51 protein-coding genes and 1 pseudogene are annotated in these 49161 nt (G+C 60.2%); 22 read left to right on the top strand and 30 right to left on the bottom strand.

The window, feature by feature from the left end:
* From AC1DIS_RS20105 to AC1DIS_RS20090, 4 genes and pseudogenes are all read left to right on the top strand, one after another.
* Window positions 1-456, top strand: a pseudogene (locus AC1DIS_RS20105) (monovalent cation/H+ antiporter subunit D); the annotation flags it as partial.
* A complete protein-coding gene (locus tag AC1DIS_RS20100; protein WP_064617038.1) occupies window positions 453-941 on the top strand; it encodes a Na+/H+ antiporter subunit E in 489 nt (162 codons plus the stop codon). The pseudogene AC1DIS_RS20105 and the gene AC1DIS_RS20100, both read left to right, overlap by 4 nt.
* Window positions 938-1216 carry a K+/H+ antiporter subunit F gene (locus tag AC1DIS_RS20095; RefSeq protein ID WP_008151692.1) on the top strand — a complete coding sequence of 93 codons (279 nt, stop codon included), beginning with the start codon at window positions 938-940 and terminating at the stop codon, window positions 1214-1216. The genes AC1DIS_RS20100 and AC1DIS_RS20095 overlap by 4 nt, the downstream gene beginning before the upstream one ends.
* Window positions 1213-1575 (top strand): Na+/H+ antiporter subunit G, encoded by a 363-nt coding sequence (locus AC1DIS_RS20090; RefSeq protein ID WP_018928015.1) that lies wholly within the window; start codon window positions 1213-1215, stop codon window positions 1573-1575. The genes AC1DIS_RS20095 and AC1DIS_RS20090 overlap by 4 nt, the downstream gene beginning before the upstream one ends.
* Window positions 1576-1645: 70 nt before the next feature.
* On the opposite strand, the gene AC1DIS_RS20085 is transcribed toward AC1DIS_RS20090, so the two are convergent.
* From AC1DIS_RS20085 to AC1DIS_RS20070, 4 genes are all read right to left on the bottom strand, one after another.
* Window positions 1646-2083: a DUF3995 domain-containing protein gene (locus AC1DIS_RS20085; RefSeq protein WP_305412049.1), complete on the bottom strand. Its 438-nt coding sequence runs from the start codon at window positions 2081-2083 to the stop codon at window positions 1646-1648.
* A 163-nt stretch (window positions 2084-2246) separates the two neighbouring features.
* On the bottom strand, window positions 2247-3263 hold the full coding sequence (locus tag AC1DIS_RS20080; protein WP_064617035.1) for an ABC transporter substrate-binding protein: 1017 nt from the start codon (window positions 3261-3263) through the stop codon (window positions 2247-2249).
* A gap of 119 nt (window positions 3264-3382) precedes the next feature.
* Window positions 3383-3586, bottom strand: coding sequence for a hypothetical protein (locus tag AC1DIS_RS20075; RefSeq protein WP_007935975.1), 204 nt, complete (start codon window positions 3584-3586; stop codon window positions 3383-3385).
* Window positions 3586-4056 carry a hypothetical protein gene (locus AC1DIS_RS20070; RefSeq protein WP_026286571.1) on the bottom strand — a complete coding sequence of 157 codons (471 nt, stop codon included), beginning with the start codon at window positions 4054-4056 and terminating at the stop codon, window positions 3586-3588. Before AC1DIS_RS20070 ends, AC1DIS_RS20075 begins: the two co-directional genes overlap by 1 nt.
* Window positions 4057-4466: 410 nt before the next feature.
* Between AC1DIS_RS20070 and AC1DIS_RS20065 the strand changes: the two genes are divergently transcribed.
* The 3 genes from AC1DIS_RS20065 to AC1DIS_RS20055 all read left to right on the top strand — a co-directional run bounded on the left by AC1DIS_RS20065 (window position 4467) and on the right by AC1DIS_RS20055 (window position 5484).
* A complete protein-coding gene (locus AC1DIS_RS20065) occupies window positions 4467-4715 on the top strand; it encodes a hypothetical protein (RefSeq protein ID WP_477781041.1) in 249 nt (82 codons plus the stop codon).
* A 159-nt stretch (window positions 4716-4874) separates the two neighbouring features.
* Window positions 4875-5105 (top strand): hypothetical protein, encoded by a 231-nt coding sequence (locus AC1DIS_RS20060; protein WP_018928020.1) that lies wholly within the window; start codon window positions 4875-4877, stop codon window positions 5103-5105.
* A gap of 139 nt (window positions 5106-5244) precedes the next feature.
* Complete coding sequence (locus AC1DIS_RS20055; RefSeq protein ID WP_018928021.1) at window positions 5245-5484, top strand: DUF2789 domain-containing protein; 240 nt, start codon at window positions 5245-5247, stop codon at window positions 5482-5484.
* 7 nt (window positions 5485-5491) lie between these two features.
* On the opposite strand, the gene AC1DIS_RS20050 is transcribed toward AC1DIS_RS20055, so the two are convergent.
* The 15 genes from AC1DIS_RS20050 to AC1DIS_RS19980 all read right to left on the bottom strand — a co-directional run bounded on the left by AC1DIS_RS20050 (window position 5492) and on the right by AC1DIS_RS19980 (window position 23767).
* The gene (locus AC1DIS_RS20050; RefSeq protein WP_064617034.1) at window positions 5492-5695 is read right to left on the bottom strand and encodes a hypothetical protein; all 204 of its coding nucleotides are present in this window, start codon (window positions 5693-5695) and stop codon (window positions 5492-5494) included.
* A 121-nt stretch (window positions 5696-5816) separates the two neighbouring features.
* Entirely contained in the window at window positions 5817-7040 is a 1224-nt protein-coding gene (locus AC1DIS_RS20045) for a methyl-accepting chemotaxis protein (RefSeq protein WP_371924287.1), read from the bottom strand.
* Window positions 7041-7672: 632 nt separating this feature from the next.
* Window positions 7673-8077: a TraR/DksA family transcriptional regulator gene (locus AC1DIS_RS20040; protein ID WP_007935965.1), complete on the bottom strand. Its 405-nt coding sequence runs from the start codon at window positions 8075-8077 to the stop codon at window positions 7673-7675.
* Window positions 8078-8403: 326 nt separating this feature from the next.
* On the bottom strand, window positions 8404-9426 hold the full coding sequence (locus AC1DIS_RS20035; RefSeq protein WP_477781040.1) for an ABC transporter permease: 1023 nt from the start codon (window positions 9424-9426) through the stop codon (window positions 8404-8406).
* A 57-nt stretch (window positions 9427-9483) separates the two neighbouring features.
* Entirely contained in the window at window positions 9484-11049 is a 1566-nt protein-coding gene (locus AC1DIS_RS20030) for a sugar ABC transporter ATP-binding protein (protein WP_018928025.1), read from the bottom strand.
* A 69-nt stretch (window positions 11050-11118) separates the two neighbouring features.
* Window positions 11119-12045 carry a sugar ABC transporter substrate-binding protein gene (locus AC1DIS_RS20025; protein ID WP_111453825.1) on the bottom strand — a complete coding sequence of 309 codons (927 nt, stop codon included), beginning with the start codon at window positions 12043-12045 and terminating at the stop codon, window positions 11119-11121.
* A gap of 366 nt (window positions 12046-12411) precedes the next feature.
* A complete protein-coding gene (locus tag AC1DIS_RS20020) occupies window positions 12412-13464 on the bottom strand; it encodes a Gfo/Idh/MocA family protein (RefSeq protein WP_477744571.1) in 1053 nt (350 codons plus the stop codon).
* Window positions 13465-13522: 58 nt separating this feature from the next.
* Window positions 13523-14383: a sugar phosphate isomerase/epimerase family protein gene (locus AC1DIS_RS20015; RefSeq protein WP_477744570.1), complete on the bottom strand. Its 861-nt coding sequence runs from the start codon at window positions 14381-14383 to the stop codon at window positions 13523-13525.
* Window positions 14384-14526: 143 nt separating this feature from the next.
* On the bottom strand, window positions 14527-15552 hold the full coding sequence (gene iolG, locus AC1DIS_RS20010) for a bifunctional inositol 2-dehydrogenase/D-chiro-inositol 1-dehydrogenase (protein WP_064617029.1): 1026 nt from the start codon (window positions 15550-15552) through the stop codon (window positions 14527-14529).
* Window positions 15553-15583: 31 nt separating this feature from the next.
* Window positions 15584-17515: a 3D-(3,5/4)-trihydroxycyclohexane-1,2-dione acylhydrolase (decyclizing) gene (gene iolD / locus AC1DIS_RS20005; RefSeq protein ID WP_477744569.1), complete on the bottom strand. Its 1932-nt coding sequence runs from the start codon at window positions 17513-17515 to the stop codon at window positions 15584-15586.
* A 31-nt stretch (window positions 17516-17546) separates the two neighbouring features.
* A complete protein-coding gene (locus AC1DIS_RS20000; RefSeq protein ID WP_477781039.1) occupies window positions 17547-18368 on the bottom strand; it encodes a TIM barrel protein in 822 nt (273 codons plus the stop codon).
* 26 nt (window positions 18369-18394) lie between these two features.
* On the bottom strand, window positions 18395-19897 hold the full coding sequence (locus tag AC1DIS_RS19995) for a CoA-acylating methylmalonate-semialdehyde dehydrogenase (RefSeq protein WP_105341515.1): 1503 nt from the start codon (window positions 19895-19897) through the stop codon (window positions 18395-18397).
* A 30-nt stretch (window positions 19898-19927) separates the two neighbouring features.
* A complete protein-coding gene (gene iolB / locus AC1DIS_RS19990; RefSeq protein WP_258613692.1) occupies window positions 19928-20737 on the bottom strand; it encodes a 5-deoxy-glucuronate isomerase in 810 nt (269 codons plus the stop codon).
* Window positions 20734-21627 carry a myo-inosose-2 dehydratase gene (gene iolE / locus AC1DIS_RS19985; protein ID WP_477744567.1) on the bottom strand — a complete coding sequence of 298 codons (894 nt, stop codon included), beginning with the start codon at window positions 21625-21627 and terminating at the stop codon, window positions 20734-20736. The genes iolB and iolE overlap by 4 nt, the downstream gene beginning before the upstream one ends.
* A gap of 202 nt (window positions 21628-21829) precedes the next feature.
* On the bottom strand, window positions 21830-23767 hold the full coding sequence (locus tag AC1DIS_RS19980) for a bifunctional 5-dehydro-2-deoxygluconokinase/5-dehydro-2-deoxyphosphogluconate aldolase (protein ID WP_477744566.1): 1938 nt from the start codon (window positions 23765-23767) through the stop codon (window positions 21830-21832).
* Between the two features lie 311 nt (window positions 23768-24078).
* On the opposite strand from AC1DIS_RS19980, the gene AC1DIS_RS19975 reads away from it, so the two are divergent.
* On the top strand, window positions 24079-24999 hold the full coding sequence (locus AC1DIS_RS19975; protein WP_007939390.1) for a MurR/RpiR family transcriptional regulator: 921 nt from the start codon (window positions 24079-24081) through the stop codon (window positions 24997-24999).
* 109 nt (window positions 25000-25108) lie between these two features.
* The gene (locus tag AC1DIS_RS19970; RefSeq protein ID WP_019582695.1) at window positions 25109-25720 is read left to right on the top strand and encodes a glutathione S-transferase; all 612 of its coding nucleotides are present in this window, start codon (window positions 25109-25111) and stop codon (window positions 25718-25720) included.
* 121 nt (window positions 25721-25841) lie between these two features.
* Here the strand turns inward: AC1DIS_RS19970 and AC1DIS_RS19965 are convergent, their stop codons facing one another.
* Both AC1DIS_RS19965 and AC1DIS_RS19960 read right to left on the bottom strand, forming a co-directional pair.
* A complete protein-coding gene (locus AC1DIS_RS19965; RefSeq protein WP_477744565.1) occupies window positions 25842-27083 on the bottom strand; it encodes a M20/M25/M40 family metallo-hydrolase in 1242 nt (413 codons plus the stop codon).
* 134 nt (window positions 27084-27217) lie between these two features.
* Entirely contained in the window at window positions 27218-28291 is a 1074-nt protein-coding gene (locus AC1DIS_RS19960; protein ID WP_026286574.1) for a diguanylate cyclase, read from the bottom strand.
* Between the two features lie 260 nt (window positions 28292-28551).
* Between AC1DIS_RS19960 and AC1DIS_RS19955 the strand changes: the two genes are divergently transcribed.
* From AC1DIS_RS19955 to hglS, 5 genes are all read left to right on the top strand, one after another.
* Window positions 28552-29496: an alpha/beta fold hydrolase gene (locus tag AC1DIS_RS19955; RefSeq protein ID WP_258613683.1), complete on the top strand. Its 945-nt coding sequence runs from the start codon at window positions 28552-28554 to the stop codon at window positions 29494-29496.
* Window positions 29497-29559: 63 nt separating this feature from the next.
* Window positions 29560-31059, top strand: a complete 1500-nt coding sequence (gene glcD, locus AC1DIS_RS19950; protein WP_477744564.1) for a glycolate oxidase subunit GlcD — start codon at window positions 29560-29562, stop codon at window positions 31057-31059.
* On the top strand, window positions 31059-32108 hold the full coding sequence (glcE, locus tag AC1DIS_RS19945) for a glycolate oxidase subunit GlcE (protein ID WP_477744563.1): 1050 nt from the start codon (window positions 31059-31061) through the stop codon (window positions 32106-32108). The genes glcD and glcE overlap by 1 nt, the downstream gene beginning before the upstream one ends.
* Window positions 32109-33326, top strand: a complete 1218-nt coding sequence (glcF, locus tag AC1DIS_RS19940; RefSeq protein WP_477744562.1) for a glycolate oxidase subunit GlcF — start codon at window positions 32109-32111, stop codon at window positions 33324-33326.
* Window positions 33327-33455: 129 nt separating this feature from the next.
* Window positions 33456-34847, top strand: coding sequence for a 2-oxoadipate dioxygenase/decarboxylase HglS (gene hglS, locus AC1DIS_RS19935; RefSeq protein WP_477781038.1), 1392 nt, complete (start codon window positions 33456-33458; stop codon window positions 34845-34847).
* A 121-nt stretch (window positions 34848-34968) separates the two neighbouring features.
* Here the strand turns inward: hglS and AC1DIS_RS19930 are convergent, their stop codons facing one another.
* Window positions 34969-35742, bottom strand: coding sequence for a tellurite resistance TerB family protein (locus AC1DIS_RS19930; RefSeq protein WP_138867220.1), 774 nt, complete (start codon window positions 35740-35742; stop codon window positions 34969-34971).
* A gap of 107 nt (window positions 35743-35849) precedes the next feature.
* On the opposite strand from AC1DIS_RS19930, the gene AC1DIS_RS19925 reads away from it, so the two are divergent.
* From AC1DIS_RS19925 to AC1DIS_RS19915, 3 genes are all read left to right on the top strand, one after another.
* Window positions 35850-36215, top strand: a complete 366-nt coding sequence (locus AC1DIS_RS19925) for a VOC family protein (protein ID WP_018928044.1) — start codon at window positions 35850-35852, stop codon at window positions 36213-36215.
* A 197-nt stretch (window positions 36216-36412) separates the two neighbouring features.
* A complete protein-coding gene (gene pcsA / locus AC1DIS_RS19920; RefSeq protein ID WP_018928045.1) occupies window positions 36413-37135 on the top strand; it encodes a phosphatidylcholine synthase in 723 nt (240 codons plus the stop codon).
* Window positions 37136-37146: 11 nt separating this feature from the next.
* Window positions 37147-37533, top strand: a complete 387-nt coding sequence (locus AC1DIS_RS19915; RefSeq protein WP_477744560.1) for a DUF488 domain-containing protein — start codon at window positions 37147-37149, stop codon at window positions 37531-37533.
* Here AC1DIS_RS19915 and cuyB read toward each other — a convergent pair.
* A complete protein-coding gene (gene cuyB, locus AC1DIS_RS19910) occupies window positions 37530-39029 on the bottom strand; it encodes a cysteate racemase (protein ID WP_477744559.1) in 1500 nt (499 codons plus the stop codon). The genes AC1DIS_RS19915 and cuyB overlap by 4 nt on opposite strands.
* A gap of 11 nt (window positions 39030-39040) precedes the next feature.
* On the bottom strand, window positions 39041-40333 hold the full coding sequence (locus AC1DIS_RS19905; RefSeq protein ID WP_064617014.1) for a dicarboxylate/amino acid:cation symporter: 1293 nt from the start codon (window positions 40331-40333) through the stop codon (window positions 39041-39043).
* 234 nt (window positions 40334-40567) lie between these two features.
* Between AC1DIS_RS19905 and AC1DIS_RS19900 the strand changes: the two genes are divergently transcribed.
* Entirely contained in the window at window positions 40568-41491 is a 924-nt protein-coding gene (locus AC1DIS_RS19900; protein ID WP_018928049.1) for a LysR substrate-binding domain-containing protein, read from the top strand.
* Between the two features lie 92 nt (window positions 41492-41583).
* A complete protein-coding gene (locus AC1DIS_RS19895) occupies window positions 41584-42510 on the top strand; it encodes a universal stress protein (RefSeq protein WP_064617013.1) in 927 nt (308 codons plus the stop codon).
* Between the two features lie 143 nt (window positions 42511-42653).
* Here AC1DIS_RS19895 and AC1DIS_RS19890 read toward each other — a convergent pair whose 3' ends face one another.
* On the bottom strand, window positions 42654-43466 hold the full coding sequence (locus AC1DIS_RS19890; RefSeq protein WP_064617012.1) for a class I SAM-dependent methyltransferase: 813 nt from the start codon (window positions 43464-43466) through the stop codon (window positions 42654-42656).
* A 37-nt stretch (window positions 43467-43503) separates the two neighbouring features.
* Window positions 43504-43776: a DUF4242 domain-containing protein gene (locus AC1DIS_RS19885; RefSeq protein ID WP_018928052.1), complete on the bottom strand. Its 273-nt coding sequence runs from the start codon at window positions 43774-43776 to the stop codon at window positions 43504-43506.
* Window positions 43777-44008: 232 nt separating this feature from the next.
* Here AC1DIS_RS19885 and AC1DIS_RS19880 point away from each other — a divergent pair, with 232 nt between their 5' ends.
* Window positions 44009-44467, top strand: coding sequence for a GNAT family N-acetyltransferase (locus AC1DIS_RS19880; protein WP_018928053.1), 459 nt, complete (start codon window positions 44009-44011; stop codon window positions 44465-44467).
* Between the two features lie 17 nt (window positions 44468-44484).
* On the opposite strand, the gene AC1DIS_RS19875 is transcribed toward AC1DIS_RS19880, so the two are convergent.
* The 3 genes from AC1DIS_RS19875 to AC1DIS_RS19865 form a co-directional block, all read right to left on the bottom strand.
* Complete coding sequence (locus AC1DIS_RS19875) at window positions 44485-45693, bottom strand: cytochrome c biogenesis protein DipZ (RefSeq protein ID WP_018928054.1); 1209 nt, start codon at window positions 45691-45693, stop codon at window positions 44485-44487.
* Window positions 45694-45781: 88 nt separating this feature from the next.
* A complete protein-coding gene (locus tag AC1DIS_RS19870; RefSeq protein ID WP_477744558.1) occupies window positions 45782-46012 on the bottom strand; it encodes a hypothetical protein in 231 nt (76 codons plus the stop codon).
* A gap of 50 nt (window positions 46013-46062) precedes the next feature.
* The gene (locus AC1DIS_RS19865; protein WP_019649304.1) at window positions 46063-46326 is read right to left on the bottom strand and encodes a DUF2790 domain-containing protein; all 264 of its coding nucleotides are present in this window, start codon (window positions 46324-46326) and stop codon (window positions 46063-46065) included.
* A 317-nt stretch (window positions 46327-46643) separates the two neighbouring features.
* Between AC1DIS_RS19865 and AC1DIS_RS19860 the strand changes: the two genes are divergently transcribed.
* Window positions 46644-47384, top strand: coding sequence for a response regulator (locus AC1DIS_RS19860; RefSeq protein ID WP_477744557.1), 741 nt, complete (start codon window positions 46644-46646; stop codon window positions 47382-47384).
* The gene (locus tag AC1DIS_RS19855) at window positions 47381-48691 is read left to right on the top strand and encodes an ATP-binding protein (RefSeq protein ID WP_477781037.1); all 1311 of its coding nucleotides are present in this window, start codon (window positions 47381-47383) and stop codon (window positions 48689-48691) included. The genes AC1DIS_RS19860 and AC1DIS_RS19855 overlap by 4 nt, the downstream gene beginning before the upstream one ends.
* Window positions 48692-48893: 202 nt before the next feature.
* Here AC1DIS_RS19855 and AC1DIS_RS19850 read toward each other — a convergent pair.
* On the bottom strand, window positions 48894-49161 hold a 268-nt coding region (locus AC1DIS_RS19850; RefSeq protein ID WP_477781036.1), incomplete at its 5' end, for a hypothetical protein.

Below are 49161 nucleotides of genomic sequence, written 5' to 3'. Positions count from 1 at the left end.
GGCCTGAGCTTCATCGCCTGCGCTTTATTGATTATCGGCATGCCGCCGCTCTCCGGTTTTATCGGCAAACTCAGCCTGCTCAGCGCCCTGCTCAACCCGCTGGGCCTGGGTCATGGCAGCGACGAGCCGGTATCGAACGGCGCGTGGGGGTTGCTGGCGTTGTTGATCCTGTCCGGATTGGCCTCGTTGATCGCTTTCTCGCGTGTGGGTATCCAGCGTTTCTGGACCCCGCAAGAGCGGCCGTCGCCTTTGCTGCGCCGCCTGGAATGCGTGCCGATCATCGTGCTGCTGGGGCTGAGCATCGCGCTGACGTTCAAGGCTGAACCGCTGTTGCGCTACACCCAGGCCGCCGCTCAAGCATTGAATAACCCTCAGCAATACGTGATGGCGGTGCTCGGCACCCGTGCGGTGCCGAGCCCTGAAGCCAGGGCAGCACTGGTGGAGGTGCAACCATGAAGCGTCTGTTTCCTGCGCCGTGGTTGTCACTGTCCTTGTGGCTGCTGTGGCTGCTGTTGAACCTGTCGATGAGCCCCGGCAATGTGCTGTTGGGCGCGGTATTGGGCCTCTGTGCCCCACTGATGATGCGCAAGTTGCGGCCGTTGCCGATCCGCATTCGTCGCCCCGGGGTGATTTTGCGTTTGTTCTTGCTGGTCGGGCGCGATGTGCTGGTGTCCAACCTCGCCGTGGCCTGGGGCGTGCTCAATGCCGGGCGGCGTGCGCCTCGCTCGCGGTTCATCAAGGTGCCGCTGGACTTGCGCGATGCCAACGGTCTGGCGGCGCTGTCGATCATCTGCACGGTGATTCCCGGCACGGTCTGGTCGGAACTGGCGCTGGATCGCAGCATTCTGTTGCTGCACGTTTTCGATCTGGATGACGAAGGCCCATTCATCCAGCACTTCAAGGCGACCTACGAGCGCCCCTTGATGGAGATCTTCGAATGAGCGCATTGCTGTCGAACGCGATCCTGCTGAGCCTGTTCATCTTTTCGCTGGCGATGATTCTGACCCTGATCCGCCTGTTCAAGGGCCCGTCAGCCCAGGACCGGGTTCTGGCCCTGGATTACCTGTACATCATCGCCATGCTGATGATGCTCGCGCTGGGCATTCGTTATGCCAGTGACACTTACTTCGAGGCGGCACTGCTGATCGCCCTGTTCGGCTTCGTCGGCTCGTTTGCCCTGGCCAAATTCCTGTTGCGTGGCGAGGTGATCGAATGAACGCTGAACTGTCTTTGTGGGTGGAAATTCCGGTGGCGATTCTGCTGGTGCTCAGCAGTCTGTTTGCACTGATCGGCGCGGTCGGGCTGCTGCGGATGAAGGATTACTTCCAGCGCATGCACCCACCGGCGCTGGCCTCGACTTTGGGCGCGTGGTGTGTGGCTCTGGCTTCGATCATTTACTTTTCGGCGCTCAAGTCGGGGCCGGTGTTGCATGCCTGGCTGATTCCGATTCTGTTATCGATCACGATGCCGGTGACCACGCTGCTGCTGGCCCGGGCGGCGCTGTTCCGCAAGCGCATGGCGGGGGATGATGTGCCGGCGGAAGTGAGTAGTCGGCGCACGGAACCCGGGAGTTAGTTCAGGGATTTGTGTTGATTGGCGGGATCTCTTCGCGGGCTTGCTCGCGAAAGCGATTGACCGCCCCCCCTCAGATCCAGGCCACTGCCAGCAACCCGGCCCCCAACACCAAGCACAACGGCGAATACGCCCAAGTGTCGAGCCGGGCAAACTTCGAATCCTTGACCTGCTTGAAGAACCCCACCAGATTCGAATCGCCGATCGCCCGAGCGAACATCAGCAGCGCAATCGCGCTAATCACCCATTGCAACGACCAGTGATGCACCGTGGGCAGATACAGTCCGACCCGCAGGCACACCAGCATCGCAATCAGCAGCAAACCCACCGCCACCAGCAGCGTGCCAAAGCCCGATGGCTTGAACGCCGGCCTTGATGCTTCACCGCCCTCCCCTGGTACTCTCGGTACCACCGCCTCGCTACCCCACTTGCCACCCGCCGCCCAATACAGGTGGATCAGGCTGATGACCAGAAAGATTGCAGCAATCCATTGCGCGACCAAAAGGCTCATATTCAGACGTCCCGTGTGAAATGTTGCAGCAGAATGAACTTCCTTGCGCGATTTTAAAAGCGCCCGGCACAAGCTGGCGAAGCCTGCAATCTTTTGACTTTGCTTCCAACGGCAAAATCAAAAGATCGCAGGCTTCTACGAGTTTTATGTACACCCGAGCAGTTTATTTCAGCTGGGCAGCGACTTTATCCGCCACATCCTTGGGCACCCAGGCCTGCCACACCTGTGGGTTCGCCTTCATGAACGCCTCGGCCGCTTGACGTGGCGGAGTGTGTTTTTCACTCATCTCCGCCAGGGCCTTGTTCAACGCTTCGATCGGTAAATCGACCTTGCTGAAGAACTCGGTGAGCTGCGGGTACTGTTTCTGGAACGGCGCGGACACACCGATGGACAACTTCGAGGGCAGTGAGCGAGTCGGCTTCGGATTAGGGTTGTCGGCCTCGGTCAGGGTTTTCCAGGCTTCGGCGTCGAATGGCGGCTCTTGCAGTTGAATCAGCTTGAAACGGCCGAGCAATGGCGTCGGTGACCAGTAATAGAACAGGACTGGTTTGCCGCGACGAATCGACGAACTGATCTCTGCGTCCAGCGCCGCCCCCGAACCACTGCGAAAGTTCACGTAGCTGTCGTTCAGCCCATAGGCCTTGAGCTTCTGCTTGTTGACCACCTCCGACGTCCAGCCGATCGGGCTGTTCAGGAAGCGTCCCTTGCTCGGGGTTTCCGGGTCTTTGAACACATCCTTGTAGCGCGGCAGATCACTGACACTGCGCAGCCCCGGCGCCAGCGGCTTGATGCCCTTGGCCGGGTCGCCCTTGATCACGTATTCCGGCACCCACCAGCCCTCGGTGGCGCCCTTGACCGTATCGCCCAGGCTCGCGACTTTGCCCTCGGCCTCAGCCTTGACCCAGACCGGACTGCGGCCCGCCCACTCTTCGCCAATGACCTGAATGTCATTGTTGGCCAAGGCGGTTTCCAGGGTAATGGTCGTTCCGGGCAAGGTATCGGTCGGCAAGCCGTAGCCCTGCTCGACGATGATCCGCAGAATCTCGGTGATCAGGCTGCCACTTTCCCAATTCAGGTCGGCAAAGTGAATCGGTGCCTGGGCAGCGAATACCGGAACGGGTGAAACCAACAAGCCGAACGTGGCCAGGGTAGCGGCCAGTAACCGTCGTAATCCCTTCATGCTCTTGCACCTCGTGCTGTTCACAGCAATAGCAGGATGGCCTGACAAAGAAGACCACAAGCCTCTGAATACTCAGTCAACTGACTGTAGTAGAGGTTTCTGCTTTCGAGGGGCGAGGATTATTTTTCGGAAGGTTCCTGCAAGCGCGCAAGCTCTCTTCTGACCATGCTGGCGTACGCCGCCGGGCGCAACATATAAATTTGTGACGCTACCCAACTCAGCCAGGCTCCCTGCAGAACGGCCTTTTCAGCCAACAGGCGCTGGGCCTCGGCGTGTGCACTGGCCTGGTTCTGTTCATGGAAATCGGCGCGGGTCTGGGTCATTACTCGCTGGCCTTGAAGGTCACCAGTTCGCCTTTGCGCCACTTGGCGGCCTTGGCAGTCACGGCTTTCAGTGTCTTGGTCAGGCCTTCCTGCAATTGTTGGTGGGCCGCAAACACCATCACCACGCTATGACCTTCCTTGAACACAATGCCGTGGCCGTCTGCGGTGGTCACGAACGCGTAATCCCCCAGTCCGTACACCGTCAATTTGATTTCGCGGAACTTGATATCCAGTTTTCCGCCTTCGCGGCTGGGCAATACGGAAGCGCTGAAATGATCGCCGACCTTGAGTTTCAGCCCGGGCTTGTCGTCTACCACCAGCGCGGCTTCGGTGTCGATCTCGGCAATGTAAATGCCTTCAGCGTTCTGTTCGGTGATGTAGACGAAACGTGACTGAAACTGTTTAACCAGCTTTGCGCGCAAATCACCCAGTACGAACAAAGCATGCATATCGAGATTACTTACTGCCAAGGAAACATCCCCACATCTGAAAATGATGCCGCACGCAGGAAACGCGCACAGCAGAAAAAAGCGGCAATGCCGAGGTTTAGCCAAATGACCCGGGTCGTAATCCTGGAACGAGCAGAGGGCTCATTCATCGCGAGGTTTGGGAAGATTACTGGAACATCCCCCGCATCGTCTTGCCTGGCGGTCGTCAGAGGTTGAAGGAAAACGCCCTTCTGACGGCCAGAAAAACCGGATCACCAACTTTAGGGAAAAATCTCTTTAAAAAAAGCACTTTTCTGACATATCGCCAGTAAAAAATTGCTTTAGATGGGCAGCAATCGCCAACCAGTGAGAGCGATTCTAGAGCAGCCATGCTCACCGAGACTACCCAAAACAACGTACGCACGTCGGTAAAACCACGAAAAGGACTTCATATGTGCACACTGACTCACTTCGCCCAGYCTCACACACACCACACAAACGGCTCGTCACTTCTGCAATCGATAGTACTCCGCCAGCAGGATTTCCTCCCTGAAGCGCATCTGCTCCCGCGTTTTCAGGTGGTATTGGCCGGCAACGCCTTTTTCCACATCAGGGAAATATCCACCGGACGTGTCAGAGGTTTCCGCGCCGACCATAACGAAGCCTGCGCCCTTGCCCGCTCGCTCGAGTCTCGCAACTGACTCATCTTGCGGCATTCACATTTATAGACGTTTCGTCACGCCGGCGACTTAACTCAGCCGCCGGCAGGCAACTACTGCCATACTGCCCGCCCCATGAAACCCGTCTCCAGGGTGGACGGCGCTCAATACAACATAATATTTCAAAGGGAAGACTGCTACGTGACGGAATTTGATATCGGTGAATTTTTTATCCGGGGCGAAGCCAGAGAGGTCGACGGTGAATTCCAGGCAGTCATTATCATGCGCGCCAAACCACCGTTGACCACGGTGTCGTATCACCAGGTCGAAAAGGATCGCTGGTTCAAGACTGCGGAAGTCGCGACGATTGCCGCCCAGGAGTCCGCCAAAGCCCTGAAGCTTGCCGTCGATGAGGGTGCGTTGAAGGGCTGACCATCGGGTTTACAGTCTATGCTCATCCCTGCTTTGAACATCGTTATCGAACTCCCTGGCGCGCGGCCCCCTCAGATGCAATGAAGCCGCACCTCAGACCTCACGCCCGAGGCGATTGATTATCTGCAAGGAGATGAAGATGGATTCACCCACACATGACTTGAAAGGCTTGTTCGACCAGCTCGGCCTGGACTCCAGCGAAAAGGCCATCGACGATTTCATTGCCCTGCATTCACCGTTGCCCGATGACAAGAAACTCATCGATGCCGAGTTCTGGACTCCGCAACAAGCCGGCTTCCTCAAGGAACAACTGCGTGAAGACGCCGATTGGGCGCACGTGGTCGACGACCTGAACCTGCGCATGCACCAGATTCACTAGCTGAGGTTCAATGCAGGCTGTCGGGCATTTCGACGTTCAATTGTGCCAACCAGGCAGCCCTGCACTCCTCGGCTTCATTACGACTGGAGAACACCGTCCCCCGGCGCTCACCGTTGAGCAGCACCACCCAACAGACGCTCTGCCCCATCGCTCGCAAACTGGCGGGCACGCCGCTGCCAATCATGACCGCGACATCGACTTTGCTTTGCATGCTGACCTCTCGAATTTCATTAGCGACCTAACTATGCAGGCATGTTAATGAGTTCATCCTCGAGGAAACAGCAACGGCGTTGCATAGCTTCGTTGCATATGCGGTAACAATTGCCAGGCTATCAGCGAGGCTTTTCCGGTTTGTAGCCCAACCGCAATCCACCCCAGTGGCGCCCCTTGAGCATGATCGGCACCGAGAGGTCGTGCATCAGTTCACCGGTGTCGCGGGTGTAGGTCTGCAACAGTACGGCCTGCTGGTGGCTGCCACAGCGAATCCCGGTGCGGTCGGCGAACTTGCGCTTGGTGCGGTTTTGCAGGGTATCGACCTGCACGTCGCCGGTCAGTGGCTGGCTGAACACCGTGTTGTGGGTCGGGACATACCCCTGCTGCGTGCAGGCAATGGCGAATACCAGGCCTTCGTGACGCGGCAGCAACGGTTCCTGAATCGCCGGCAAGACCTGATCGGTGTAACGGTCGAAGCGGGTCTGGTATTTGGTCGGGCTGGTGTTGGGGATCGTCTGATAATTGCGATCAAACAGGTCGTCGAGGCTGATCCGGCCCTGGTCGATATCCGCCTCGAAACGCGCCGCAATCTGACTCGCCCCTTCGCGGGCCAGGTCGTAAATCCGCTGATGATAGTCATCCAGCCCGACTTCGGCGAGACGTTCACTGATGGTTTCGGCCTGCCCTTCCATTTGCACCGCCGCCTGGGCCAGGCGCTGGGTTTGCTGGTCACTGATCGCCAGGTCGCTGCGCATTTGTTCGATGGCGTGGAACAGGCTGTCGAGTTGTTCGCGATTAGTGTCTGCGCCCAGAGCGATTTCCCCGACCTGCCTTTCAACACCGGCCGCCAGGCGCGCGATGTTTTCCAGGTGCTGCCCCGTGTGCTCGACCTGCGCAACGCCAGTATTGAGGTCGCTGGCCAACTGACGAATCTGCTCCACCACTTGCGCGGTGCGTTGTTGAATATCGGCGACCATCTCCCCGACTTCGCCGGTCGCCGTCGCCGTGCGCGCGGCCAGGCCACGAACCTCATCGGCCACCACCGCAAACCCGCGACCGTGTTCCCCGGCCCGCGCCGCTTCGATGGCTGCGTTCAACGCCAACAGATTGGTCTGGCTGGCGATGGACTGGATCACCAGCGTGACCCGCTGGATATCGTCACTGCGCAGGCTCAGGGCTTCGATCAACTCGCGGCTGCTGCTGGCACGCTGACTGAGTTGATGCATGCGCGCAATGGACTCGATCAGCTCCGTACGCCCTGCCGCGCTGCTCTGATGGGCTTCGCTCGCCGCGCTCAAGGCTTCCCGGCTGAGTGTCGAGGTAGCCTGTTCGGTGGCGATCATCACTTCAGCGCTGCTGACAATCTGTGCTGCGGCGCCGAGTTGCGATTGCAGCTTGTCGGCCAGTTGCTTGACCGAAAAGGCCACGCCGGCGGCCGACAAGGCGTTATGACTGGTGGTATAGGAAAGATCGCGAGTCAAACCGGCGATGGCGCTGGCGTTGTCAGCCGGGGTTGCCTGCGGCAGCGTGCGCGAGCGCAGGCGCGGCAGCCAGATAATCAGCACAGCCAATGGCAGGCCAAGGTAAAGCGACCAGCCAGCCAATGCCATGYCACACAGCAAGAGCATCAGGGCGATGCTTTGCAGAGTCGGCGTGAGCCACTGGTTTTTCGGCAAAAGTACGGCTGCGGGCACTGCCCCAGCCAGAGACCCGTCTCGCGTCATCGTTTGTCACCCCAGGCATCTTCTAATTGTTGTATCCGCATTAAACGCCACCACAAGGCCATTATCTATGGTCCGTTAGTAGTGGGGGGTTGCAGCAGATCAATAGAAGTGCACGGGTGTTTTCGCAGACGTCGAAAAGCAAAGATCGCAGCCTTCGGCAGCTCCTGCACGGGTTCACATAAACCTGTAGGAGCTGCCAAAGGCTGCGATCTTTTCAAGGCAGCCAGTTATTAGCTGGCTGCCTCACAGAATCAGGCCTGACGCTGGTGCTTGTCGATCTGCTCGTGACGTTCTTGAGCTTCGATGCAGTACTTGGTGGTCGGGCTGATCAGCAGGCGCTTGAGGCCAATTGGCTCGCCGCTGTCATCGCACCAGCCGAAGCTGTCTTCCTTGATGCGTTCCAGGGCCTGTTCCAACTGAGGCAGCATGCGCTGGTCGCGATCGATCGCGTTCACCAGCCAGGTGCGCTCTTCTTCGACAGAAGCCGCGTCAGCCGGATCGGCCGGGGTGTCCAGGCTCTCGATGGCGATGCGATTCTGTTCGATGCGCTCATGGGTTTCGACTTTCATGTTCTGCAACAGCTCAGAGAAAAAAGCATGTTGCTCGGCATTCATGTAGTCATCCGCCGGCATGGCCAGCAACTTGTCCTTTGTCATTGATATCTCTATAAAAAAACGTGCATTAAGGCGAATTAGGGAGCGTTCCGTTGAGCCTTGTGCGGTCATTGGAACGGCGCCGTTTATTCCAAGCGCCACCCGGCACTCAATTTACGAGGGGCGGCAGTCTAAGGCCGACTTGAGGCCTCAGCAACTGAAAAGACAGCAAATCTGTCCGACAAAGCCCTGAAAGTGCTCTATGGCGAGCTTTGAGGCGCTTATCGGAGTGCGTTTATAGCAAGAAATTCAGTCCAGCGGCTGTATATAGAAGACAAACGGCTGCGCCACGCGGGTCAGGCGTGGCGCAGTTTCGTCTTTCGTGTGGCTTAACGCTTGAGTTTGCGCTTGTTGCGGTACTGGTCGATGACCACCGCCACCACAATAATCAGCCYCTTGATAATGTCTTGAATATAAGCGTCAACACCGACAAAGGTAAAGCCGCTGGCCATGACCCCGAGAATCAATGCCCCGATTACGGTGCCAGTGATGCGCCCAACGCCACCGGCCAGGCTGGTGCCGCCGATGACCGCCGCGGCAATCGCGTCCAGTTCATAAGACATGCCCATCCCGGCCTGCCCGGTCGCGGCCCTTGCCGACGCCACCACCCCGGCCAGGCCGGCAAGCAACCCGGCGATGCTGTAGACAATCACCAGATGCCGCTTGACGTTGATCCCGGAGGTGCGCGCCGCTTGCATATTGCCGCCGATGGCGTAGGTGTATTTACCGTACTTGGTGTAGCGCAGGGCAATGTGAAAGATCACCGCCACCACCAGAAAGATGATCACCGGCATCGCGCCATGCCCAATGGCCGTGTAGGAATCCGAGAGCATGCTCACCGGCTGACCTTCGGTGTAGTAGCGCGCCAGACCGCGCGCCGAGACCATCATGCCGAGGGTGGCAATGAACGGTGGAATCCCGGTGATCGCAATGATGCTGCCGTTGATCGCCCCCGCCAGCAATCCCACCCCCAACCCGGTGATCACTGGAATCCACACCGGCAAGTCAGTCAGGGACGGAAACACCGCCCGGGCAAAGTCCGAGGTCTGGGCCAGGCTGGCGGCAATCATCGCCGACAGCGCCAGCACCGAACCGGAGGAAAGGTCGATACCGGTGGTGATGATGACCTGGGTCACCCCGATCGCCAGCAGGCCGATGATCGACACTTGCAGGATCATCAGCACCAGGCGCTGAGAGTTCATCAGGAAGCTCTGGTCCCGCACGATCCAGCCGAACAGCTCGAAGACCAGACCGATGCCGATCAGTACCAGGAAGATACTCAGCTCAGTCGGGAAGCGCCGACGACTCTTGACCGGTGCCATTGCAGGCTTGTTTTCCAGTATCGCGTTCATAACCACTCACCCTTCTATTGCGTCGTCGACGGCGGCCACGGCCACCGCCGGCATCCATTAGTGAACCGCGGACATGCCCGAGGCCAGTTGCATCACTCGTTCCTGGGTCGCTTCGCTGCGGTCGAGGGTGCCCATCAGGTCGCCCTCGTGCATGACCATGACCCGGTCGCTCATGCCCAGCACTTCCGGCAGTTCCGAAGAAATCATGATCACCGCCATGCCTTCGCTGGCCAGGTACGAGATCAGCCGGTAGATCTCGGCCTTGGCGCCGACATCGATGCCCCGGGTCGGCTCGTCGAGAATCAGGATTCGCGGGTTGGTCATCAGCCAGCGCGCCAGCAACGCCTTCTGCTGATTGCCGCCGGACAAGGTATCGATGCACTGCTCCAGCGACGGCGTTTTCACCCGCAGCTTCTTGCACATGTCTTCACACAACGCGCGCAGGGCTTTCTGCTGGATGAAGCCGTTGCCGACGTAATGGGGCAATACCGCCATTTCCATGTTTTCCAGCACCGACAGGCACGGGAACAGGCCGCTGAGCTTGCGATCTTCGGTCAACAACGCGAAGCCCTTCTCGATGGCCATGTGCGGATCAGTGATGCGCACCACCTCGCCGTCGAGCCGGATCTCGCCACCGTCACTCGGAGTGATGCCGAAAATCGCCTCGGCGACATTGGTCCGCCCCGAGCCCATCAACCCGGCAATGCCCAGGATCTCCCCGGCATGCAGGTCGAAGGAGACATCCTTGAAAATGCCGTCCAGCTTGAGATCGCGTACCGACAGCAACAGATCGCCGATCGGCTTCTCGCGCACCGGGAACAACTGGCTCAGTTCGCGACCGACCATCATCGAAATCAGGCTGTCGCCGTCCATGCTGTCGGCCCGTTGCAGGCCGATGTAGGCGCCGTCGCGGAACACCGCCACTTCATCGGCGATGCTGAACACTTCGTTCATTTTGTGAGTGATGTAGATGATGCCTTTGCCCTGGCTCTTGAGGTCGGCAATGATCGAGAACAGGTGGGCGACTTCCTTATCGGTGATAGCCGAAGTCGGTTCGTCCATGATCAGGATGTCGGAGTCGTAGGACACCGCCTTGGCGATCTCGACCATCTGCCGTTCGGCGATGCTCAGGTTGCCCACCTGCTCTTCCGGGTCGAGATTGATCCGCAGCCGCTCCAGCAGTTTGGCGGTGCAGCGGTGCATTTCGCGGTGATCGATCATGTGCAGGCCGTTGAGCTGCTCCCGGCCGATCCAGATGTTCTCGGCGATGCTCATGTGTGGCATCAGGTTGAGTTCCTGGTGGATCATCGCAATCCCGGCCTGGAGCGCGGCCAGTGGCGTTTCGAAGACCACCGGCTTGCCCCGCAGGCGCAACTCGCCAGCGTCCGGCTGGTAGATGCCGGCAATGATTTTCATCAGGGTGGATTTGCCGGCACCGTTTTCGCCCATCAGCGCCAGCACGGAACCGGGACGCACCCGCAGCTGTACGTCGGACAAGGCCACCACACCGGGAAAACCCTTGCTGACGTTGATGATCTCCAGCAGGTACGGCTCATCGACAGGTGTTGCGGTTGGCTGGATACCCACCAACGGGGTGCTCGAAGCAGTCGCTGAAGCGAACATGATCAGGTACTCCATCAGCAAGGTCGCGTCGCAACCTTGCGTGCTTATTGTTGTTATCGAACGGACGGACTATTTGAACTGGTCAACGTTTTGCAAAGTGATCAAGCGATACGGCACCCACACGGCCTGCTCCACCGGTTCGTTCCTGGCCATTTTCACCGCCGTGTCGACCGAACCATCAGCCTGCCCCTTGGCGTCCTGGAACACCGAAACCAGCAGAGAGCCCTTCTTCACCGCGTTCAAACCGTCGGGCGTACCGTCAACACCGGCGATCAGCACACTGCCTTTGGCGACACCCGCCTGTTGCAGGGCCATGGCCGCGCCAATCGCCATCTCGTCGTTATTGGAGACGACCGCGTCGAACTTGCGGCCCTGGGTCAGCCAGTCGTTGACCAGGGTCATGCCCTTGTCCCGCGACCAGATGCCGCTCTGCTCTTGCTCGATCTTGATGTTCGGGTACTTGGCCAGCACCTCTTTTACGCCCTTGGTGCGGTTGGTGGTGGAGTTGTTGGCCAAATCACCGAGCAGAATCACGATGTCGCCCTTGCCGCCCATTTTTTCCGCCAGGTACTGCATCTGCATCTGACCGGCCTCCAGATCGTTGGAGGCGACAGTGACCACGCCTTTGGGCAGGTTCATGTCGTCGGGACGACGATTGACGTACACCAGCGGAATGCCGGCCTTGACCGCCGCTTCGGTAATTTTCTTGGTGGCGGCGGTATCCACCGGGTTGACCACAATGGCGTCGACCTTCTGGCTGATGAAGCTTTCTACCTGGCTCAACTGCCTGACCACGTCGCTGCGCGCATCTTCGAACTGCAGCTTGACGCCATCGGGATAGGACTTGGCTTTGGTGTCCATGGATTCGCGCAGGTAGGTCAGCCAGGTGTCATCGAACTGCGCCATGCTGACGCCGATCTTCATGTCCGCGAGTGCGGCACCGCTGGCGAGCATCAGGGACAAGGCGAGCGAGGCGAAACGGATCTTGGTCTTCATGAAAGGTCTTTCTCCACATTCTTGTTGGTTTTATGGATAAGGCGTGACGATTTCAGTAAGCGGGCAAGCGGACTATCGGCGCTCCCGGAATGCAGCAGACCAGGGCGCCCTTGCGTTCGACGCAAAGCAAGCGAGAGACGGAATGAAACGAGACGCGAGGCAGGTCGCGAGAGAGGTGCAGCGCGGAACGTAAAGCATGCAGAGCAGAGTTGAAGGTTTTCATCGACGGTACCTGGCTTTGTTYCTTGTTTTTGGTGCGTCCTTCACTCGTTCAAGGCCTGCTTGAGCGTGATCGGACGTTGATAGTCGGCAACCTGGAAACGACTTTATTGGAAAATAATTTCTATATCAACTCATTTTAGAATTTTATTCTGATTTTGTTCCATGGCTTTCAAATGCGCTCAACGCCACCACTTGATGGCGCTCGAAACTGAGCCGCGCAGCGTCTAGCACGCGGGTGGTCGCCAGTGCATCACGGGGCTCGACCGGCAGTGGGCCACCGCTCTGTAACGCGGTTTGTAGCTGCAAATAGAACTGGTTCCAGCAACCTCGCTCGGACGGCACCCGCTCGCGCACCTCGCCCTGTTCGAACCATCCCCAGCGACGATGCTCTTCGACGCCCCAGCGCTCGCCCTCGGATTTGGGCGTGAGCCCGGCCAGGGCCGACGCCTCTTGCCCGTCCAGACCGTCGACGCTGTAGCAGCCCTGGGTGCCGGTCACGCGAAAACGCGGGCCGGGGGTGTTTTGCAGGCAACTGCCACTCAGGTGCGAGATCACGCCACTGGCATGGGTCAGGGACATGAAGAAGCCGTTGTCGAAGGTCTGGCCTTTTTCTAGGTAATCCAGTTCGGCGTAAACCCGGGTGACGGGGCCAAACAACAGCAACGCCTGATCCACCAGATGGCTGCCCAGATCGCGCAGGAAACCACCGCCGCTGCCGTTGTTCACCGACTGTGGCGAGTAGCGTTCGATCCGCGACTCGAAACGGGTGACCTGGCCCAGGGCACCAGACCCGATGAGTTTGCGTACGGTGAGGAAATCCGAATCCCAGCGCCGGTTCTGGTAGACGCTCAAATGTACGCCCTGACGCTCGGCCATGGTGATCAGGGTTTGCGCCTGTTGCGTATCGGCGGCGAACGGCTTGTCGCTGACCACCGCCACCCCGTGTTCGATGGCGTCGAGCACCAACGCCGGACGACCTTTGAGCGGCGTGGACACCACCAGCACATCAACCCCGGCTTCGACCAGTTGGCCAATGCTGTCGAAGGCCGGCACACCGGGATGTTCCGTGGCCAGCAGTTGTCGGCGCTCGGCGGAACGGGTGACCACGCCCACAAACGTCGCCGCCGGCAAACTGCTGATCAGCGGCGCATGGAAAAACCGGCCGCCATGGCCGTAACCGACAAGTCCGATACGCATGAAAGTATTCTCCTTATAGAACGCGGCCCCTGTGGGAGCGGGCTTGTGTATGCCGCGGTTATTGGCAGAGTTCGCGGGTCACGCGTTCGAGCATCATTCGGTTGGACTCGTCCGGCCGGTCTTCCCAGGCGAATACCGAGACGGTGGCGATGCCATCGAACTTGATCTCGCGCAAGGTGCCGAAAAACGCTTCCCAGTCGACCTCGCCCTGGCCGATGTCCAGGTGCTGGTGCACTGTGGCGGTGACGCCCGGCGGGTTGACGATGTAGCGCAAGCCTGAGGAAGCCTTGTGGTTGTAGGTGTCGGCGATGATCAAGTGACTCAGCTTCGAGCCGGAGTACTTGAGCATCGAGGCGATGTCACCCACGCCATCGTCATAGAAAAACGTGTGCGGCGCGGCGTAGAGGTAGTTGATCCAGTCGCGGTCCAGACCGCGAATGATGTCCACCGATTCGTTGTTGCGCTCGCAGAAATCATAAGGATGGGCCTGGATATCGAGCTTGATGCCTTCGCGTTCGAACTCGGGGATCAGTTCGTCCATGGAACGCATGAACTGGTTCTCGCAGACCAACGGGTTGTCCGACTGGCCGGTGAACTCGGTGTTGACCAGCTCGCAGTCCATCTCCACGGCAATCTGGATCGCCCGCTTCCAGTTGCGCACGGCGGCCACGCGCAAACCTTCATCGGCGGCGGCCCAGTGGTACATGGGTAATAAGGAAGAGAGTTTGACCCCGGTATCGCTCAGGGCTTTGCGAAATTCCTTGATCCGCGCCTTGTCGACTCGCGGGGCTTTATAGAACGGCAGGAAATCTTCTCGGGGCGACAGCTCGATGTGTTCGTAACCGAGCTCGGCGACCTTGTCGACCATCTTGCCCAGGGACAGGTTGCGGTACATGTAGGGGTCTAGTGCGATGCGCATGTTTTTTTGTTCTCCTTAACCAGAAATCGACACCATCCCCTGTAGGAGCGAGGCTTGCCCGCGAAGACGGACCTTCAGCCGACATCAATGTTGAATGTGTCGACGTCTTCGCGGGCAAGCCTCGCTCCTACAGGGGTCAGTGGTTAACCGTAGAAGCGTGGGCGGTCTGGCAGGCCGACTTTGACAATCTGGCCRCTGTTCTGCGCCTCGATGCAGGCATCCGCAGCGACGGCGGCGGCGAAACCGTCCCACGCCGATGGCCCGCCGACCTGCCCGGCGCGCACGCCATCGATGAACGCCTGCAACTCGACGTCGTACGCGGCGATGAACCGGTCCTTCCAGTCCATCAGAATCGCATTGGACAGTTTCGCTCCGCTGCGCAGTTGAACCTGCGACGGCTCCGGCAGTTTGGCGATGCCCGTCTCCCCTACCACTTCGCACTGGATGTCGTAGCCGTACTGGCAGTTGACGAACACTTCCACGTCGATGCGCGTGCCCTTGGCGGTTTCCAGCAACACGATCTGCGGGTCTTTCAAATGGGCGTGGGCCTTGCTGGTCTTGCGCGGGAACACCACTTGCACCGACACATAGTCGTCGTCGAGCAACCAGCGCAACACGTCCAGCTCATGGATCAGCGTATCGGTGATCGCCATGTCGGTCTTGTAGTTTTCACCTACGGTCGGGTTACGGTGGGCGCAGTGCAGCATCAGCGGCTCGCCGATCTGGCCACTGTCGATCACCGATTTCAATGCCCGATAACCTTCATCGTACGGGCGCATGAAACCAACCTGCACCAATCGCTTGCCGTGGGCCACTTCGGCCTCGACGATCTTGCGGCAGCCTTCGGCGGTGACCGCCAGCGGTTTCTCGCAGAACACCGGTTTGCCCGCCGCAATGGCCGCCAGCACGAACTCTTCGTGGCTCGGGCCCCAGGAGGTGACGAGGATTGCGTCGACGTCCGGCGCCTTGATCAGCGCGTGGCCATCGGGATAGACCTCGGCGGTCAGCTTCAGATCGGAGACGACCTTGGCCGCTTGCTGCAAATTGATGTCGGTGACCGCGACAACCTGACTGTTGAGCAAGGTCTGGCTGCAACGACGGATATGGTCCTGGCCGATGGCCCCGGTGCCGATGACGCCGATACGCAACGAATTGGAAAGCGAAGACATATAAACACTCCTGTTGTTCGTTTCAGGGCAATCAGTATTGACGGGCCTTGGCCAATCGTTCGTTGAGGGTCTTGGCCACTGCGTCAGTGCGTGCGCTGGTGGAGACTTGCGCCACGCCGACCCGCCACCACGACAGGTATTTGTGAATCATGGTTTTGGGCAGGACCTTGATGTCGATCAGCGTCGACACCGTCTGCAACCGCGCATCCGCCAACGCGGCTCGCAGCTCTTCAACCGTGTTCACCTTGTAGGTCTTGCAGCCGTAAGCCGCCGCGCTCATGGCGAAATCCACCGGCACGAAACCGCCATCGAGCTTGCCGGTTTCAGGATTGCGGAAACGGAACTCGGTGCCGAAGCTGTCCATGCCGTGTTCCATTTGCAGGTTGTTGATGCAGCCGAAGGTCATGTTGTCCAGCAACACCACGTTGATCTTGCGGCGCTCCTGGATCGAGGTTGCCAGCTCCGAGTGCAGCATCATGTAGGAGCCGTCGCCCACCAGCGCATAGACCTCGCGCTCAGGCTCGGCGAGCTTCACCCCCAGTGCCGCGTTCACCTCGTAACCCATGCACGAATAACCGTACTCGACGTGGTAGGTGTTCACACCCTTGCTGCGCCAGCTGCGCTGCAAGTCGCCGGGCAGGCTGCCGGCGGCGGCGACGATCACCGCATCATCGGCCAGGGTTTCATTGAGCACACCGAGCACCCGGCTCTGGGTCAGGCAGGAACCGGTCAGCTCGATGAATTCGCGCAGCACCGCCGGGTCCAGGTGATCGTTGATTTCCGGGACGAAGTCTTGAGTCTGGTACTCGACCTGATAGAGGCGGTCGACTTCCTCGTCCAGCTGCGCCCGGGCCTGTCGGGGTTGATCGCCCCAGCCGGAGCGATAGTCGCCCAACACAGCGGCCAAGGCGTTCAAGCCGGTTCTGGCGTCCGCCAGCAGTTGCACGCCATCGAGTTTCAGGGCGTCGCAAGGGCTGATGTTGAGGTTGAGAAATTGCACGTCCGGGTGTTTGAACAAGGATTTCGACGCGGTGGTGAAATCGCTGTAGCGGGTGCCGATGCCGATGATCAAATCTGCGTCCCTGGCCAACAGGTTCGCCGCCAGGCAACCGGTTTCGCCGATCCCGCCGACGTTCAGCGGATGGCTCGACACCACCGCGCTCTTGCCGGCCTGGGTTTCGGCGAAAGGAATATCGAAGCGCTCGGCAAAGGCCTGCAACGCTGCATTGGCACCGGAATACTTGACCCCACCGCCGCAGATGATCAGCGGTTTGCGCTTGCCTTTGAACAACGCCACGGCATCGTCGAGCATCGCTTCGGTGGCCGGACGGCGCTCGATGCGGTGCACGCGTTTTTGCAGGAAGTAATCGGGATAGTCGTACGCCTCGGCCTGCACGTCTTGCGGCAAGGCCAGGGTCACGGCGCCGGTTTCGGCGGGGTCGGTGAGCACGCGCATGGCGTGGATCGCCGCAGTCATCAGTTGCTCGGGACGGTTGATCCGGTCCCAGTATTTGCTCACGGCCTTGAACGCATCGTTGGTGCTGATGCTCAGGTCGTGGAACTGCTCGATCTGTTGCAACACCGGGTCTGGTTGGCGGCAGGCGTAGACGTCGCCGGGCAACAGCAGCAAGGGAATACGGTTGGCGGTGGCCGTCGCGGCAGCAGTCAGCATGTTCGCCGCGCCCGGGCCCACCGATGAAGAGCAGGCGTAGATCTTGCGCCGCAGGTGTTGCTTGGCAAAACCAATGGCCGCGTGGGCCATGCCTTGCTCGTTGCGGCCCTGATGGACGATCAGGTCGCCGCTGTCCTGTTCCAGGGCTTGCCCCAGACCCAGCACATTGCCGTGGCCAAAAATGGTAAAGATCCCGGCGACGAATTTGCTCTGGACCCCATCGACCTCGATGTACTGGTTATCGAGGAATTTCACCAGGGCCTGGGCCATGGTCAGTCTTGTTGTGGTCATGCTCGCACCTTTTCCGTATGCAAATCCGATGTCAGCTCAGGGATTTCTGCAGGTGATCCATACTCGCGCCGATCGCCGTCAGGATATCCGCCAGGCCATGGACGCTGTCGGCAAACGGTTCGAACGACAGGTAGCCGCTATAGCCGCTACTGAGCAAGGTGTCGATCTGCGCCGCATTGCCGAGGATGTCGCCCTCGCCCACCAGCACCCGATGGCCGTCACGAATGGTCGCCAGTGGCGCCTCGGCATCTTCGACGCCGGAGATGTGCACCAACCCGGTCAGTTCAGGGAAGAATTCATGCTCGCTGGCCAGGTGATGGTGGAAGGTGTCATGCACCAGACGAAACACATCCAGCCCTCCGATGGCCTTGATCGCATCGACTGCCGTGCGTTTGCGCCGCAGCGAGCATTCTTCGAAACCCAGCGGTTCGATGAAGCCGAGAATGCCGTGATCGCGCAGGATCGGTGCCAGTTCACTCAACGCCGTGCGCAGGCCGGACGCACGCTGCGCTTCGGTTCGTGGATCGGCGCGGTCGTTCAATGGGCACATCACCAAGCCCCGTGCGCCACAGTCACGGGCATAAGCGGCAAGCTTCAGGGCATGTGCGCGGCGCTCGTCATTCCAGACATCGAACGGATACAGCGCGTTGATCGACAGCACCGTGATGCCTTTGGCCGCGCACAGCTCACGGACGTGTTCGGGGGCGGTGYCATCCTCGATCTCGACGCCTTTGAGGTCGTTGCGAATCTCGATGGCGTCGGCCTTGAGGGTCACCGCCAACTCGATGAACGCCGGCAGGGACAAACGTGGGGCGACCATACGGTTCAAGGCGAAACGCAGGGGTTTGCTCATTTTTTGTTGTTCTCCGCACACGTGAATTATTTGGCTGTCGGCATGCTGAATTCAGGGCCCTTGGCGATGCTGTCGGGCCAACGCTGCATCACGCTTTTGTAGCGGCTGTAGAAGCGAATGCCTTCTTCGCCATAAGCGTGGTGATCACCGAACAGCGAGCGCTTCCAGCCGCCGAACGAGTGCCAGGCCATGGGCACCGGAATCGGTACGTTGATGCCGACCATGCCGACCTTGATGCTGCGGGCAAACGAGCGGGCAATGCCGCCGTCGCTGGTGAAACAGGACACGCCGTTGCCGAATTCATGGGCGTTGATCAGCGCCACGGCGCTGGCGAAGTCCGGCACGCGCACAATGCCCAGCACCGGTCCAAAGATCTCTTGCTGGTAGATGCTCATCTCGGTCGTGACCTTGTCGAACAGCGTCGCACCGACGAAGAAACCGTTCTCGGCGCCTGGCACCTTGAAGTTGCGCCCGTCGACAATCAGCTGCGCGCCCTGGGCCACACCCTCGCCGATAAAACCCTCGACTTTGGCCTTGTGTTCGGCGGTCACCAGCGGCCCCATGTCGCTGTCACCCTGCATGCCGTTGCCGACCTTCAGTTGATCGATGCGCGGCAGCAGTTTGGCAATCAACTGGTCGCCGACATCACCCACGGCCACGGCAATCGAAATCGCCATGCAGCGCTCACCGGCCGAGCCGTAAGCCGCGCCGATCAGTGCATCCGCCGCCTGGTCCAGATCGGCATCGGGCATGACGATCATGTGGTTCTTCGCCCCGCCCAGCGCCTGTACGCGTTTGCCGCGCGAGGTGGCTTGCTGGTGGATGTACTCGGCAATCGGCGTCGAGCCGACAAAGGAAATCGCCTCGATGTCCGGGTGTTGCAGCAAGGCATCGACCGCCGCCTTGTCGCCCTGGACCACGTTGAACACACCGTCCGGCAACCCGGCTTCGGTGAGCAAGCGAGCCATCAACAAACTGGCGGATGGATCACGTTCAGACGGTTTGAGGATGAAGCAGTTGCCGGTGACCAGCGCCAACGGGATCATCCACAGCGGCACCATCACCGGGAAGTTGAACGGCGTAACGCCGGCGCAGACGCCCAATGGCTGGCGCAGGTTCCAGTTGTCGATGCCACCGCCGATGTTGTCGCTGAAATCGGTTTTCAGCAGGTTCGGCGCACCGCAGGCGTATTCGACGATTTCGATGCCACGGGTCACTTCGCCCTTGGCGTCGGAGAACACCTTGCCGTGTTCGCGGCTAATGATTTCGGCCAGTTCGTTGTGATGGCGGTCGAGCAATTCCTTGAACTTGAACATCACCCGCGAACGGCGCAGGGACGATTGCTCGGACCAGGCCGGGAACGCCTTCATGGCCGAAGCGACGGCCTCGTCCACGGTCTTCTGGCTGGCCAGCCCGACCCGCGCCTGAACGCTGCCAGTGGCCGGATTGAAGACATTGCTGAACCGCTCGCTACCGCTGTCCTGCACCTGACCGTCGATGTAATGACCTATGACCGGGGCGTCGCTCATTGTTCTTGTTCTCCCTTTGAATGTTGGAATTTAGAGATCCAGAAGCCAGCTGTGCTGCGGATCGTTATGGAACTGCCAGACGCGTTTCGGGCCGGCCATCACGTTCAGGTAATACGACTCATAGCCGTAGGGCACGCTGACCGGGTGATAACCCTTGGGCACCACAACCAGGTCGCTGTTTTCCACCGCCATGGCCTGATCGATACTGCGATCGTCGGTGTAGACCCGCTGGAACACGAAGCCCTGGGGCGGGTTGATCTGGTGGTAATAGGTTTCTTCGAGAAAGCTCTGGTGCGGCAGATCGTCGGTGTCGTGCTTATGCGGCGGGTAGCTCGACGAGTGACCGGAGGGCGTACGCACTTCCACCACCAGCAGCGAATGGGCGGGCTCGGTGTCCGGCAAAATGTCGCAGACATAACGGGTGTTGGCCCCCTTGCCGCGCACGCTGCGTTTCATGCTGTCGGGTTTGATCAGCCGTGGGCCAAGGTTTTCGGCGATGGAACCGGGCGCCGCGCACACGGCGATTTGCACGTCGCTCAACGCCACCACCTGGGCCTGGCTGCCGGGTGGCAAATACACGGCGAACGGTGATTTGTCTTCGAACACCGACTGACGATCGCCGATGTTGTCCCAGTCGAACGCGCCCTGCCCCGGTGCTTCACCCTTGATGCCGACCCGACCGCTGAGCAGCACCAGGCACAATTCCTTGTCGCCCGCGCTGACCGGCAGGGTTTCGCCAAGACTCAGGCGGTAAGCGGCAAAACCGACGTATTCCAGCTCTCCCTGCCCCAGCTCGACCATGGTCCGTCCGCGGGCATTGCTCTTGACCAACAGGCTCATTGCGCGGTCCTCTCGTCGAGCAAGGCACGCAAGGTGTCGTAGCCTTTTTTCGCGTAGACGTAACTTGGTGCCACCGCCGGATCCTGCTCGGCTTCCACCACCAGCCAGCCGTGGTAGTCGGCGCCCAGCAGCACGTCGAGCAAGGCGCCGAAGTCGATGTCGCCATCGCCGGGCACGGTGAAGGTGCCGTTGATGATGCAGTCCGGGAAGCTCCACAGGTTGTTGCGCGCCAGTTGCACCACCGGTTTGCGCACGTCCTTGAAATGCACGTGGCAAACCCGTTCGATGTGTTTGCGCAATACCTGCAACGGCTCGCCGCCGCCCATGTAGCAGTGGCCCGAATCGAACAGCAGGCCGACTTCGCTGCCAGTCAACGCCATCAGTTTGTCGATGTCGGCCGGGGATTCGACGTAGGCCCCCATGTGATGGTGATAGGCCAGACGCACGCCCTGGGACAGGGTGAAGCGCGCCAGTTCGGTGAGTTTGTCGGCGTATTCTTGCCAGGCCTGCTCGGTGTGGAAACGTGGGCGCTCGACCAGTGGAATGCGCTGGCCTTGAATGGAGTCGGCGACTTCGCCATAGACCAACACCTTGGCGCCGTTCTTCGCCAGCAGCTCGACATGGCTGCCGATGGCGTCGATTTCCTCGGCCACGGAACGGCGGGCCAGACGGCTGGAATACCAGCCCGACACCAGCGCCAGGTCGTAAGGCCGCAGCACATCGCCGACGCCCTTGGCGTCCTTGGGAAACTTGCCGTTGAGTTCGAAGCCCTCGTAGCCGATGTCCTTGCCTTCGCTGAGGGCGGTGCTCAACGGCGTCTCGCCACCGAGGGACGGCAGGTCGTCGTTGCTCCAGGAGATCGGGTTGATGCCAATTCGGATAGCGGGCATGGCTGCACCTTTTATTGTTTTCTCAAAAATGTTCAACCGATCACCTGTGGCGAGGGAGCTTGCTCCCGCTGGACTGCGAAGCAGTCCCGAATCAATCAGCCCGGTGTATCAGGTAAACCGCATTCACAGGTTTGCGACTGCTTCGCAGCCGAGCGGGAGCAAGCTCCCTCGCCACAAAAGCCCCATCAATCAATTAATGTGTTCAGGCTCGGGCCGTGCGCCAGGCATCGATCAGTTCGACGAAGGTGCCCTGCACCTGGCGAATCAGCGCCTCGTCGTCGATTTCACCGGCCAGCCACGCGCGGCTCGGTTCCTGGAAGATCGTCCGACCCACGGCGAAACCACGGCAGGTCTGGCTCTGGCTGGCCTGTTGGAACCCTTCGGCCAAGGTCGCCGCCGGGGCATTCAGGCCCAGCAGCACCACGCCACGGCAATACGGGTCGCGTTCCTGGATCAGCTCGTCGAGTTGTTTCCACTCCTCGGCGCTTTGCGCTTCGATCTTCCACCACGCCGGGTAGATGCCCAGGTTGTAGAGGCGTTTGAGAGCGCGATAGAGCACGTCTGGATGCGGTGATGGGTGATCCTTGGGCGGAATGATCTCCAGCAGCAATTCATGCCCGCTGACCTGCGAGGCCTGGTACAGGCCCTTGATCTGCGCCTCCTGCTCCAGACGCAGCAGAGGCTCGTCGTCGGGATGGAATTGCACCAGGCATTTGATGATCTGTTCTTGCGGCCAGGCGATCAGGTTGCTGCCGATCGAACGCCCGTGTTCGAACGCCAATGGCCGCGAACCCTGCACTTCCACCGGCCGTGCCACCCACCAGCCACGACCGGTGGCGGCGTTCAGCGAGTCCTGACCGAAACGTTGATCGGCCAGCAAGCCGACATCGGCGTCGACGCCCTGCTCACGCAAATCCGCCTCGACCCGTTCCACGGCTTTGATAAAGAGTTGTTTGAGTTCGCAGATAGCGTTCAGGTCGCGCCCGCCCTTGTGGGCCAGCTCCACCAGTTGCCCGCGATGATCGAAGGCAAAGATGAACAGTTGCTTCCACTGTTTGCGCGGCACGCTGACCTGATGCAGACGCTGCAATGTCACGTCCTGATCCGGCCGGGTGATCGGCACCGGGCTGTTGAACAGGTAATCGAGTTCGGCGCGGGTCGGCATCGCCGGGGCGCAGGCATGGCGCGACACCACCAGACCGCCGCAGGCATTGGCCAACTGGCAGCAGCGCTCGTCGCCGGCGTCCTCCAGCCAGCCACTGAGGAAACCCGACATGAAGGCATCGCCGGCCCCCAGCACATTCAGCACTTCGACGCGCACACCGGGATAGATCGCGCCGTCTTCGAGACGCACCGGGATCGCTCCGTGGATCACCGTGCAACCTTGCGGACCGAGCTTGACCACCAACGTCGCCGCGCTCAGGCGCCGGACATTGCGCAGCGCGGTGAGCAGATCCTCGGCGCCGCCGGCGATCAGGAATTCTTCTTCAGTGCCGACGATCAGGTCGAAACGCGGGAGGATTTTCTGCACATGCTGGCTGACGTTCTGGTCGGCGACGAAACGGGTTTCGCCGTCCGCCTTGCCGGCCAGGCCCCAGAGCACCGGGCGGTAGTCGATGTCCAGGACCCGCTTGACGTTGTGCTTTTCGGCGTAGTCCAGCGCCTGAATGCTCGCCTTGTAGACACCGTCGGTGGAGAAATGGGTGCCAGTGATCAGCAGGGCTTTGCTGGAAGCGATAAAGGCTTCGCTGATGTCTTCGGCGCGCAACGCCATGTCGGCGCAGTTTTCGCGGTAGAACACCAGGGGAAAGGTTTCGCGATCCTTGAGGCCCAGCAGGACCATGGCGGTCAGGCGTTCCGGATCGACCTTGATGCCGCTGACGTCGCAGCCTTCACGGACCAGGGATTCAACGAGGAAACGGCCCATGTGGTCGTCCCCTACCCGGCTCAACATCGCCGACTTCAGCCCCAGTCGCGCGGTGCCGAAGGCAATGTTGGCGGACGAACCGCCCAGGTACTTGGCGAAGCTGCTCACATCCTCCAGCCGCGCCCCGACTTGTTGCGCATAAAGATCGACGCCAAGGCGTCCGAGGCAAATCAGATCCAATTGACGCCCACTGGCAAAACGAGTCTGGCCCATGCTGGCTCCTGTTATTTTTATCAGCCTGCGTCCGGGGCGATGAAGGCGCCGAACACTCTTGGTGGATGCAGACTAAAACGACCGGGGCCGAACAATCAATATTTATTCTATATATTTTTTACGTGGAATATTTTTTCCAATAAACTTTGATACAAGCGTTCCAGACAGCGTGCATCGTTTCAGCAGGCCCCAGGCCGATTGCAAGCTCAAGATTTTATTCCGGCCTACCCTGTAGACTGCGCACAGCCAACCTATTGTCAGGGGGTGACGAGAACCGTTATCCCTATAAGAACAAGCCAGAAGGATTTCTTATGTCCCGCACCGATCAGCCGGCTACGACCGAGAGCTCGCCCGACAGCGATCTCGCCAGCCCTCCGATCAATGCCGAGCGTCTGTTGCAGCTGATCACCGAGGAGTACGAAAGTCTGCCGCGCCAGCTCAAACGCATCGCCAGTTACATGAGCCAGCAGAGCGACCGGATCATGGTCGACCGCATCAGCGACATCGCCCGCGAGTGCGAAGTGCACCCGTCGGCCATCGTGCGCTTTTCCCAGCGCTTCGGCTTCAGCGGGTTCAGTGAAATGCAGGCGCTGTTTCGCGAGGCCTACACCCACAAGACCACGCCGGTGCAGAACTACCAGCAACGCATCCGCAGCATGATCGCCAACAAGTCGCAGAAGGCCAGCGGCGGCGACCTGGCGCGCGAATGCATCAACGCCACCCTGTCAGGCATCGAACGATTGGGGCTGGAACTCGATGACCAGGCTTTCGACAAGGCCGTGGACCTGGTGGTGAATGCCGACAACATCTACGTGGTCGGGGTGCGCCGCTCGTTCGCGGTGGCCGATTACCTGGTCTACAACCTGCAACACACCAACAAGCGCATCCACCTGGTGTCGGGCCTTGGCGGCAGTTACCGCGAGCAGATGCGCAGCGTGCGCGCCAACGACCTGGTGATCGCCATCAGCTTCACGCCCTATGGCAAGGAAACCCAGCACTGCCTGCGCATCGCCCAGCACCATCAGGCGAAAACCCTGATCATCACCGACAGCAACCTCTCGCCATTGGCCAAGCGCGCCAACACCGTGCTGCTGGTCAACGAGGGCAGTTCGTTTGCCTTCCGCTCGTTGAGTGCGACCTTGTGCCTGTGCCAGGCGCTGTTCATCGCCGTGGCTTATCGACTGGAGTTGAAGGTCGATGAGATTCATGAGCAGGCAGGCTTTGAGGATTAGCCTTCGAGGATGAACAATAGGCCTGAGGATCAGCGCGAAATCGTTTGCAGGTCGCTGAACCTCGGCTAAGGTTGTCCATCCCCAAGGACCGTCTGTAAGGAGAGGCTCAATGAAACTGATCGGCATGCTGGATTCGCCCTACGTGCGGCGCGTCGCCATTTCCGCCAAATGCCTGGGCATCCCGCTGGAACACGCGTCGGTTTCGGTGTTCAGGCACTTCGAGCAGTTCCAGCAGATCAACCCGGTGGTGAAGGCGCCGACGCTGGTGCTGGATGACGGTGAGGTGTTGATGGATTCAACGCTGATCATCGATTACCTCGAAGCCCTGGCCGCTCCGGGTAAAAGCCTGATATCCGACAATCCGGTTCAACGCTTGCGCTCGCTGCGGCTGATCGGCCTGGCGTTGGCCGCGTGCGAGAAGTCGGTGCAGCTTTACTACGAACGCAACCTGCGGCCAGCGGAAATTCAGTACGCGCCTTGGGTGAAACGGGTCGAAGGACAATTGGCGGCAGCGTATTCGGCGCTGGAGCGGGAGCTGGAAAAGCAGCCGCTGAAGACCGATGGCTCGATTGCTCAGGATGGGATTAGCCTGGCGGTGGCCTGGAGTTTTACCAACCTGGTGGTGCCGGATCAGGTGGATGCTGCGCAGTTTCCACTGATCAACGCGTTCACGGCGTATGCCGAAGGGCTTGAGGTGTTTATCGATACACCGATCGAGTAGGCGGATGGGTTGCGCCTGAACTGCCGTCTTCGCGGGCAAGCCTCGCTCCTACAGGATTTTGCGCATAACTTGTAGGAGCGAGGCTTGCCTGCGAAGTTTGTCGATCAGCGGGCAGTGTGGCTTATTGCTTGGCCAATTCCATAATCATCCGCGACAGCAAATAAATCCGCGGCGCCACGCTTTCGACCTCGGCGTACTCCTCAGGCGTGTGGATATTGCCGCCGACAATCCCGAACCCGTCCAGCGTCGGCGTGCCAACACCCGCGGACAAACTCGCATCTGCCGCCCCGCCGCTGCCTTCTTCCGTCAACTTGCGGCCAATTTCGCCGTAAATGCCTTGAGCCATGGCCATCAAGCGATCCGATTCCGCCGTTTGCGGCATCGGTGGCAAGCCGCGCTTGAGGCTGGTGGTGACTTGCGTATCAGCAATCAGTTTGTCCTTCGACACCCGCGCCAGGTCCTTTTCGATCCGGTCGAATTCTTCCGGCACCGCCGCCCGCACATCAGCCTTGGCGGTGGCTTGGTCCGGAATCACGTTGGTGCGGTCGCCGGCCTTGAGCACGGTGAAGTTGATGGTGGTTTTCTTCGCTTCATCGCCCAGTTTGCCGAGTTGCAGAATCTGGTGCGCGGCTTCCATGGCAGCGTTACGCCCCAATTCTGGGGCAACGCCCGCATGGGCAGCCTTGCCTTTGACCTCGACCACGGCGGTGGCGCTGCCTTTGCGCCAGACCACCAGGCCATCGGCCGGGCGCCCCGGTTCGAGGTTGAGGGTCACGTCGTGGGCCTTGGCGGTTTTCTTGATCAGGTCGGTGGCGACGTCCGAGCCGGTTTCTTCACTGGCATCGAGCAGGAAGGTGATCTGCGCGTAGTCCTTGAAGTCGAGGTTCTTAAGGATTTTCAGCGCGTAGATCCCGGCGACGATGCCGCCCTTGTCATCCATCACGCCTGGCCCATAGGCGCGGCCGTCCTTGATGTGGAACGGGCGCTCGGTGGCGGAGCCTTCCTTGAACACGGTGTCCATGTGCGCCATCAGCAGGATTTTCGCCTTGCCGGTGCCCTTGAGGATAGCCAGCACATGGTTGCTCTCGTCCGGGGTGTTGGGCACCAGTTCGATGGTGGCACCCAGTTTCTTCAACTCTTCGATGGCGATGTCGCTCACCTGGGTCAGGCCCGGTTCATAGCCGGAGCCGGAGTCGATGTTCACCAGCCGTTCCAGCAGTTTCAGGGCTTCTGCCTTGTACTGTTCAGCATCGGCGAGGACTTGTTTGTGGGGTTCGGCGAAGGCTGCGGGGGTGAAGGTGCCGAGGGCGAGGGTCAGGCCAAGACTGGTGGCCAGGAAGGAACGCGGGAGCTTGAACGTCATGAATCGATCCTTGTTTCGTGTCGGGGTCTTTAGACCCTACCTGACTACGACGCAAGGCTCTACACCGGATGCGACACATACAAACCTGCATGACCACACATTCCCTGTGGGAGCGGGATTGTGTGGTTATTGGGTTACACAGAATCCAGCAACTCTTTACGCGGCTTGCCGTCGCCATGGCAAATGACGCGGTTACGGCCGGTGCTCTTGGCTTCGTAGAGCGCCTGGTCGGCGTCGTTGAGCCACAGGGTCGCTTCGTCGTGGGCCGGGTTGAAGGCCGCCAGGCCGATGCTCAAGCTGACCTTCAGCGCCGGGTTCTGCTCGTAACCCAACGTGGCGAAACGAGCACGCAGCGCATCCATCGCCACGGCGGCACGCTCCAGCGGCAGGTCCGGCAGCAGCACGCAGAATTCGTCGCCACCATAGCGGCCGGCGACATCGGCTGCCCGCAGGTTCTGCTTGAGGATTTTGCTCAGCTGACGCAAGACGATGTCCCCGGCGACATGGCCGTAGGTGTCGTTGATGGTCTTGAAATGGTCGATGTCGATCAACGCAATCGCCCCACCCTTCTGCTGGCGCCGGCAACGCTGAAACTCGATTTCCAGCTGGTCTTTCCAGGCGCCGTGATTCAGCAAGCCAGTCAGGCTGTCGGTGCGGCTCAGGGCCAGCAACTCGCGCTTGTGTCGGCCCAGAGTGTGGGCCTGACGGAAGCAGACCCAGCCCAGGGACATCGGATAAATCGACAGTAAAGGTAAACAGGCGTATAGCTGAAATGGACTGGTTTGCGGGACAAAAGCCGGCATGAACACCAGCAGCCCGAGGCCGATCCCGAGGATCTGCGCGACGGCGCCCGCCAACAGAAAACGCAAGCCACCGATGGCCACGTTGTGCATCGCCATCATCGACAGCGTAGCTGCGCTGGGTAGCGGATTGAACTGCATGGCGGCCACCCAGAAACCGCCGAGAAACGCGTCCACCAGAATGTTGCGGTGTTCGGCGTGATAAGGAATTTTCGCCCGACGCGCCCATTGATAGGCCACATGCGGCCAGATGACGCCGTTGAACAGCATCACCACCCAGACCCAGGGCGCGGGGTCGAGTGGATACATCCCTGCACCGACACACAATAGTCCAAGGGCCAGACCCAGGATGCGCGACCCATAAAGCCTCCTGGCCAATGAAAGTCCCTTTCCTCCCTTTTTTTCCATAGAGGCCTCTGTACTACTGAACCGAGCCTGACATCACATGGGTGAAAGTGATTGAAGTCTATCAGGGGAACGGCGAATAGCCATCACCGGATGACGGTCTGACAGCTGGTAGCTCCAATAGTGTGGTATCGCGATGAGGCGAGTGCCCAATGTTTGTCTATACATGAAGTAAGGGATCGATAAACCACGATAAACAGGAGGCCGCTGCAGAGGCTCCGCCAACCACCTTCCGTCCTGATCACTGCAAAAGGAATAGCCTGATGCTTTTGTTGGTTGTCGCTATCGCCGTTTTCGCGGCCTGGAGCTGGTTGAGCTACCCGGCCATCGGTTACTGGCTCTATGACTTGAACATGGCGCTGGAGGCCCGGCTGTATCGGTTGCACAAGCTTATCGTGCCGATCACCGAAATGACCGTCTCGACCTGGCAAGGCGGCCCCTACGAAGCCTCCAGCAACATACTGATGCTGCACGGCTACAGCGCCGACAAGAATATCTGGCTGCGCTTCGCCCGGCATTTCGTCAACGACTACCGGGTGATCATCCCCGACCTCGCCGGCCATGGCGAAACCGGCTTCAAGGCCGGTGGTGGCTACGACATTCCGGTCCAGGCCAAACGATTGATCCAATTGCTCGATGTCTGCGGCGTCGAGAAGGTGCACGTGATCGGCAATTCCATGGGTGGCTACATCGCGGCATGGCTGGCGGTCAATTACCCCGAGCGTATCGTCTCGCTGGCGCTGCTCGATCCGGCTGGCGTCACTGCCCCGGAACCCAGCGACATGGATCGCCACCTGGCTCGCGGCCATAACCCGTTCCTGATTCATTCCCGTGAAGAGTTTCAGCATTTCTACGCCATGACCATGGCTTCGCCGCCATGGGTACCGGGGATCGTGCTGGACGCTGTCGCCCAGCGCTATGAACAGCAGCGCGACGAGCTGGAAGAAATCTTCAGGGACTTCCGGGCCAGCCCGCCGATGGAACCAAAACTGCCCGATATCAAATGCCCGGCGCTGCTGCTGTGGGGGCGCAAGGACCGCTTGATCGACGTCAGCAGCGTGCCCGTCTGGAGCAAGGGCATCGCCGATCTGCGGGTGGAAATCTGGGACGGTGTCGGCCACATGCCGATGGTTGAGCAGCCGACCAAAACCGCACGCTTGTACCGGGAGTTTTTGCGGGCGCATCACATGACCCCCACCGCCTCATAGCAGCTGCTACGGGTTGGCAGATAATTCGGGGGGATGCTCGGCGATTCATACGAGGCGCGATTGATGAACATTCTTTACGACGAACGCATCGACGGCGCCCTGCCCAATGTCGACAAGGCCGTGTTGCTCAAGGCCTTGCAACAGGAGGTGCCGGACCTGGACATCCTCTGGCGCGAGGAAGAACTCAAGCCCTACGAATGCGACGGTCTCTCGGCCTATCGCACCACGCCGATGCTGGTGGCCCTGCCCCGGCATCTTGAACAGGTGCAGGCACTGCTCAAGCTCTGCCATGCCCGGAACGTGCCGGTGGTGGCGCGCGGGGCCGGCACCGGGTTGTCCGGCGGTGCGCTGCCGCTGGACAAAGGCGTGTTGCTGGTGATGGTGCGATTCAACAACATCTTGCACATCGACCCCGCCACCCGCACCGCACGGGTCCAGCCAGGGGTGCGCAACCTGGCGATTTCCCAGGCAGCGGCGCCCTTCGGTTTGTATTACGCACCGGACCCGTCCTCGCAAATCGCTTGCTCAATCGGCGGCAATGTCGCGGAAAACGCCGGTGGCGTGCATTGCCTCAAGTACGGCCTGACTGTGCACAACCTGCTGAAACTCGAAATCCTGACCCTTGAAGGCGAACACCTGACCCTCGGCGCCGACTCGCTGGACGCTCCGGGGTTTGACCTGCTGGCGCTGTTTACCGGCTCCGAAGGCTTGCTGGGGATCATCACCGAAGTCACGGTCAAACTGCTGCCCAAGCCTCAGGTCGCCAAAGTCCTGCTGGCCAGTTTCGATTCCGTGGAAAAGGCCGGTCGCGCGGTGGCCGAAATCATCGCCGCCGGGATCATACCCGGTGGCCTGGAAATGATGGACAACCTGGCGATCCGCGCCGCCGAGGATTTCATCCACGCCGGTTACCCAGTGGATGCCGAAGCGATCCTGCTGTGCGAACTGGACGGCGTCGAAGCCGATGTCCATGACGATTGCGAGCGAGTCCGCGAGGTGTTGCAACAGGCCGGCGCCAGCGAGGTGCGCCAGGCCCGGGACGAGGCCGAGCGCGTGCGGTTCTGGGCCGGACGCAAAAACGCCTTCCCGGCCATCGGCCGCCTCTCGCCGGATTACTACTGCATGGACGGCACCATCCCCCGCCGCGAACTGCCCGGCGTACTCAAGGGCATCGCCAGCCTGGCGCAAGAATATGGCTTGCGGGTAGCCAACGTGTTCCACGCCGGCGACGGCAACATGCACCCGCTGATCCTGTTCGACGCCAACCAGCCCGGCGAACTGGAACGGGCCGAAGCCCTCGGCGGCAAGATCCTCGAACTGTGCGTGAAAGTCGGCGGCAGCATCACCGGTGAGCACGGCGTGGGCCGGGAGAAAATCAATCAGATGTGCGCGCAGTTCAACAGTGACGAGTTGACCTTGTTTCACGCGGTGAAAGCCGCGTTTGACCCGCAGGGGCTGCTCAACCCCGGCAAGAACATCCCGACCCTGCACCGCTGCGCGGAATTCGGCGCGATGCACATTCACGCAGGAAAACTGCCGTTCCCTGACCTGGAGCGTTTCTGATGGCAGATTTCGATGCCAGTGAAGCCCTGCTCGACCAGGTCAGGCAGGCGCTGGAAAACGCCACGCCGCTGCGCATTCAGGGAGGGAACACCAAGGCCTTTCTCGGCCGTGAAGTGGCCGGCGAAGTGCTCGATACCCGCGCCCACTGCGGCATCGTCAGCTATGACCCGACGGAACTGGTGATCAGCGTTCGCGCCGGCACACCGCTGAGCGAACTGTTTGCCGCGCTGGATGCCGCGGGGCAAATGTTGCCCTGCGAGCCGCCGTCGTTCGGCGAAGGCGCCACGGTCGGCGGGATGATCGCGGCGGGGCTGTCCGGGCCACGGCGCCCGTGGGCCGGCTCGGTGCGGGACTTTGTCCTCGGTACGCGGGTGATCAGCGGCCTGGGCACTCACCTGCGCTTTGGCGGCGAAGTGATGAAAAACGTCGCCGGTTATGACCTGTCGCGCCTGATGGTCGGCAGTTACGGCTGCCTCGGGGTGCTGACCGAAGTCTCGCTCAAGGTGCTGCCCAAACCCCGGCAATGCCTGAGCATCAGCCTGGACATCGACTGCGCCCGCGCCTTGGCCAATCTGGCGCAATGGGGCCAGCAACCGCTGCCCATCAGCGCCGCCAGCCACGACGGCCAGCGTTTGTACCTGCGCCTGGAAGGCGGCGAAGGCTCGGTCGCGGCGGCCCATCAACGGCTCGGTGGCGAGCCGCTGGACTCGGGCTATTGGTCCGACCTGAACGAACAACGACTAGACTTTTTCAATGAAGGCCTGCCGCTGTGGCGCTTGTCATTGCCCAATAACCTCGGGCCACTGGACTTGCCCGGCGAGCAGTTGATCGACTGGGGTGGCGCGCAACGCTGGTTGAAATCCGCAGCCGATAACATTCAATCACTGGCTCAGCAGCACGGCGGCCATGCCACCTGTTTCAGCCATGGCGTCACAGAAACGCCTTTCCAGCCCCTGGCCCCGGCGCTGCTGCGCTATCACCGGCAACTCAAGGCGCAACTGGACCCGCAAGGGCTGTTCAACCCTGGCCGGATGTACGCGGAGTTCTAGATGCAAACCAACCTTAGCGAGCAGTCCCGGAAACTGCCCCGCGCCGAAGAAGCGGACAAGATTCTGCGCACCTGCGTGCACTGCGGGTTTTGCAACGCCACCTGTCCGACCTATCAACTGCTCGGCGACGAACTGGACGGGCCACGCGGGCGCATCTACCTGATCAAGCAAGTGCTCGAAGGCGCCCCCGCCACGGCCCAGGCCCAATTGCACCTGGATCGCTGCCTGACCTGCCGCAACTGCGAAACCACCTGCCCGTCCGGGGTGGATTATCACAACCTGCTGGACATTGGCCGCGCCGTGATCGATCAAGCAGTGCCGCGCCCGGCCAGCCAACGGCTGTTGCGTCAGGGCCTGCGGGCATTGGCGCCAAACCCGAACCTGTTCAAGACCCTGCTGCAGATCGGCGCCACTTTCCGGCCGTTGCTACCACGGGGGGTTGAGGCGAAGTTACCCCACGACCTCCCTGCTCCGGGCGAACGCCCCGTCCCTCGGCATGCGCGCCAGGTGTTGATGCTCGAAGGCTGCGTACAACCCGGTCTGTCACCGAACACCAACGCCGCGACGGCGCGGGTGCTGGATCGGCTGGGAATTAGTGTGATTGCGGTGCCGGAAGCCGGCTGCTGCGGTGCGCTGGACTATCACCTCGACGCCCAAGCCGTGGGCCTGGACCGCGCCCGACGCAACATCGACGCTTGGTGGCCGTACCTGGAAAGCGGCGCCGAAGCCATCGTGCAAACCGCCAGCGGCTGCGGCGCATTCATCAAGGACTACGGGCATCTGCTGGAGCGCGACCCGGTTTATGCGGCCAAGGCACGGCGAGTCAGCGAAATGGCGCTGGACCTGGTGCAAGTGCTGGCCGATGAGCCGTTGGAGCGAGTTTGCGCCGCCACCGACCGACGGATCGCCTTTCACTGCCCCTGCACCTTGCAGCACGCACAGAAACTCGGCGGCGCGGTCGAGGCCGTGTTGACGCGGTTGGGCTTCAATCTCACAGCTGTACCCGACAGTCATTTGTGTTGCGGCTCGGCGGGCACCTATTCGATCACCCAACCGGAGTTGGCCCGGCAACTGCGCGACAACAAACTCAACGCCCTGGAAAGCGGCCACCCAGAAGTCATCGCCACCGCCAACATCGGCTGCCAGAGCCACCTCAACAGCGCCGGGCGTACCCCAGTCAGGCACTGGATCGAATTGGTGGACCAAGTGCTGCGTTGACCGAGCAGCCTGAGTGGCAAGAACAGTCCTTGGCAGAATGAAGTTCGTCAGAAACTTCGTTTGTCGGCGCCGCCGAAGGCTGCGATCTTTTCCGGCATCCGTTACGTCACTGCGCCAGGAATTTTTTTCATGAGCCACCCGAATTTCGTCAGCCCTGACCTGATCCGCCAACGCTTCTCCAAAGCGATGTCCGACATGTACCGCGAAGAAGTGCCGCTGTACGGCGCGCTGATGGAACTGGTGGAGCAGACCAACCGCCACGTGCTGGACAGCGACCCGCAAATCGCCCGACAGCTGCACAGCACCGGGGAAATCCAGCGGCTGGACCTGGAGCGCCACGGTGCAATCCGCGTCGGCACCGCCACTGAACTGGCAACCCTCGCCCGCCTGTTCGCGGTGATGGGCATGCAACCGGTGGGCTATTACGACCTGACCCCGGCCGGCGTGCCGGTGCATTCCACTGCATTTCGTGCCGTGCATGAGGCGGCGTTGCAGGTCAGCCCGTTCCGGGTGTTCACCTCGCTACTGCGCCTGGAACTGATCGAAGACACCGAACTGCGGGCCTTTGCCCAATCAGTGCTGGACCAGCGTTCAATCTTCACCCCGGCCGCGCTGACGCTCATCGAGCGCGCCGAAACCCAGGGCGGCCTGACCGAATACGAGGCGCAAGACTTCGTCGCACAAGCCCTGGAAACCTTCCGCTGGCACCACAGCGCCACCGTCACCGCCAAGCAGTACCAGCAACTCAGCGCCCAGCATCGACTGATCGCCGACGTGGTGGCCTTCAAAGGCCCACACATCAATCACCTGACACCACGCACCCTGGACATCGACATCGTCCAGGCACAAATGCCCGCCCATGGCATTACCCCCAAAGCGGTGATCGAAGGCCCACCCCGCCGCCAATGCCCGATTCTGCTGCGTCAAACCAGCTTCAAGGCGCTGGACGAGCCTGTCGCTTTTACCGATCAAGCCGAGATGTGTGGCAGCCACAGCGCCCGCTTCGGTGAAATCGAACAGCGCGGCGCGGCGCTCACACCTAAGGGCCGGGCGCTTTACGACCGTTTGCTCAACGCTGCCCGGGATGAGCTCAAGGAGTTTCCCAACGAAGCCAATGCCGCACGCTACAACGCGCTAATGACGCAGCACTTTGGCGAATTCCCTGACACCGTTGAGGATATGCGCCAACAGGAACTGGCGTACTTTCGCTACTTCGTGACCGAAAAAGGCCTGGCGGCGGATGGGCTGAAAGACGCGTCGCTGGAGGATTTGCTCCGCGACGGGTATGTACGGGTTGAACCGCTGGTGTACGAAGATTTCCTGCCGGTCAGTGCGGCGGGGATTTTTCAGTCGAACCTGGGGGACGCGGCGCAAACCCACTATGGCGTGCATTCGAACCAACAGGCGTTCGAAAAGGCGCTGGGACGGCCGACGATTGATGRGTTGGGCTTGTATGCCGAGACGCAGCGGCGATCGATCGAAGAGTGTTTTGCAGCATTGGGCTTGAAGGTTACCGATTAGGCGTTATGGCCGCGAAAAGATCGCAGCCCTGCGGCAGCTCCTGCAGGAATACGTATTTCATGCAGGAGGGGCCGCCTCGTCGTTCGTCGCGTCGTTGCAGGCACGGCACGTTTTCAACCTTTTAAGCCGCACCGCCCTTGGCCTGTTGCTCCAGGTGCAGTTGCAGCTCTGGATCGATCTTCAGCGCAGCGGCCAGTTCATCCAGATAATTGCGCTCGGCGTCCTGCTGATCGTCCACCAGCATCACGCTGGCCAGGTACATCTCGGCGGCCATGCCCGGGTCCTGAGCGGACTGCGCCACATCGGCGGCATCCAGCGGCCGGGCGACTTCGTCATCGAGCCATTGTTGCAGTTGCGGGTCGTCGGTATGGCGGCCGATTTCAGTGCTGATCATTTGTTTCTCGGCGTCGTCGATACGGCCGTCGGCCTTGGCGGCGGCGATCAAGGCGCGAAGGATGGCGTGGCTGTGGTCTTCGATTTCCGGACCGGACAACAGATCAACGGTACGCGGCGCCTGTTGGGGTGCCGAGGCCTGGCTGCGTTGCCATGCCTGATAGGCCTGGAAGGCCATCATCCCCAAAGAGGCCAACGCCGCATAGTTGGTGCCGCCCGAGCGCGATTGGCTTGAACCGCCCGAAGGGGAACCGCCGCCCAACAGACCACCGAGCAAACCTCCCAGACCTCCGCCGCCAGCACCTCCACTCGCGCTGCCACCCAACAGGCCACCGAGCAAGCCACCCAAGCCGCCTTGAGTCGACGCCGCACCACCACCTTGTTGCGACAACGAGCCCTGGCCGGCCCGCAGTAATTGCTCAAGCAAATCGCTGGTGTTCATGACGACGTCCTCATTGATGGGCAGAAACCAAGTCAGGCAACGATAGTCCTCGCCGGACATTCCGCCAACTCCGTCTGGCTGACGTCAAATGGTGCCCCTTCACACTCCTGACAGAAACTGACAGCGCCTCCTTTTATGCTGCGCCCACCTTCTAATGGAGCAACCCCATGATCACTCCCCGTTTCATTTTGCTTTTCGTGGACAACCCCGCCGTCAGTGCACGGTTTTATGAGTTTCTGCTGGAGCGCAAGCCCGTGGAAGAGTCGCCGACCTTCGCCCTGTTTGTCCTGGACGACGGCTATAAACTGGGGCTCTGGTCGCGGCATACCGCCGAACCTGCAACGACTGTAACGGGCGGCGGGACCGAGCTGGCGTTCCCGGTGGAGTCTGCCGAACAGGTCGATGCACTGTTTGCCAAGTGGAGCGCTCTCGGGCTGACCATGCTGCAAACACCGACCGAACTCGACTTCGGTCGCACCTTCGTCGCCCTTGACCCGGATAGCCATCGGCTGCGTGTGTTCTTTCCTCATTAAGCTGACAACACTGGCATACAACGCTCATGACGTACCCCGGATATTTCCGGGGTATTTTTTTGCGCGGCGTCTAAGATTCAAAGGTGGTGAACCTTATCCCCGAAAATCCGGTCGATACCTGCAACCCGATCCGGTTTGCCGACGCCCTCAATAGCAGGGTGATAACTGGCTTGCTTCATTTTCTGGAGAACGCCCCCGTGATATCCACCGTACACATCGCCAGGCTCAAAGCATGGGGCGCCCATGGTTTTACCGCCACCGGCGTGGTCACTGCTTTCCTCGCGACCCTCGCCCTGCTGGAGAACCAGCCCACCCATTGCCTGCTGTGGCTGGGCGTGGCGCTGATCGTCGACGGGCTGGACGGCGCGCTGGCACGCAAGGTCAATGTGCAATCGGTGCTGCCAAGTTTCGACGGCTCGATCCTCGACCTGGTGATCGACTACCTGACGTATGTGTTTATCCCGGCGCTGTTCATCTACCGTTACATCCCGTTGCCGGACTACACCCTGCTGCTGACCGTGTCGCTGATTCTGGTGTCGTCGCTGTTCTGCTTCTGCAACGTCAACATGAAGAGCAAGGACAACTACTTCCAGGGCTTCCCGGCCGCGTGGAATGTGGTTGCGTTGTGCCTGTACATCATCGGTCCGTCGCCGTGGATCACGTTGCTCACCGTGATCGGCCTGGCGCTGTTGACCGTGACTCGAATGAAATTCCTGCACCCGTTCCGCGTGCGCCGCTTCATGCCGATCAACATTGCCGTGACGGCCATCTGGTTGCTGTGCAGCTTGTCGCTGGTGCTCAACCATCCGGTCATCAATCCACTGGTGATGGGCCTGTGGCTGCTGATGTCGGCGTACTTCCTGGGGATCTGCATCTGGCGCACGGCGCTGGAGTGGTTCGACGGCTCGCGGCTCAAATAGGCACTGCACTCATGCCCATCCATATCGTGCGACTCGGTTCACCTCGCACCGCAAATGAAGGCCTGCGCCTGGGCACGGTACGCCGCCCGCCCCGTGGCGTACCGAAGGCCGAATTCGCCAGCCGTGATTTCTATGATGTGTGGCAACCGCTGCTGTCCCCCAGCCCCGAACTGGTGGCCGAAGCCAAAGCGGCAGAAGATGCCAAAGCCTGGGAGACCTTCAAGCGCAAGTTCAAGGCCGAGATGAACCATCCCGCGCCCAGTCAGCTGCTGGACCTGCTGGCCGCCCTCTCCCATCAAACCTCGCTGGCCGTGGGGTGTTATTGCGAAGACGAAGCGCACTGCCACCGTTCCGTATTGCGGGAGTTGCTGGAGGCACGGGGCGCAAAAATTATTTAGCCAAGATGCAAATTTGATCGCTCGCCCGAATGTTCACGGGCAAGCTGAATACACTTCATAGCCAGAATGGTCGTCGGGTCGATCAATGCCACTTGATGCCCCTTGATCATGAAGGCCTCGCTATGCTGCAGCACCAGCGGCAACTCCGTGCATCCCAGGATAAGCACATCGGCGCCCAGTTCACACAAGTGCTCGGCGGCGATCAGGAGTTGGTCCCTGCAAAGGCCCTCGGTGAACCCGGCCTTGATCCCGAGCGCCCCATAAATCGCATCCATGACCAGCGCCTGGTAATCCACCCCGGGGGCGACTATGTGCAACCCGACTCGCCGGGCGGCCTCGTGGTAGACCTGACTCTTGATCGTGCCCGACGTCGCCAGCAGACCGACTGTTTTCCCGGCGCCATACCGCTGAACGATGGCCTCTACCGTCTCGGCAAGCATGTTCACAATGGGTACGCGCAAGTGTGCCTGGATGCGCTCGACGAATGCGTGGGCGGTGTTGCACGGGATCGCAATCGCATTGGCTCCTGCACTTTCAAGCCGCTTGCAGGTGGCATACATCGCCATCGTCGGATCGGTTTCGTCATTCAGCAAATTGGCGGTGCGATCAGGAATCTGGGGGTTTTGTTCGACCACCATCTTGATGTGCTCCTGGTCACGGCCGGCCGGTGTATGCGCAACCACCTTGCCCATGAAATCGACCGTTGCCGCAGGCCCCACCCCGCCGACGATCCCAAGCTTGAAGGGTGGGCGATTCGACTGACCTTTCTGCTGGGTCGCGAAGACGGCATAAATCTCATTGATATCCAGCACCGTGATGCCCCGCCGCTGCAGGTCGCCGCTGACCAACGAGAGCTCGGTCATGCCCGGCAAGACCATCGTGGCCCCCTGCTCCTGAAGCGACAGGCAGGCCTGATACACACATTCCAGCGGTACACCGTCAAGGTAGCCATCCTTGATGCCGTTGACGCCATACATCGCTTCCATCAACCCCGATTGTTCGTCGGCACCTGGATAAACGAGTTTGAAGTCGGAGCCGAAGTAGCGTTCGAACAAACCGGCGTGACGAACATAGTCTGAGGCGAGAATGCCCAATACCGTGCCGGGTTCAACAACATGATCGATGTGCCTGCGCAATGCGGCCATCATGTCCAGAACCGGTATGCCTATCTCCTCCTGTATCTCTTCGCGGAAAGTGTGACTGGCAAAACACGGCAGTACGATCGCGCTGACCCCGCTGGCCTCGAAAGTCTGACAGACCTGGAAAACATAGAACTTTCTGGAGGTCATGCTCGCGCCCCGATCCAACGGCATCAGCACATCTTTGAACGGGTGTTGCTCGAACAGGAAGTGATAGCGGCCTTGATCCTCAAGCACCGCCCTGGACTTCACCAACTTATAGAAAAGATCGCCGCCGGCCAGTGAGCCAAGCCCGCCGACGATGCCCAGTTTGTGTACCAATGAAGACTCACGGGATGGCTTTGATTTCGTTTTCATGGTGATAGCGCTCAGACGGTGGCTACAGAGCGAACAGGCAGTGGGGACACCTCGGTTTGCGGCACGTCGTCCGGCTCTTCGAGAGGCTCGGATTTAGCGATCACGGCTGTTGCGATGCTGTTGCCCACCACATTGGTGGCCGTCCTGGCCATATCGAGGAACTGATCAATACCGATGATCAGCAAAATGCCAGCCTCTGGCAGATTGAACATGGGCAACGTCGCCGCCACGACCACCACCGAAGCCCGGGCAACACCCGCCATGCCCTTGCTGGTAATCATCAGCGTCAGCAAGATCAGCAGCTGCTGCGTAAAGCTCAAATCAATGTTGTAGGCCTGAGCGATGAACATAATGGCGAAGGCTTGATACATCATCGAGCCGTCGAGGTTGAATGAGTACCCCAGTGGCAGTACGAAGCTGGATACCCGCTTGGGTGCGCCGAACTTCTCCAGCGCTTCCATGGTTTTTGGATAGGCGGACTCACTACTGGCCGTCGAGAATGCCAGCAAAATGGGTTCGCGGATCAACTTGCCCAGGGTAAAGACTGAACGCCCCAGAAACAGGTAGCCGGCAGCGAACAACACGCCCCATAGAATCACAATGCCCAGGTAGAACTCGGCAATCAGTTTTCCATAATCGACCAGCAAGCCGAGACCTTGGGTGGTGATGGCCGAAGCGATGGCGGCAAAGACACCAACTGGCGCAAAGGCCATGACATAGTCAGTGATCTTGAACATCACCTTGCCCAGTTCTTCAATGCTGTCGGTGATCTTCGTATAGCCAGCGCGCTTGATGCCTGCCAGCGCAAAGCCGAAAAACAGAGAGAACACTACAATTTGCAGAATCTCATTGTTGGCCATGGCTTCTGCGATGCTTCGAGGGAACACGTGACTGATGAATACCTTGAGGCTGAAGTCACCCGTGCTGACAACGGCCGGCGCCGCTGCGCCTTGAGTCACCTGCAGATCCAGACCCGCGCCTGGCTGGAACACATTCACCAGCAACATGCCAATGAACAGCGAAATGATTGAGGCCGACACGAACCAGATCATCGCCCTCGCGCCGATCCGCCCTACGGATCGGGAATTACCCATGCTGGCAATACCACCGACCAGTGTGGCGAACACCAAAGGCGCGATGATCATCTTGATCAACCGCAGGAAAATGTCCGTCACCATCGAGAAGTAGGAGGCGATCTCCCTGGCGGCTTTCTCATCCGCTGCGAAATGATGGCAGGCCCAACCTGCAAGGACGCCCAAGGCGATAGCCATCGCAATCTGGCGGGGTAGTCTGTTTCTTTTCACGGTGCATTTCCTCAAGTGGTTTTGTAGGTCTTTTTACTTGGCAGGAGACAAGATTGAAGTGCCCCGATGTTCTGCGGCAGCGGGGTTGTGGCACCGATTCTAAGGACGCCATTCACGCCGGATGATGAGTAATCACCATAGGCTGATGCGTTTTTGGAATAGTTTGCGAAATTCCCTTAATGGCGCCATTGCACCGCAGTAAACTCTTCGCCAGAGACGCAATGAGGTGCCAGCATGCAAACCAAATGGTTGGACGATCTTCTGGCGATTGCCGAATGGAAGAACTTTTCCCGAGCGGCGGAAGTGCGTTGCGTCACGCAGTCCGCGTTGTCCCGGCGGATTCGTTCACTTGAAGAATGGGTGGGCGCCGAACTGGTGGATCGCGGCACTTATCCTGTCCAGCTGACTCAAGCGGGCCGCAGCTTCTGTGAAGAGGGGCGCGAGGCGCTGTCGGCGTTGCTGCAATTGCGCCTGGCCCTTCGCGAAGGCGAACGAATGCCGGGGCGCTCGATTCAGGTCACCGCCGGGCACAGTCTTTCAATGACCTTCCTGCCTAAATGGCTCACCCAGTTTCAACAGCAGAATGAGCCCTTCAATGCTCGCGTGGTGGCTGCGAACATCCACGATGCGGTGATTGCGCTGGAGGAAGGCAGCTGCGATTTGATGATCGTCTACCACCATCCCCTCGCCCCGATCCAGCTCGACCCCGAGAAGTTCGGCAGCTTGACCCTGGGGCATGATTCGTTCGTTCCACTGTGCGCGCCGGACAATAACGGCAAACCGTTGCATCGGCTGCCGGGGACGGCCGCCAAGCCAGTGCCGCACCTGGCCTATACCGCGACCACTTTTTTGGGTCGCGTGGCCGATATCGTCATCAAGAATGCACCGACTGCTTGCGTGCTTGATCGTTGCTTTGAGGCGGACATGGCCATGTTGCTGATGAGAATGGCGATCGAGGGCTACGGCGTTGCCTGGCTGCCCCTGAGCGCCGTGACCGATGAACTGGAGCGAGGGCAATTGGTGCTGGCCGGCGGCGATGAATGGAAGACCCGGCTGGAGATTCGTTCGTATTGTTCGATCGCCAATCAGAACCCGACGATGCGCGAGCTTTGGAAGACGCTTGAGACCGCATCGCGAGCAAACCCGCTCCCACATTAGAACCGGACGAGGGGTTGATCATGGTCAATAATGAAAGGATTGAGATGTATTGAACGACCACCGTCTGCTCGCTTACCCACGGGAGGTTTGTCATGTCTGGTGAATCACGCTTCATGCTGGTCGCTTCACCGCTGATGGAGCACAGCCCCGCCTTCGACCGGGCCGCGATGCTGGCCAAGGCCGAGGGGGCGGCCCTGCACATCGTGGCCTTCGACTATCTGGAAGGTCTGGCGACCGCCAGCCTGGTCAACGAAAAAGCCCTGGAACAGATGCGCTTGGGCTACGTCGAGCGTCACCGCCAGTGGCTTGAGGAACAGGCCCATCCCTTGCGCAAGATCGGTGTACACGTCACCACCGAGGTGGCCTGGGTCGAGCATCCGCTGGAGGAAATCCTGATTCACCTCAAAGAGCAGCCGATGGACGTGCTGATCAAGGCGCTGGAGCATCAATCGCGGCTGTCGCGACTGGTGTTTACGCCCCTCGACGTGCATTTGCTGCGCGAATGCCCGGTGCCGCTGCATTTCGTCAGCCATGCCACTCGCGCGTTGCCGCGCAAGATCGTCGCCGCGGTCGACCCGCTTCATCGCGACGATCACTACAAAAGCTTCAACGACAGAATCCTTCACGAAGCATCGAAACTGGCGAGCGCCTGCAATGCCGAGCTCGATGTGGTCTACGCCTGTGACCTTTCAGCCATCAGCGCGGATGAGTTCAACTTCTATAACGGTTCGGCGCTTTTCTCTTCAGGCCAGATCAAGACCCTGTTCGACCTCCAGGAGGATGCGTTCAACGAACTGGCCGCGCGCAACGGCATCGCGCCGGAGCAGCGGCACATGATCATGGGCAACCCGACCAAGGTACTGACCCACTACACCGAGACCCATGATGTGGATGTGATCGTCATGGGCCGGATCGGCCATCGCGGCATGGGCCGGTTGATCGGCAGCACGGTGGAGCATGTGCTGTACAAAATGCCATGCAGCGTGTGGGTGGTGTATACCGAATCACTGGATGAGTGACAATGCCATTAAGTTAAGGCACAGAACCTGTAGGAGCGWGGCTTGCCCGCGAAGAATGCRCCGCGGTTTTTCAGGTATTACGCGTCATCGTTCTTCGCGGGCAAGCCTCGCTCCTACAGGATTTTYGTCGCTCCGTTCCCGGTTCAACGCCGGGTGATCACCACCTCCAGGTATTCGCTTGGCACCACCAGCGACCGCTCTCCCGCTCGGTTCAGGCGCTTGAGCAGTTCCGTCAGGTCGTGTTCCAGGGCGGCGGACCCTTCGGGTGGCAGGGTCGCAAAAGCCTTGTGAACCGGGCCATACCAGGTGCGGAAGGTGTCGATGAAATGGGCGGCCGAACGATAGCGGAAGTTGAATAAGCGTCGTGTCACCTGAAGCACGAAGTCGCGCTGATCGAAGTGCGAGTGCAACCACGCTTCGGAGCCCCAGTTTGAAGGTGGTTGAGCCCCTACGGGTGGCGGCATGTGGCGCCCCAGGACCTTGAACATCTGGCCGACAAAGCCCTCGGGCGTCCAGTTGGCAAGGCCAATCCGGCCTCCCGGACGACACACCCGCGCCAGTTCCGCAGCCGCCTTGGGTTGATCCGGGGTAAACATCACCCCAAAGGTCGAGAGCACGGCATCGAAACTGGCATCCTCGAAAGGTAGCGCCTCGGCATCGGCCACCTGAAAGGTCACGTTCAGGTGTTCCGCCCGTGCCCGGTCTTCGCCACGCTCAAGCAACTTGGCCACATAGTCGGTGGACGTGACCTTACAGCCCCGGCGCGCAGCGGCAAGCGTGGCATTACCGTTGCCCGCAGCGACGTCCAGCACCCGCTCATCACAGAGCAAGTCACAGGCTTCGGCCAATAGCTCGCCGACGATCTGTAGGGTGGTGCCGATCACGGCGTAGTCGCCGCTGGCCCACGCAGTCATCTGACGGTTTTTCAGGGCGGTGAGATCAATGGGTGTGCTCATGAAGTCTGCTCCGCTGCGGGTTGGAACGCGTCCCGGCTTACTCCGCCGTGGTGGGATCGATGATGTTCACAACTCGGGAAACGCTGTTGATCGGAAAACCACCTTGTTTGGCATGCTCCCTGATGAGCTCCTCGCTCGGCGCGATGTACACGCAATAAATCTTGTCGCCCGTGACGTAACTCTGCTGCCATTGCACTTGCGGCCCCAATCCACGCAACACATCGCAGGATTTTTGCGAGATCGCTTTGAGTTCCTGCGGCGGCAGTGCGCCAGCTCCTGGAAGCTCGCGTTCAATAATGAACTTAGGCATAACCCTCTCCCTTTCATGATGGTGATGGCAGGGTCGCAAGTGACCCCGTCCACAAACTAAAGCTCCCGGACAGGTATCCGTCCTGCCCGGTCGTCCGGCAGACTCACGAAATGCGCCGGTCTCCGATGCATGGTCATGCGTTTGTAACGCAGGATTAACACCCGGCCCACGGGATTGCCGATGCGCCATGAATCAGCTCTTATGGGCCACCGTCTTTTGAAAGGATTCCCCCATGCCTCGCCTGGACTGGCTCGCTCACCACATGCACCACAGCGACATCTTTGCTTCATGGATTCACCAACAATTCCACTATGAATACGCCGACCAGCCCTTGCCTCAGTGGCAACGGGAATTCGCTGACGGCCAATTTGACGGCACATGGCAATGTTTGATCGCCCTGGATGAAGACCGCCTGCTGGGTGGTGCGGCACTGGCCGCCGCCGACCTGGCTCACCGGCCTGACCTGGGTCCTTGGCTGGCTTGTGTGTTCGTCACACCCCAAGCAAGGGGAAAAGGATTGGCGGAGCGTTTGATTGAAGGGATATGCGCGCAGGCCAGGGAACGTGGCGTGGCGAAGATCTATTTGCACACCCGGGACCAAAGCGATTACTACGCCAGACGCGGATGGACAGTGCTGGAGCGTTTTCAGGCCTGGGAAAACGACCAATGGCTCATGGTGCGCAACCTGTGAGCCATTGATTGGAAAGGTCACGCGGCAGGCGCCTTGGCCTCTTCCAACAGCTGCCGGATCATCTGCTCCTGAGTCTCGTAGCGACCCTCGCCAAAGTGGCTGTAACGCACCTGCCCCTTGGCATCGATCAGGTAGTGAGCCGGCCAGTATTGGTTGTCGAAGGCGCGCCAGATCGCGTAGTTATTGTCGATCGCCACCGGGTAGGTGATACCGAGTTTTTTCACCTGATCGCGAACGTTGTCGAGGATGCGTTCGTAACCGTATTCCGGGGTGTGCACGCCGACCACCACCAGGCCGTCCTTTTCATATTTTTTCGCCCAGTCCTTCACGTAGGGCAAGGTGTGCTGGCAGTTGATGCAGTCATAGGTCCAGAAATCCACCAGCACCACCTTGCCGCGCAGGGAGTCGTTGCTCAGCGCTGGCGAGTTGAGCCATTCGACCGCGCCGGAGAGTGACGGCATCGCACCTTTGGCCGCGTCCATCGGGTCGGCCTTGACCTTGCTGACCAGGTAATCGACCACTTTCGGTACGGTTTCCAGCACCTGCTGTTCAACGGTCGTGACGCCTTCGGACGAAGTGCCGGCGAGCAGCCTGTTATCGGTTCCGGTGGCGATGACTGCCGCCGCGACCAACACCCCGGCACCGGCGCCGCGACGCAGCCAACCGGTGACCGGAATCGACGGTTTCAAGCGATTGACCAGGCCGCGACCGGCGAAGATCAAGGTGCCCAGTGACAACGCGCTGCCCAGGCCATACGCCACCAGCAGCAGACTGGTCTGCACGTTGGCGCCTTGCAGCATGGCGCCGGTGAGGATCACCCCGAGGATCGGCCCGGCACACGGAGCCCAGAGCAGACCGGTGGCGACGCCAATCATCACCGAGCCCAGCGGGCCGGACATTTTGCGAGTGTTGGGGTCGAGGCGATTGCCCAGCAACACGAACGGTCGCGCCAGCCAGCCGCCGATGCGCGCGGAGATCAGCGACAGCGCAAACAGCACCATCACGATCAGCGCCACATGGCGGCCGGTGTTGTTGGCTTGTATCACCCAATCGCTGCTGACCACGGCCAGGCTGGAGATCAGGGCGAAGGTCAGGGCCATGCCACCGAGGGTGAGCAGGATCGAGGTGCGTGTGCGTTTAACACCGGCAAACAGAAACGGCACGACCGGGAGGATACAGGGGCTGAGGACGGTCAAAATGCCGCCCAGGAATGCGATGAGAAACATGGGGATCACCTTGAATATACGAGTCCGATGTGGGAGCGAGCCTGCTCCCACACTGGGAATATTGAGTTCATCGGAACAGTGCCTGGCTTCAAGCCATCTGGTTTTCCAACTGCTGGCCCTGTGGCGTCCGGCTGGAGCCGTTCTCTGCAAGCAATTGCCCCTGCGGTGTGCGGCTGGAACCATCCTCAGCCACCAGCGGCGTCAGTTGGAAGCAGGTGCTGCTACCACAGCTGCTCTGTTCAACAGCCGCGTTGGCATGAGCGGCGACGCCGGCTATGGAAAAGACGATGGCGGTCAAAAAGCGGGTGGCGTTGTTCATGGAGTTATTCCTGTTTCAAAAAAGGGATTGATAACGGGTGAGCAAAGGACTCAGTTGTCTTCGTTGCAGTTGTCAGCGAATTTGCGGTAATCAAGGGCCTGGGTTTTGCCTTGGGAATCCAGGTAGGTCATCCGCGCATTCACAATCCCGCAGGAAGGCGTGGCGTCCTCTTTCATCGACAGCACTTTCTGGATGTCCAGGTGCGTGCCATAGGTGTAGGTTTGCGGGGTGACATTGGCTTCGGCCCGGGCCGACAAGGTGCAGATGTTCAGGGCGGCAAACAGGCAGGCGGCGTAGACGGCTTTGGTATTCATGGTGGTTTCCTCGGGGCTTCAATGGGTCAATCGTTGCCAAATCGTTGATGGGGCCGAGGCGGTTTGGGTTTGCCTCGATGGAAGCCATTAGAAGCCCGCGAGGTATCCCGTCTGTGTCTGGAACAGGCGCGAGTAAATTGCTATGTATCAGCACCGGCCGGCGATACACAGCGATACAAAACCCCTGAAACCGGCTGTTTTTGCGTCCCCGTGTATCCGCCGACAGGCCAGATACACTGCAATACAAACCGCTGCGGGCGAGCGAGCCTTGACTCGGTAGACTGCGCGAAAACTCCTACTCAAGAGGCATGGCGACCATGGAACACGTCGATCACATTCTCATCGTGGACGATGACCGCGAGATCCGGGAACTGGTAGGCAATTACCTGAAGAAGAACGGCCTGCGCACCACCGTGGTGGCGGATGGACGGCAGATGCGCGCGTTTCTGGAGACCACGCCGGTGGACCTGATCGTGCTCGACATCATGATGCCGGGCGACGATGGCCTGCTGCTCTGCCGTGAGCTGCGCGCCGGCAAACACAAGGCCACGCCGGTGCTGATGCTCACCGCGCGCAACGATGAAACCGACCGCATCATCGGCCTGGAAATGGGCGCCGACGACTACCTGGTCAAACCGTTCGCCGCCCGTGAACTGCTCGCCCGGATCAACGCCGTGCTGCGCCGTACGCGGATGCTGCCGCCGAATCTGGTGATCACCGAAAGCGGTCGCCTGCTGGCGTTCGGTCGCTGGCGCCTGGACACCTCGGCCCGGCATCTGCTGGACCAGGACGGCACCATGGTCGCCCTCAGCGGCGCGGAATATCGTTTGCTGCGGGCGTTCCTCGATCATCCTCAGCGGGTGCTCAATCGCGACCAGTTGCTCAACCTGACTCAAGGACGCGACGCCGATCTGTTTGACCGCTCCATCGATTTGCTGGTCAGCCGCTTGCGTCAGCGCCTGCTGGACGATGCCCGGGAACCGGCCTACATCAAGACCGTACGCAGCGAAGGCTATGTGTTTTCCCTGCCGGTGGAAGTGCTCGGTGCGCCGTCATGAACCTTGCGCTGCACTGGCCCCGCACGCTGGCCTCGCGGCTGTCGCTGATTTTCCTGATCGGCCTGATCCTCGCCCAGGCGCTGTCCTTTGGCGCGCAGTACTACGAGCGTTATGAAAGTGCGAAAAATACGATGTTGGGCAATCTGGAAACCGACGTTTCGACCTCCCTCGCCATCCTCGACCGCTTGCCCGCCAACGAACGAGCGAGCTGGCTGCAGCGCCTGGAACGCACCAACTATGGTTATCTGCTGAATGAAGGTTCGCCCGGCACACCGATGGCGCCCAGCGATGTGCCGATTGCCGTCCCCTCGATTCAGGACGCCATCGGCCATGAATATCCGCTGACTTTTACCGACATCCCCGGCCCGAAGAAACACTTCCAGGCCCACCTGAAATTGAAGGACGGCAGCCCCGTCACGATCGACGTGCGCCCCGCGATGGTGCCTTTGTCCMCGTGGTTGCCGGCGGTATTGCTGGGGCAACTGGCGCTGCTGATCGCCTGCACCTGGCTGGCCGTGAGAATCGCCATCCGCCCGCTCACCCGCCTCGCCCAAGCCGTGGAAACCCTCGACCCCAACACCCACGCCGTGCACCTCGACGAAAAAGGCCCGACCGAAGTCGCCTACGCCGCCAGGGCGTTCAATGCGATGCAAGCGCGTATCGCGGCGTATCTCAAGGAGCGCATGCAACTGTTGGCGGCGATTTCCCACGACCTGCAAACCCCGATCACGCGCATGAAACTGCGTGCCGAATTCATGGACGACTCCAGCGAAAAAGACAAACTGTGGAATGACCTCGGCGAGATGGAACACCTGGTGCGCGAAGGCGTGGCCTACGCCCGCAGCATCCATGGCGCCACCGAGGAAAGTCGCCGCACCGATCTGGATTCGTTCCTCGACAGCCTGGTGTTCGACTATCAGGACATGGGCAAAGACGTGCAGCTGGGCGGCAAAAGCGCCGCAGTCATCGACACCCGGCCCCATGCCTTGCGGCGAGTGCTGGTTAACCTGGTAGACAACGCGCTGAAATTCGCTGGCGCGGCTGAGTTGTGGGTGGAAACGAAGGCGGACGGCAGCTTGTCGGTGAAGGTCATGGACCGAGGGCCGGGGATTGCCGAAGAGCAATTGGCCCAGGTGATGCAGCCGTTCTACCGCGTGGAGAATTCGCGTAATCGCAGCACCGGCGGGACCGGGTTGGGGTTGGCGATTGCCCAGCAATTGGCGCTGGCGATTGGCGGGGCGCTGACCTTGAGCAATCGCGTGGATGGTGGGTTGTGTGCGGAGCTCAAGTTACCGAAGCCCCAATAAGCACCGCCCATCCAATGTAGGTGTGGTGTTTGGGGGATTGTGTGCAGTCAGGCCCTTGTGGCGAGGGAGCTTGCTCCCGCTGGGCTGCGCAGCAGCCCCAAAACCTACACCACGGATTAGCCAGACACACCGCAGAATTCGGTTTACGACTGCTGCGCAGCCGAACGGGAGCAAGCTCCCTCGCCACAAAAGCCACTCGACATTATTCCGAAGGCCGAGCCCGCAACCGCCGTCCAATGACATCCAGCACATCGCACCCATCCCGTAACGGAATAGCGCAGAGCAAGGCAAAGTCACTGAGAATGAAGGATTCGCACTCGACTGAACCGCGCATCGACATGTTCTCAAGCACCTGAGTGACTGCGCGAATTCGATAGCTGGCAGTGTCATACAAAACATCGATCGGCGCGTGGGTATCGACGAACAGGGTGGGCATGTCGGTGCAGTTGCCGGTGAGGGCCATGAAGCGG

Source organism: Pseudomonas sp. 05N433 (assembly GCF_056396925.1).
This window is presented reverse-complemented; position numbering and strand designations above follow the sequence as displayed.

Coding starts and splice junctions, on each gene's coding strand:
- AC1DIS_RS19965 (WP_477744565.1), bottom strand. CDS start 27,083: ATGACGTTCAAGCTCCCGCGTTCCTTCCTGGCCACCAGTCTTGGCCTG.
- AC1DIS_RS19895 (WP_064617013.1), top strand. CDS start 41,584: ATGTCTGGTGAATCACGCTTCATGCTGGTCGCTTCACCGCTGATGGAG.
- AC1DIS_RS19955 (WP_258613683.1), top strand. CDS start 28,552: ATGCTTTTGTTGGTTGTCGCTATCGCCGTTTTCGCGGCCTGGAGCTGG.
- iolD (WP_477744569.1), bottom strand. CDS start 17,515: ATGACCACAACAAGACTGACCATGGCCCAGGCCCTGGTGAAATTCCTC.
- AC1DIS_RS19860 (WP_477744557.1), top strand. CDS start 46,644: ATGGAACACGTCGATCACATTCTCATCGTGGACGATGACCGCGAGATC.
- AC1DIS_RS20080 (WP_064617035.1), bottom strand. CDS start 3,263: ATGAAGGGATTACGACGGTTACTGGCCGCTACCCTGGCCACGTTCGGC.
- glcE (WP_477744563.1), top strand. CDS start 31,059: ATGGCAGATTTCGATGCCAGTGAAGCCCTGCTCGACCAGGTCAGGCAG.
- iolE (WP_477744567.1), bottom strand. CDS start 21,627: ATGCCCGCTATCCGAATTGGCATCAACCCGATCTCCTGGAGCAACGAC.
- AC1DIS_RS19870 (WP_477744558.1), bottom strand. CDS start 46,012: ATGAACAACGCCACCCGCTTTTTGACCGCCATCGTCTTTTCCATAGCC.
- iolB (WP_258613692.1), bottom strand. CDS start 20,737: ATGAGCCTGTTGGTCAAGAGCAATGCCCGCGGACGGACCATGGTCGAG.
- AC1DIS_RS19925 (WP_018928044.1), top strand. CDS start 35,850: ATGATCACTCCCCGTTTCATTTTGCTTTTCGTGGACAACCCCGCCGTC.
- AC1DIS_RS20090 (WP_018928015.1), top strand. CDS start 1,213: ATGAACGCTGAACTGTCTTTGTGGGTGGAAATTCCGGTGGCGATTCTG.
- AC1DIS_RS19930 (WP_138867220.1), bottom strand. CDS start 35,742: ATGTCCGGCGAGGACTATCGTTGCCTGACTTGGTTTCTGCCCATCAAT.
- AC1DIS_RS20015 (WP_477744570.1), bottom strand. CDS start 14,383: ATGCGCATCGCACTAGACCCCTACATGTACCGCAACCTGTCCCTGGGC.
- AC1DIS_RS20025 (WP_111453825.1), bottom strand. CDS start 12,045: ATGAAGACCAAGATCCGTTTCGCCTCGCTCGCCTTGTCCCTGATGCTC.
- AC1DIS_RS19975 (WP_007939390.1), top strand. CDS start 24,079: ATGTCCCGCACCGATCAGCCGGCTACGACCGAGAGCTCGCCCGACAGC.
- AC1DIS_RS19960 (WP_026286574.1), bottom strand. CDS start 28,291: ATGGAAAAAAAGGGAGGAAAGGGACTTTCATTGGCCAGGAGGCTTTAT.
- AC1DIS_RS19890 (WP_064617012.1), bottom strand. CDS start 43,466: ATGAGCACACCCATTGATCTCACCGCCCTGAAAAACCGTCAGATGACT.
- glcD (WP_477744564.1), top strand. CDS start 29,560: ATGAACATTCTTTACGACGAACGCATCGACGGCGCCCTGCCCAATGTC.
- AC1DIS_RS19865 (WP_019649304.1), bottom strand. CDS start 46,326: ATGAATACCAAAGCCGTCTACGCCGCCTGCCTGTTTGCCGCCCTGAAC.
- AC1DIS_RS19980 (WP_477744566.1), bottom strand. CDS start 23,767: ATGGGCCAGACTCGTTTTGCCAGTGGGCGTCAATTGGATCTGATTTGC.
- AC1DIS_RS19900 (WP_018928049.1), top strand. CDS start 40,568: ATGCAAACCAAATGGTTGGACGATCTTCTGGCGATTGCCGAATGGAAG.
- AC1DIS_RS19880 (WP_018928053.1), top strand. CDS start 44,009: ATGCCTCGCCTGGACTGGCTCGCTCACCACATGCACCACAGCGACATC.
- AC1DIS_RS20030 (WP_018928025.1), bottom strand. CDS start 11,049: ATGTTCGCTTCAGCGACTGCTTCGAGCACCCCGTTGGTGGGTATCCAG.
- AC1DIS_RS20040 (WP_007935965.1), bottom strand. CDS start 8,077: ATGACAAAGGACAAGTTGCTGGCCATGCCGGCGGATGACTACATGAAT.
- glcF (WP_477744562.1), top strand. CDS start 32,109: ATGCAAACCAACCTTAGCGAGCAGTCCCGGAAACTGCCCCGCGCCGAA.
- AC1DIS_RS19915 (WP_477744560.1), top strand. CDS start 37,147: ATGCCCATCCATATCGTGCGACTCGGTTCACCTCGCACCGCAAATGAA.
- AC1DIS_RS20045 (WP_371924287.1), bottom strand. CDS start 7,040: ATGATCGCCACCGAACAGGCTACCTCGACACTCAGCCGGGAAGCCTTG.
- AC1DIS_RS19970 (WP_019582695.1), top strand. CDS start 25,109: ATGAAACTGATCGGCATGCTGGATTCGCCCTACGTGCGGCGCGTCGCC.
- AC1DIS_RS19995 (WP_105341515.1), bottom strand. CDS start 19,897: ATGAGCGACGCCCCGGTCATAGGTCATTACATCGACGGTCAGGTGCAG.
- AC1DIS_RS20100 (WP_064617038.1), top strand. CDS start 453: ATGAAGCGTCTGTTTCCTGCGCCGTGGTTGTCACTGTCCTTGTGGCTG.
- AC1DIS_RS20085 (WP_305412049.1), bottom strand. CDS start 2,083: ATGAGCCTTTTGGTCGCGCAATGGATTGCTGCAATCTTTCTGGTCATC.
- cuyB (WP_477744559.1), bottom strand. CDS start 39,029: ATGAAAACGAAATCAAAGCCATCCCGTGAGTCTTCATTGGTACACAAA.
- AC1DIS_RS19875 (WP_018928054.1), bottom strand. CDS start 45,693: ATGTTTCTCATCGCATTCCTGGGCGGCATTTTGACCGTCCTCAGCCCC.
- AC1DIS_RS20020 (WP_477744571.1), bottom strand. CDS start 13,464: ATGCGTATCGGACTTGTCGGTTACGGCCATGGCGGCCGGTTTTTCCAT.
- AC1DIS_RS20055 (WP_018928021.1), top strand. CDS start 5,245: ATGGATTCACCCACACATGACTTGAAAGGCTTGTTCGACCAGCTCGGC.
- AC1DIS_RS20050 (WP_064617034.1), bottom strand. CDS start 5,695: ATGCAAAGCAAAGTCGATGTCGCGGTCATGATTGGCAGCGGCGTGCCC.
- AC1DIS_RS20075 (WP_007935975.1), bottom strand. CDS start 3,586: ATGACCCAGACCCGCGCCGATTTCCATGAACAGAACCAGGCCAGTGCA.
- AC1DIS_RS19885 (WP_018928052.1), bottom strand. CDS start 43,776: ATGCCTAAGTTCATTATTGAACGCGAGCTTCCAGGAGCTGGCGCACTG.
- AC1DIS_RS20095 (WP_008151692.1), top strand. CDS start 938: ATGAGCGCATTGCTGTCGAACGCGATCCTGCTGAGCCTGTTCATCTTT.